This window comes from Clostridium acetireducens DSM 10703 (assembly GCF_001758365.1).
Taxonomy (GTDB): domain Bacteria; phylum Bacillota; class Clostridia; order Clostridiales; family Clostridiaceae; genus Clostridium_C; species Clostridium_C acetireducens.
In genome coordinates this window covers 1-57,671 of the sequence record NZ_LZFO01000012.1, presented here as the reverse complement: position 1 = coordinate 57,671, position 57,671 = coordinate 1, and the positions used below count along the sequence as shown (strand labels likewise).

Annotated in this window: 56 protein-coding genes, 5 pseudogenes and 6 riboswitches (1 of these 67 running past the window's edge); of the genes and pseudogenes, 9 read left to right on the top strand and 52 right to left on the bottom strand. The window is 32.0% G+C overall.

Features of this window, described 5'->3' with window-relative positions:
- The 6 genes and pseudogenes from CLOACE_RS05480 to CLOACE_RS05455 form a co-directional block, all read right to left on the bottom strand.
- Positions 1–404: the start of an ATP-binding protein gene (locus CLOACE_RS05480; protein WP_070110030.1), read on the bottom strand. It extends 472 nt beyond the left edge of the window; 404 of the gene's 876 nt are visible here — the first part of the coding sequence; the start codon lies at positions 402–404; its stop codon lies off the left edge, out of view.
- Positions 382–1,245, bottom strand: coding sequence for a nucleotide-binding protein (locus CLOACE_RS05475; protein ID WP_070110028.1), 864 nt, complete (start codon positions 1,243–1,245; stop codon positions 382–384). The genes CLOACE_RS05480 and CLOACE_RS05475 overlap by 23 nt, the downstream gene beginning before the upstream one ends.
- Position 1,246: 1 nt before the next feature.
- On the bottom strand, positions 1,247–1,624 hold the full coding sequence (locus CLOACE_RS05470) for a NifB/NifX family molybdenum-iron cluster-binding protein (RefSeq protein WP_070110026.1): 378 nt from the start codon (positions 1,622–1,624) through the stop codon (positions 1,247–1,249).
- Complete coding sequence (locus tag CLOACE_RS05465) at positions 1,599–2,009, bottom strand: iron-sulfur cluster assembly scaffold protein (RefSeq protein ID WP_084027561.1); 411 nt, start codon at positions 2,007–2,009, stop codon at positions 1,599–1,601. The genes CLOACE_RS05470 and CLOACE_RS05465 overlap by 26 nt, the downstream gene beginning before the upstream one ends.
- Positions 2,006–2,383: pseudogene (locus CLOACE_RS05460) on the bottom strand (DUF134 domain-containing protein). The gene CLOACE_RS05465 and the pseudogene CLOACE_RS05460 overlap by 4 nt, the downstream one beginning before the upstream one ends.
- 63 nt (positions 2,384–2,446) lie before the next feature.
- A complete protein-coding gene (locus CLOACE_RS05455; protein WP_070110024.1) occupies positions 2,447–2,725 on the bottom strand; it encodes a DUF5320 domain-containing protein in 279 nt (92 codons plus the stop codon).
- Positions 2,726–2,930: 205 nt separating this feature from the next.
- On the opposite strand from CLOACE_RS05455, the gene CLOACE_RS05450 reads away from it, so the two are divergent.
- The gene (locus CLOACE_RS05450; protein WP_070110022.1) at positions 2,931–4,709 is read left to right on the top strand and encodes an IS1634 family transposase; all 1,779 of its coding nucleotides are present in this window, start codon (positions 2,931–2,933) and stop codon (positions 4,707–4,709) included.
- On the opposite strand, the gene CLOACE_RS11945 is transcribed toward CLOACE_RS05450, so the two are convergent.
- The 3 genes from CLOACE_RS11945 to CLOACE_RS05435 all read right to left on the bottom strand — a co-directional run bounded on the left by CLOACE_RS11945 (position 4,644) and on the right by CLOACE_RS05435 (position 6,098).
- A complete protein-coding gene (locus CLOACE_RS11945) occupies positions 4,644–4,898 on the bottom strand; it encodes a DUF5320 domain-containing protein (protein WP_070110020.1) in 255 nt (84 codons plus the stop codon). The two genes, CLOACE_RS05450 and CLOACE_RS11945, sit on opposite strands and share 66 nt — an antisense overlap.
- A 179-nt stretch (positions 4,899–5,077) precedes the next feature.
- Positions 5,078–5,392, bottom strand: a complete 315-nt coding sequence (locus tag CLOACE_RS05440) for a cupin domain-containing protein (protein ID WP_070110018.1) — start codon at positions 5,390–5,392, stop codon at positions 5,078–5,080.
- 82 nt (positions 5,393–5,474) lie between these two features.
- A complete protein-coding gene (locus CLOACE_RS05435) occupies positions 5,475–6,098 on the bottom strand; it encodes a 4Fe-4S binding protein (protein ID WP_070110016.1) in 624 nt (207 codons plus the stop codon).
- 89 nt (positions 6,099–6,187) lie between these two features.
- Here CLOACE_RS05435 and CLOACE_RS05430 point away from each other — a divergent pair, with 89 nt between their 5' ends.
- Positions 6,188–6,838 carry a Crp/Fnr family transcriptional regulator gene (locus CLOACE_RS05430; RefSeq protein ID WP_084027559.1) on the top strand — a complete coding sequence of 217 codons (651 nt, stop codon included), beginning with the start codon at positions 6,188–6,190 and terminating at the stop codon, positions 6,836–6,838.
- An 80-nt stretch (positions 6,839–6,918) separates the two neighbouring features.
- Here the strand turns inward: CLOACE_RS05430 and CLOACE_RS05425 are convergent, their stop codons facing one another.
- The 15 genes and pseudogenes from CLOACE_RS05425 to CLOACE_RS05375 all read right to left on the bottom strand — a co-directional run.
- Positions 6,919–8,484, bottom strand: a complete 1,566-nt coding sequence (locus tag CLOACE_RS05425; protein ID WP_070110049.1) for a recombinase family protein — start codon at positions 8,482–8,484, stop codon at positions 6,919–6,921.
- A gap of 8 nt (positions 8,485–8,492) precedes the next feature.
- A complete protein-coding gene (locus CLOACE_RS05420; protein ID WP_070110014.1) occupies positions 8,493–8,909 on the bottom strand; it encodes a hypothetical protein in 417 nt (138 codons plus the stop codon).
- Entirely contained in the window at positions 8,909–9,598 is a 690-nt protein-coding gene (locus CLOACE_RS12145; protein ID WP_479723168.1) for a recombinase zinc ribbon domain-containing protein, read from the bottom strand. Before CLOACE_RS12145 ends, CLOACE_RS05420 begins: the two co-directional genes overlap by 1 nt.
- Positions 9,599–10,282, bottom strand: a pseudogene (locus CLOACE_RS12140) (recombinase family protein); the annotation flags it as partial.
- 24 nt (positions 10,283–10,306) lie between these two features.
- Complete coding sequence (locus tag CLOACE_RS12135) at positions 10,307–10,468, bottom strand: hypothetical protein (RefSeq protein ID WP_479723166.1); 162 nt, start codon at positions 10,466–10,468, stop codon at positions 10,307–10,309.
- Between the two features lie 61 nt (positions 10,469–10,529).
- Complete coding sequence (locus CLOACE_RS05410) at positions 10,530–10,745, bottom strand: SHOCT domain-containing protein (protein ID WP_084027558.1); 216 nt, start codon at positions 10,743–10,745, stop codon at positions 10,530–10,532.
- A gap of 55 nt (positions 10,746–10,800) precedes the next feature.
- On the bottom strand, positions 10,801–12,741 hold the full coding sequence (locus tag CLOACE_RS05405; protein WP_070110045.1) for a DNA polymerase: 1,941 nt from the start codon (positions 12,739–12,741) through the stop codon (positions 10,801–10,803).
- Positions 12,738–13,247, bottom strand: a complete 510-nt coding sequence (locus tag CLOACE_RS05400) for an NUMOD4 domain-containing protein (protein ID WP_070110013.1) — start codon at positions 13,245–13,247, stop codon at positions 12,738–12,740. The genes CLOACE_RS05405 and CLOACE_RS05400 overlap by 4 nt, the downstream gene beginning before the upstream one ends.
- Before the next feature lie 73 nt (positions 13,248–13,320).
- Complete coding sequence (locus CLOACE_RS05395; protein WP_070110011.1) at positions 13,321–13,872, bottom strand: DUF2815 family protein; 552 nt, start codon at positions 13,870–13,872, stop codon at positions 13,321–13,323.
- Between the two features lie 5 nt (positions 13,873–13,877).
- Positions 13,878–14,867: a DUF2800 domain-containing protein gene (locus CLOACE_RS05390; protein ID WP_242866407.1), complete on the bottom strand. Its 990-nt coding sequence runs from the start codon at positions 14,865–14,867 to the stop codon at positions 13,878–13,880.
- A gap of 3 nt (positions 14,868–14,870) precedes the next feature.
- Positions 14,871–14,984, bottom strand: a pseudogene (locus CLOACE_RS12070) (gamma-glutamylcyclotransferase); the annotation flags it as partial.
- A gap of 3 nt (positions 14,985–14,987) precedes the next feature.
- Positions 14,988–15,179 carry a hypothetical protein gene (locus CLOACE_RS11935; protein ID WP_242866405.1) on the bottom strand — a complete coding sequence of 64 codons (192 nt, stop codon included), beginning with the start codon at positions 15,177–15,179 and terminating at the stop codon, positions 14,988–14,990.
- A 38-nt stretch (positions 15,180–15,217) separates the two neighbouring features.
- Positions 15,218–16,117, bottom strand: a complete 900-nt coding sequence (locus tag CLOACE_RS05385) for an amidoligase family protein (protein WP_050355266.1) — start codon at positions 16,115–16,117, stop codon at positions 15,218–15,220.
- Between the two features lie 135 nt (positions 16,118–16,252).
- A complete protein-coding gene (locus tag CLOACE_RS05380; RefSeq protein WP_050355265.1) occupies positions 16,253–16,480 on the bottom strand; it encodes a DUF4314 domain-containing protein in 228 nt (75 codons plus the stop codon).
- Positions 16,480–16,884, bottom strand: a pseudogene (locus CLOACE_RS05375) (virulence protein); the annotation flags it as partial. The pseudogene CLOACE_RS05375 and the gene CLOACE_RS05380, both read right to left, overlap by 1 nt.
- Before the next feature lie 110 nt (positions 16,885–16,994).
- On the opposite strand from CLOACE_RS05375, the pseudogene CLOACE_RS11930 reads away from it, so the two are divergent.
- Positions 16,995–18,287 (top strand): annotated as a pseudogene (locus tag CLOACE_RS11930) (IS4 family transposase).
- 373 nt (positions 18,288–18,660) lie between these two features.
- Here CLOACE_RS11930 and CLOACE_RS05365 read toward each other — a convergent pair.
- The 3 genes from CLOACE_RS05365 to CLOACE_RS05355 form a co-directional block, all read right to left on the bottom strand.
- Positions 18,661–19,290: a DUF6037 family protein gene (locus CLOACE_RS05365; protein WP_070110010.1), complete on the bottom strand. Its 630-nt coding sequence runs from the start codon at positions 19,288–19,290 to the stop codon at positions 18,661–18,663.
- A 453-nt stretch (positions 19,291–19,743) separates the two neighbouring features.
- Positions 19,744–19,950 carry a hypothetical protein gene (locus CLOACE_RS05360; protein WP_139141313.1) on the bottom strand — a complete coding sequence of 69 codons (207 nt, stop codon included), beginning with the start codon at positions 19,948–19,950 and terminating at the stop codon, positions 19,744–19,746.
- Positions 19,951–20,013: 63 nt separating this feature from the next.
- Complete coding sequence (locus CLOACE_RS05355; RefSeq protein WP_070110008.1) at positions 20,014–22,497, bottom strand: HD domain-containing protein; 2,484 nt, start codon at positions 22,495–22,497, stop codon at positions 20,014–20,016.
- A gap of 541 nt (positions 22,498–23,038) precedes the next feature.
- On the opposite strand from CLOACE_RS05355, the gene CLOACE_RS05350 reads away from it, so the two are divergent.
- Positions 23,039–23,872 carry a hypothetical protein gene (locus tag CLOACE_RS05350; protein ID WP_070110007.1) on the top strand — a complete coding sequence of 278 codons (834 nt, stop codon included), beginning with the start codon at positions 23,039–23,041 and terminating at the stop codon, positions 23,870–23,872.
- Between the two features lie 349 nt (positions 23,873–24,221).
- Here CLOACE_RS05350 and rlmD read toward each other — a convergent pair whose 3' ends face one another.
- The gene (gene rlmD, locus CLOACE_RS05345) at positions 24,222–25,583 is read right to left on the bottom strand and encodes a 23S rRNA (uracil(1939)-C(5))-methyltransferase RlmD (RefSeq protein WP_070110006.1); all 1,362 of its coding nucleotides are present in this window, start codon (positions 25,581–25,583) and stop codon (positions 24,222–24,224) included.
- A 13-nt stretch (positions 25,584–25,596) separates the two neighbouring features.
- Positions 25,597–25,953, bottom strand: coding sequence for an RDD family protein (locus tag CLOACE_RS05340; RefSeq protein ID WP_070110005.1), 357 nt, complete (start codon positions 25,951–25,953; stop codon positions 25,597–25,599).
- A 192-nt stretch (positions 25,954–26,145) separates the two neighbouring features.
- Here CLOACE_RS05340 and CLOACE_RS05335 point away from each other — a divergent pair, with 192 nt between their 5' ends.
- A complete protein-coding gene (locus CLOACE_RS05335) occupies positions 26,146–28,044 on the top strand; it encodes an LTA synthase family protein (protein WP_070110004.1) in 1,899 nt (632 codons plus the stop codon).
- Positions 28,045–28,238: 194 nt separating this feature from the next.
- On the top strand, positions 28,239–28,994 hold the full coding sequence (locus tag CLOACE_RS05330) for a TSUP family transporter (protein ID WP_070110003.1): 756 nt from the start codon (positions 28,239–28,241) through the stop codon (positions 28,992–28,994).
- A gap of 54 nt (positions 28,995–29,048) precedes the next feature.
- Here the strand turns inward: CLOACE_RS05330 and CLOACE_RS05325 are convergent, their stop codons facing one another.
- The 6 genes from CLOACE_RS05325 to ribD all read right to left on the bottom strand — a co-directional run bounded on the left by CLOACE_RS05325 (position 29,049) and on the right by ribD (position 35,094).
- Positions 29,049–29,540 carry an FUSC family protein gene (locus CLOACE_RS05325; protein WP_070110002.1) on the bottom strand — a complete coding sequence of 164 codons (492 nt, stop codon included), beginning with the start codon at positions 29,538–29,540 and terminating at the stop codon, positions 29,049–29,051.
- 179 nt (positions 29,541–29,719) lie between these two features.
- Positions 29,720–31,126, bottom strand: a complete 1,407-nt coding sequence (gene pepV / locus CLOACE_RS05320; protein WP_242866403.1) for a dipeptidase PepV — start codon at positions 31,124–31,126, stop codon at positions 29,720–29,722.
- 521 nt (positions 31,127–31,647) lie between these two features.
- Positions 31,648–32,109, bottom strand: coding sequence for a 6,7-dimethyl-8-ribityllumazine synthase (ribH, locus tag CLOACE_RS05315; protein WP_070110000.1), 462 nt, complete (start codon positions 32,107–32,109; stop codon positions 31,648–31,650).
- A 1-nt stretch (position 32,110) separates the two neighbouring features.
- On the bottom strand, positions 32,111–33,325 hold the full coding sequence (locus CLOACE_RS05310) for a bifunctional 3,4-dihydroxy-2-butanone-4-phosphate synthase/GTP cyclohydrolase II (protein ID WP_070109999.1): 1,215 nt from the start codon (positions 33,323–33,325) through the stop codon (positions 32,111–32,113).
- Positions 33,326–33,348: 23 nt separating this feature from the next.
- Positions 33,349–33,999, bottom strand: a complete 651-nt coding sequence (locus tag CLOACE_RS05305) for a riboflavin synthase (RefSeq protein ID WP_070109998.1) — start codon at positions 33,997–33,999, stop codon at positions 33,349–33,351.
- Positions 34,000–34,017: 18 nt separating this feature from the next.
- Positions 34,018–35,094 carry a bifunctional diaminohydroxyphosphoribosylaminopyrimidine deaminase/5-amino-6-(5-phosphoribosylamino)uracil reductase RibD gene (ribD, locus tag CLOACE_RS05300; protein ID WP_070110044.1) on the bottom strand — a complete coding sequence of 359 codons (1,077 nt, stop codon included), beginning with the start codon at positions 35,092–35,094 and terminating at the stop codon, positions 34,018–34,020.
- 221 nt (positions 35,095–35,315) lie between these two features.
- A riboswitch (FMN riboswitch) is annotated at positions 35,316–35,432 on the bottom strand.
- A gap of 209 nt (positions 35,433–35,641) precedes the next feature.
- Here ribD and CLOACE_RS05295 point away from each other — a divergent pair.
- Positions 35,642–36,493 carry a DegV family protein gene (locus CLOACE_RS05295; RefSeq protein ID WP_070109997.1) on the top strand — a complete coding sequence of 284 codons (852 nt, stop codon included), beginning with the start codon at positions 35,642–35,644 and terminating at the stop codon, positions 36,491–36,493.
- Between the two features lie 412 nt (positions 36,494–36,905).
- On the opposite strand, the gene CLOACE_RS05290 is transcribed toward CLOACE_RS05295, so the two are convergent.
- Positions 36,906–38,204, bottom strand: a complete 1,299-nt coding sequence (locus CLOACE_RS05290; RefSeq protein WP_070109996.1) for an acetyl-CoA hydrolase/transferase family protein — start codon at positions 38,202–38,204, stop codon at positions 36,906–36,908.
- Positions 38,205–38,798: 594 nt separating this feature from the next.
- Here CLOACE_RS05290 and CLOACE_RS05285 point away from each other — a divergent pair.
- The gene (locus tag CLOACE_RS05285; RefSeq protein WP_070109995.1) at positions 38,799–39,692 is read left to right on the top strand and encodes an MBL fold metallo-hydrolase; all 894 of its coding nucleotides are present in this window, start codon (positions 38,799–38,801) and stop codon (positions 39,690–39,692) included.
- Positions 39,693–39,798: 106 nt separating this feature from the next.
- On the opposite strand, the gene CLOACE_RS05280 is transcribed toward CLOACE_RS05285, so the two are convergent.
- From CLOACE_RS05280 to purE, 11 genes are all read right to left on the bottom strand, one after another.
- Positions 39,799–40,974, bottom strand: a complete 1,176-nt coding sequence (locus tag CLOACE_RS05280; protein WP_070109994.1) for a M20 family metallopeptidase — start codon at positions 40,972–40,974, stop codon at positions 39,799–39,801.
- Between the two features lie 37 nt (positions 40,975–41,011).
- The gene (locus tag CLOACE_RS05275; RefSeq protein ID WP_070109993.1) at positions 41,012–41,386 is read right to left on the bottom strand and encodes an HAD-IIB family hydrolase; all 375 of its coding nucleotides are present in this window, start codon (positions 41,384–41,386) and stop codon (positions 41,012–41,014) included.
- A 55-nt stretch (positions 41,387–41,441) separates the two neighbouring features.
- Positions 41,442–41,561 (bottom strand): HAD hydrolase family protein, encoded by a 120-nt coding sequence (locus CLOACE_RS11925; RefSeq protein ID WP_242866400.1) that lies wholly within the window; start codon positions 41,559–41,561, stop codon positions 41,442–41,444.
- Positions 41,562–41,648: 87 nt separating this feature from the next.
- Positions 41,649–42,287: a 3,4-dihydroxy-2-butanone-4-phosphate synthase gene (gene ribB, locus CLOACE_RS05270; RefSeq protein WP_070109992.1), complete on the bottom strand. Its 639-nt coding sequence runs from the start codon at positions 42,285–42,287 to the stop codon at positions 41,649–41,651.
- A 135-nt stretch (positions 42,288–42,422) separates the two neighbouring features.
- Positions 42,423–42,536, bottom strand: a riboswitch (FMN riboswitch).
- A 101-nt stretch (positions 42,537–42,637) separates the two neighbouring features.
- Complete coding sequence (purD, locus tag CLOACE_RS05265; RefSeq protein WP_070109991.1) at positions 42,638–43,882, bottom strand: phosphoribosylamine--glycine ligase; 1,245 nt, start codon at positions 43,880–43,882, stop codon at positions 42,638–42,640.
- Positions 43,883–43,943: 61 nt separating this feature from the next.
- A complete protein-coding gene (purH, locus tag CLOACE_RS05260; protein ID WP_070109990.1) occupies positions 43,944–45,443 on the bottom strand; it encodes a bifunctional phosphoribosylaminoimidazolecarboxamide formyltransferase/IMP cyclohydrolase in 1,500 nt (499 codons plus the stop codon).
- Positions 45,444–45,446: 3 nt separating this feature from the next.
- Positions 45,447–46,058 (bottom strand): phosphoribosylglycinamide formyltransferase, encoded by a 612-nt coding sequence (purN, locus tag CLOACE_RS05255; protein WP_070109989.1) that lies wholly within the window; start codon positions 46,056–46,058, stop codon positions 45,447–45,449.
- Positions 46,046–47,041 carry a phosphoribosylformylglycinamidine cyclo-ligase gene (purM, locus tag CLOACE_RS05250; protein WP_070109988.1) on the bottom strand — a complete coding sequence of 332 codons (996 nt, stop codon included), beginning with the start codon at positions 47,039–47,041 and terminating at the stop codon, positions 46,046–46,048. Before purM ends, purN begins: the two co-directional genes overlap by 13 nt.
- A 15-nt stretch (positions 47,042–47,056) precedes the next feature.
- Positions 47,057–48,511 (bottom strand): amidophosphoribosyltransferase, encoded by a 1,455-nt coding sequence (purF, locus tag CLOACE_RS05245; protein WP_070109987.1) that lies wholly within the window; start codon positions 48,509–48,511, stop codon positions 47,057–47,059.
- Between the two features lie 17 nt (positions 48,512–48,528).
- Complete coding sequence (gene purC / locus CLOACE_RS05240; RefSeq protein ID WP_070109986.1) at positions 48,529–49,239, bottom strand: phosphoribosylaminoimidazolesuccinocarboxamide synthase; 711 nt, start codon at positions 49,237–49,239, stop codon at positions 48,529–48,531.
- Entirely contained in the window at positions 49,240–49,719 is a 480-nt protein-coding gene (gene purE / locus CLOACE_RS05235) for a 5-(carboxyamino)imidazole ribonucleotide mutase (RefSeq protein WP_070109985.1), read from the bottom strand.
- A gap of 254 nt (positions 49,720–49,973) precedes the next feature.
- Between purE and CLOACE_RS05230 the strand changes: the two genes are divergently transcribed.
- Positions 49,974–50,219, top strand: a complete 246-nt coding sequence (locus CLOACE_RS05230; protein ID WP_070109984.1) for a hypothetical protein — start codon at positions 49,974–49,976, stop codon at positions 50,217–50,219.
- Between the two features lie 152 nt (positions 50,220–50,371).
- Here the strand turns inward: CLOACE_RS05230 and CLOACE_RS05225 are convergent, their stop codons facing one another.
- From CLOACE_RS05225 to CLOACE_RS05205, 5 genes are all read right to left on the bottom strand, one after another.
- Complete coding sequence (locus CLOACE_RS05225; RefSeq protein ID WP_070109983.1) at positions 50,372–51,733, bottom strand: NCS2 family permease; 1,362 nt, start codon at positions 51,731–51,733, stop codon at positions 50,372–50,374.
- Positions 51,734–51,823: 90 nt separating this feature from the next.
- Positions 51,824–51,925, bottom strand: a riboswitch (purine riboswitch).
- A gap of 670 nt (positions 51,926–52,595) precedes the next feature.
- Positions 52,596–52,686, bottom strand: a riboswitch (glycine riboswitch).
- Positions 52,687–52,896: 210 nt separating this feature from the next.
- Positions 52,897–54,078 (bottom strand): M20 metallopeptidase family protein, encoded by a 1,182-nt coding sequence (locus CLOACE_RS05220; RefSeq protein WP_084027557.1) that lies wholly within the window; start codon positions 54,076–54,078, stop codon positions 52,897–52,899.
- A 75-nt stretch (positions 54,079–54,153) separates the two neighbouring features.
- Positions 54,154–54,840, bottom strand: a complete 687-nt coding sequence (locus CLOACE_RS05215) for a hypothetical protein (protein ID WP_070109981.1) — start codon at positions 54,838–54,840, stop codon at positions 54,154–54,156.
- A gap of 18 nt (positions 54,841–54,858) precedes the next feature.
- A complete protein-coding gene (locus CLOACE_RS05210; protein WP_070109980.1) occupies positions 54,859–55,557 on the bottom strand; it encodes a DUF5058 family protein in 699 nt (232 codons plus the stop codon).
- Between the two features lie 240 nt (positions 55,558–55,797).
- Positions 55,798–55,873: riboswitch (glycine riboswitch) on the bottom strand.
- A 3-nt stretch (positions 55,874–55,876) separates the two neighbouring features.
- Positions 55,877–55,956: riboswitch (glycine riboswitch) on the bottom strand.
- Between the two features lie 326 nt (positions 55,957–56,282).
- Positions 56,283–57,467, bottom strand: a complete 1,185-nt coding sequence (locus CLOACE_RS05205; protein WP_070109979.1) for a M20 metallopeptidase family protein — start codon at positions 57,465–57,467, stop codon at positions 56,283–56,285.
- Positions 57,468–57,671 lie beyond the last annotated feature (204 nt).

The following is a 57,671-nucleotide window of genomic DNA, read 5'->3' as shown; positions in this document are numbered from 1 at the left end:
GCCGTTGAAAACACTTTTTTCTGATCAGAATACAGCATCAGCTCTCCGGCCACTGCCGATACCAAAGTTATCGCTTCCGTAGGACAAACATATGCGCAAACACCGCAGCCTTCACATGCAAAAGGATCAACCTTATAGTGCGACTCTGCTTTAATCGCGCCAAATCGGCAGTTTTGCCTGCACTGATCGCACCCAGTACACAGTTCAAGATTTATCTCCGCTTTTGGCAACCCATAATAGTCTGTTTTTTCCGGTTCAACATTCCATCCGGTTATTAGGTGCAGGTTAGGTGCATCTACATCACAATCCGCATATGCTTTGGCATCAGCAAGCTTTATAAATGCACTTGCTATTGTGGTCTTTCCAGTGCCGCCTTTTCCACTAAGGATTAGTAGTTGTTTCATTACACTGCACCTCCTTTGCCACTGTTTTCAGCAGAGAAGAAAACAGTTCTCGGTACTTTTCATTTTTATTAACGGCAATTTCCGCATTCGAGTTCAAGGTTCCAAGTTCATTGTCAAATGGAATCCGCCCTAATATCTTTATATTATTTTCAAAACAAAACTTCTCTGCTGGGTTTTCTTCATCCAAGCATTTGTTAAGAACCACCCCAAATGGCTTATTAAATAACTTGACCAGATCGTATACCATATTGAGGTTATGAACACCAAACAATGTCGGCTCAGCTACCAATACACAATAGTCCGCATCTTTGATGCTCTTCATTACGATACAAGCGCTTCCTGGAGGGCAGTCAATAAATGTCTGTTTATTTGCTTCCAAATTTTTCTCGGTAAGCAGCTTTTTTATGATAGGAATGCCCGTAGCTTCACCAGTATTCAATATTCCTGTCCATACCGTTACTTCGTCGGAAATCCCTTTTTGTACCTTGCCAATAACCTTTGCTTTCTCTGTTAGTGCCTTTTCAGGACAAACCAAGATGCAGCCACCGCAGGAGTGGCACACATCGTCAAAGACAATCAGTTTGTTTTTAATATAGGCGAGGGCGTTAAAGTTGCAAAAATCAACGCATTTTCGACATCCATTGCATAATTCTTCATCCACTTTTGGAATCTTTACTGATATTTCTTCCTCCCTGACTCCTTCAGGCTTAAAAAACAGATGTCCATTTGGCTCTTCTACATCACAGTCTATATATGTGGATTCCTTCGATGCCGCAGCTAAATTCACTGATACCAGTGTCTTTCCTGTGCCGCCCTTGCCGCTAAGCACAGCTATTCTCATATTAATTGCCCCCATGTCCATGAAATCCGGCATGAATTTCATCAAGCAAATGAAGTTTGCCGGCAATAAAAGCATCAATATTATCTTTGGCTGAAGTAGCTGAAGTAGTTGTAGTTTTATAAATTTTGATTTCAGCGGGTTTTAACACGTCAGCAGCATTTTCTCCTAAGCGGGGAGTTAGTAAAGCATTTGCTTTGTTATCCACTATTATTTGTGCAGCTTTAATCCCTGCACCTCCTGTGCTTGCCGCCGCACTGTTGTCAATAAATATACTTTCCTTGGTTTCTACATCATAAATAAGAAAATAGGGAGTACGTCCAAATGATACACATACATTCGACTCCAAGGTTTTCTCATCTACTGGAATTGCTATTTTCATAAGAATCCTCCGTTCTATTTTTGTTTAAATAATTCGCAATTGCGTTGCGTAGCGCACTCACACCTAAATTTGAGCAATGAACCTTATTTTCAGGAAGTCCATCTAAAGCCTGGATAATATCTTCTTCCGTAATATTCAATGCTTCCTCTAAGGTTTTGCCCTTTGCTAATACCGACGTCATACTGGATGTTGCAATTGAAGCACAACACCCAAACACCAGATAGCTGATTTCCTCAACACGATTATCTTTTACCTTTAAATAAACGGTCAAATAATCTCCACAGGAAGGATCACCGTAGCTTCCTTCAGTATTTGCATCCGGCATACTATGGGCATTTTGTGGGCACATAAAATGCTCAATTACTCTTTCTGAATATATAATCAACCACCTCGATCCGCATCATCTGTAAAACATCTACCACGCCTATGCCTGTGGCAACCACGGCCACAACCATTCCCTAACCCTTCACAAAGCCGGTATTCACCGCCCTCAATCAGTAATACCTTTCCATTTACTAATGATTCAGCCAGCTTTTTTCTGGCTTCGATATAAATGCCTTGAACGGTGCTACGAGCAATATTCATTTGCTCGGCGCACTCTTCTTAAGTGAAGCCTTCCAAATCGATAAGTCTTATAGTTTCATACTCATCTACTGTCATGTTTACATGGTTTTCTGCGTCGGCAGACGAATCAAGAGGCCCGAATTTATTGCTCTCAGGCAAACAGCAAACTTTTCTCCACTTTACCGGTCTCGCCATAATTCATCACCTCCATCCTAATCAGAAATAACCAGAGCGTCCTCTGGTTATCCCTGATGCCCATTATAGGTTCTCCAATTGCTTATCAATAACTTCAAGTCGATCTTGCAACATGGTTTTCTGTTCATTCAGCAGCTCTTTTTGTGTTTTTGAGGAGGTCTGGTTAATCGCAGAACCTCTACCAAAACCGCGATCGAAACCGCGTCTGCAAGCAAATCCAAGACCCAATCCCATTCCAAGACCAGCCCCATATTTTACTGCATTAGCACCTGTGCAAAGTCCTAAACCTCTTCCAGTCATTGAACCAGCACCCATCGGGCCAGTTCCATTTCTTCTTGGCATGCTTTTCACCTCCTTATAGTTTATGACATATGCCATCTATTCTTATTATACTCCGTTTATGGCATATGTCCGTTGTTTTACAACAACTAAACATTAAAAGCCACTTAAAAGTCTGAGAAATCGGGCTTTTCTTTTGTCAATCTTTGTGTATATTTGTGTTGTGTATTGTCGTGTATTGAGATATAATGGGGTTAGAGGTGAATTTATGTACCTAAAGAAAAGCATGAGCAATGGTAAACCCTATTTATCTTTTGTCCAAGGTTACAGGCAGGATGGGAAAGTAAAACAAAAAACGATTGAGAAACTTGGCTATCTTGAAGATCTTGAAAAAGAATACCCTGATCCTATCGCCCATTTCAGGCAAGTCGCAAAGGAACGTTCCAGGAGTGAGGCTTCTCAAAAAACGTTGGAACTGAACCTATTAGCCAAGCTCCCGGATAAGGTGGCTCTGCGCAAAAATCTTGGTTATGCTGTACCAAAGGCAGTGTACTCTTTACTTGGACTTAAAGACTATTTTCAGAACAAACAAAGGCATCTGAAAGTGGATTACAACCTAAACAGTATCTTCAGCCTCCTTATTTTTAATCGCTTTTTATTTCCTTCATCAAAAAAAAGCGCCTTTGAAACCAAGAATTCCTTTTTTGAATCCTACAACTTTTCATTAGCTGATATTTACCGGGCTTTAGATTACTTTGCTGGCTATTCAAATGAAATCCAACAGCATCTCCATGGCAGAATATGCGAACTTATTGGAAGGGACAGCCAGCTTGGATATTATGATGTCACCAACTATTACTTCGAGATCCCCTATGAGGATGAAGATGTGTACGATGAAGATAGGAATATGATTAAAAAGGGTCAAAAGAAACGTGGGCCATCCAAAGAGCACCGAAAGGATCCCATTATTCAGATGGGACTCCTCATGGATGCAAATGGAATCCCAATGGCCTTTAATACTTTTTCCGGTGGTGAAAGTGAAAAGCTCTCTCTCCTGCCAACAATTCGCCGTGTGAAAAAAGATTTCGCCTTGGAACGTGTTATCGTTGTGGCCGATAGGGGTCTTAATACCAGTGATAATACTGCTTTTCTTTCGGGAAAGAACCACGATGACATGGCAGGTAATGATGGTTATGTTTACGGACAAAGTGTTCTCGGTGCCGATAAGCAATTCAAAGAATGGGTGTTAAATCAGGAAGATTACTTAGTAAAAAAAGAAGAGGATAAGGATGGGAATACCTTCTTTTTTAAGCACAAATCCCGGATTTGCGCAAGGAAAGTACAGTTAAAGGGAAGGGATGGTAAACGCGCCCGCAGGATGGAAATATATCAGAAGCAGATGGTTTATTATTCCGAGAAATACGCCAGGAAACAAAAAAAGGATAGGGACAGGGCTATTGCCAAGGCAAAGGAACTGATTAACAATCCTGGGAAATATACAAGGGCTACCAGCCTTGGAGCAGCCGGTTATGTAAATAATATCAAGTTCCTCAAAGAAACAGGTGAAATACCCGACGGTCTGGTTCTATCTTTGAACGAAGCAAGAATCCGGGAAGAAGAAAAATATGACGGATACTATTCCATTGTTACCAGTGAAAAGCATTTATCTGATACAGAAATTCGGGATATTTACAAGGGACTTTGGGAAATCGAGGAATCCTTTAAAATAATTAAAAGCGAATTCAAGGCGAGACCTGTGTATGTAAAAAAAGATGAACACATGGAAGCACATTTCCTGATCTGTTTTGTAGCACTGGTAATCATGAGGGTTCTTGAACAGATGCTACGGAAAAAACATACCGTAAAGCAGATTCGTAATTCGTTGATTAACTATTCATGCTCCTATTTGGAACAAAATTATTACCTGTTTGATTATCGAGATGATGTAATAAAGTCCTTCGAGTCCACCTTTGATTTTGACTTAAGTAAAAAAATTATGTCCAAGGCCGAGATTAAAAAAATTTTGCAATACAAAAAACAGGTGTGAATACACTACAATTTTATGACAAAAAACAAAACCCGCTAGCCCTTGATAACGCTGGGCTAACGGGTATTTTTTAGTCATTTTTGCTGTAAAACTCAGGTATTTTACTGCATTAGCACCTGTGCAAAGTCCTAAACCTCTTCCAGTCATTGAACCAGCACCCATCGGGCCAGTTCCATTTCTTCTTGGCATGCTTTTCACCTCCTTATAGTTTATGACATATGCCATCTATTCTTATTATACTCCGTTTATGGCATATGTCAATAACTTTCGAGTGAATTTAATAGAAAATTCAAAAAACCGTCAATCAAGGAAATTCCTCAAGTGACGGTCAACATTATTGCCGATATAGGTTTTCTAATTGCTTTAGCTTATTTTGTTGGGGCTGGTGCTTTTACAACAATCAATTCCAACGTTTCATCATTCAAATTTTTAACGTTCATCTTTGTATTTACAGGTATTTTTAGTAAAGTACCATTGGAATACTTATGAATTTCCTGGTCATTAAGGCCAATAGAAAGTGTACCTCTTACTACCGTCATATAAACATTAGAATTTGAAAAATGTTCTGGCAACCCTTCATCTTTGTTAAAAACCATGTGTAGATAATGAAGGTTCTCATCATAAATAACTTTTTCTACTGCTTTCTCATTGCCAGTTGATATTTTATATACTTGCTCAATCATTTTATCATCCTCCTAGTATTTAAATTATATCATAAAATTTAATATTATTATGTAACTTAGTCACAACACAAAACGATTATATCTATTTTGAGTAGTGAATGGCATCCTTCGGACATACTTGTTGACAATTAGTACATTGCAAACATATTGAAGTTTTAATCTCAGCTTTTTTATCTGTTGATTTAACCTCTATTGCTTCGGAAGGACAAACTTTCTCACAAAGCTTGCACCCAATACAGTTTTCTTTATTTACCTTTTCTGAAAACTTAGCAAATCTTCCAAAAACTTTTTGTAGCGGCCCAAACGGACAAATGAGATTATGAAACACTGCCGGCTTATATCTAAGTGTTATAAGCACCGAAACCGCTAACCAAATTAGTAAGATAGGAATATTTTTATGTAACAATTTTTGTGCAAGCAACATTATTGCTACGCTACCCACCAACGCGAACCATGCAAATTTTCCAGAGCCAAGCCACTTGGGAGACTTATCCGTCTGTAGCTTTAGCTTTTTTGAAAGCGCTTCTGTTGGAATCATCAACGTATTCATCGGACAGACATAACCACAATATACTCTACCAAATAGCAATGCTACTAAGAGACTTACCGCATATAAAGCAAGCCATAGCATTATTTTACCATTAAATAGTAAAAATATGAATAGTGCAAAAAACAAAATACGTATTGTAGTAATAATATACTTCATATAATCCTCCACCATTTATTGAATTTATAATATTATAACGCTATAATATTATAAAAGGTGTTACCTTGGTAACACATAGGAGGATCTATATGACTAAGAATATTAATTTAATCAAAAGTACTACATTGATAAAATCTTTATCAGATGATGATATACTTACTAACCTCAAAAATGGAAAGTTTAAAGTCACGTCTTATAAGAAAAATAGCATTGTTCATTTTGATGGAGAAACATGTAGTAAATTAGAAATAATCTTATCCGGCAAGGTTGCTGTAGATCGTATTGACGAGTCTGGAAATCTGCTTACAATCTCAGAGTTTTACAAAAATGATATTTTAGGCGGAAACCTATTGTTTTCAAAAAATCCTTATTATCCTATGACTATATTAACAAAATTGCCCACGGATATGCTAGAAATTGATAGAGAAGCGTTGTTTGAATTGTTCTGTAATAATCCTATCTTTTTACGAACATACTTGGAACTTACTTCCGACCGTGCATTTATTCTCGGAGATAAGATAAAGCATTATATCAATAAAACAATACGTGAAAGCATCATGAACTATCTAAATTACGAAAGTAAAAAACAAAATTCTAACCACATCAAATTAAATATAACCAAAAAGGCGCTTGCTGAAAGAATCGGGGTTCAACGTACATCTTTATCTCGAGAGTTGGCAAAAATGAGGAAAGATGGGCTGATTCAATTTGACTCAGAAACGATTACTTTATTGAAATAATAAAAGCCTTATTATTGTACAGACAGACCGCCAACCAAGAGAATTTATCTCCTGGCTGACGGTCTGTCTTTAAGCTATGTTTATATTTCTACTTCAATTCCTGACTTAAACCTCACAACCACGTTGTTTTCAAATATAGTTGCTTTCTCAACTAAGAGTCTTACCAACTCTTCATCGTAATCAAGATTCTGATCTGCATGGTTTTCTATAAAATCCATCATCTCTGTAATTCGGTCTTTCTCGCCTTGGCTTTCAGCCTCCGCCGTAAGGATGGCTTGCCTTCTTTCACTAAGGACCTGTATTTCATCAGCAAGTTTTTCATAGTCCTTGCCGGAATTAGCATAGCTGATGAGTTCCATCTGTTTCTCTTCCATTTGCTTGTCAATGTTGGCAATGGCTTGTTCATTGCTCTCGCAGACCACCGACTCAATATTCTCCCGCAAAATCGCAATCATCGATTCACCACCGCCAAGAACCTGGTTAAATGCCTCTGCTACTGCGGCATGGAGGTCTTCCTCCGAAATTGTCCTTGATGTGCAACCTCTAGGTCCCTCTTCCAATCGTGTAACGCATCTCCAAACCGTAGACTTCTTGCCACGGTTGTTCCAATAAGTCCGTCTATATATGTCTCCGCAATCACTGCAAAAGGTGATGGAGGATAAGGCATACTTACTACTATATATCCTTCTCTTTCCGTCTTTACCTTTAAACAAAAGACTTCTGCGTTTCATTTCTTCCTGCACCTGCAGATATAGTTCCCTTGGAATGATAGCCTCGTGATTATTCTCAACATAATACTGGGGAACGATGCCTTCATTTTTGACACGCTTTTTTGTTAGGAAATCCACCGTGTAAGTTTTCTGTAACAGTGCATCTCCCATGTACTTTTCGTTCTGCAGTATCTTTTGTACTGTTTCCGGTCTCCATTTCGGATTGCCCGCCGCTGTGTAAATTCCGTCTTTCATCAAACCCTTACAAATTCCTGCGAGGCTCTCGCCCTCAAGGTACTCTCTGAAAATTCGCTTTACAACCTCAGCACCTTTTGGCTCAATGATAAGGTTTCCATCCTCGTCCTTTGTATATCCAAGAAATCGGTTATAGTTGACCTGCACTTTGCCTTGTTGGTATCTGTACTGAAGACCAAGTTTAACATTCTGCGAAAGTGACTGGCTTTCCTGTTGTGCTAAGGACGCCATAATGGTAAGGAGCACCTCACCCTTGGCGTCCATTGTATTAATATTTTCCTTTTCAAAATATACCGGAATGTTCTTTGCCTTTAGGTCACGAATGTACTTTAGACAATCCAAGGTGTTACGAGCAAATCGGCTGATGGACTTGGTAATAATCATGTCAATGTTGCCCGCCATGCATTCATCTATCATGCGGTTAAACTCATCACGCTTTTTCGTGTTTGTGCCTGAGATACCATCATCAGCAAAGATGCCTGCGAATTCCCATTCAGTATTTTCCCTAATGAAATCTGTGTAATGCTCCATCTGAGCCTCATAACTTGTAGCCTGTTCCTCTGTAACTGTAGAAACACGACAATAGGCTGCAACTCTAAGTTTTGGTATTTCTTCTTTCGCTACCGTATTGCCGACCCGCTTTCGAGCCGGAATAACGGTTATGTTTTTACTTACATTCATATTAGCCATCAGTCCACCTCGCTTTCTATCAGACCGTACATATACTCGGCTTGTGCAAAAGGATCATCAAAAAACTTCGTCTGTCTGCCCATTTTAAATTTAGTTTGTGGAGTGGGCGGTAATGGTTCTTTATATTCCTTTATTCTCCCAAGAGCCAGTGCTCGTCTGCGTATTTCATTGTTTGCTTTATTAAAAACGTCACTATTAACAATGGCGGGGTAATACTCATCCCCAACATAATGCTCATTTTGCAGCATTCTTTTTGCTGAAGCGTGGTACAATTTAAGTCCTGCTCTTTCGGCAGCCACTGTAAGAGCCAACCCTGAGTTATAGCCATCAAAGAGTTCTTTTACTTGACCTGCTGCCGTTTCATCTATAACTGCTTTACCGCCTTCAATGCGGTAACCATATGGTGTATGTGTCATTATTCCACCAGCCTTTCTTTTAAGGAAAGACCGCATTTCAGTTTAAATACAATCTCCTCCCTGGAATTTACAACTATCTCATCTATAAAATCTTCAAAAACATTATCGTTAAATTTCAATGCCATTCTGTTTCTGCTACAGAATCTTATGAGCCTTTGGGATTCATCTATCTTTGACGCATTACCGCTTACCGCAAAAAATATATGTTTTTTCTCTGTGGCAAGCCGAGCAAACTTACTTAATAGTTCCGTATTCTGCTTTGTAAACAGTCCCGGATTCAAAAGTCCCTTTGACATAAGTTCCATAAGCACATTACGCTGATTTTTGTTCTTTTCAATGCTGTCCTCAATTTCAGTAATTTTCTTCAGATAGGCTTTCTCATCAATATTTCTCAACCCTTGCATAAAAGGCTTGAGCAGCATATCGCAAGAAAAAACCAGTTTGTTTAGCATTGTTACAAATGCAACCTTAATATCTTCATCTTTGATAAACTTCATTGAGCATTTAACTGTGTGTTCTATGTGCTTTGTACAACACCAGGCGATATACTCATTTTTTCCGGAATAATGAATACGTCTTTTGAAACGGGAACCACACTCTCCGCAGGTTATTTTGCCGGAGAATGCATACCGCTTTTGGTATTTGCCTTCCTTCTTTGAAACACCCTTTTCCTTGCCACGTTGTTCCATAATCAACTGTGCCTTTTCAAAATCCTCATGGCTGATAATAGCCTCATGATGCTTTTCTAAAAGGTACTGATTTTCTTCGCCGTAATTTATATGGCGGTTGAAGTTGCTATCAGTATAGGTCTTTTGGAAAATTACATCTCCAGTATATTTTTCGTTCTTAAGAACACCTTGTACTGTTGACGGATGCCAAACTGTACCTCGCTTGGATGGAATACCTCGCTCATTTAATTCCTTGGCTATAAGAAAGGCTCCTTTGCCATTAATACACTCTTTAAAAATGGTGCGAACTATTTCCGCCTCCTCAGGCACAACCTCCATCTTGCCATCAGCGTTTATGTAACCGTATGGCGGGTAGGAAATTATAAAAGTGCCGTTTATAAAGCGTTTCTGAACAGACCATTTAATGTTTTGCGAAATGGAAACAGACTCGCTTTCAGCAAGGCCGCTTAATATGGAGAGCATTAACTCGCTTTCCATAGAACCTGTATTAATGTTTTCTTTCTCAAATTGAATGAACACACCGACATCAATGAGCCTTCGTACCATTTCCAAACAGTCGGTTGTATTTCTTGCAAACCGGCTGATTGATTTTGTAAGAATTAAATCAATCTTTCCTTGCTCAGCATCCTTTATCATATCCATTAGACCGTTTCTGTTGTCTTTCTTAGTCGCACTCAACCCTTCATCATAATAAAGACCTGCAAAATCTCATTCGGGATTTAATCTAATGAAGCTTTCGTAGTGTTCTTTCTGTGCTTTTAAACTGACCAGTTGTTCATCACTGTCAGTAGAAACTCTGGCATATGCAGCAACACGTAATTTCCTCTTTGAAGTAGCTGCTACATTATCAACTTTGAATATCTTTTTCATCATCTCACCTCGCTTTCGGTATATGACATATTCGCTCTAAAAGCCAGTAATAGCAAGTGTTTTAGGGCATTATCTTTGCTAAAACGGGTGAGAATCTTTTGCGATTTAACTCTGTAATTTTGTCGAATTCATCCAGTGAAATTAGCCCCGCAGATAAAAGCTGTTTAAGCAGTTTTTGAGCCATATAGTAATCAGCCTCTTTCTGCATTTGGCTGTTAGTCATTTTTATAGTTTCACTTGGTATTGGGTTGTTGTCTGTGACTTGAAAAATCTTCATAAAAAAACACCTCCTATCTGGTAGCCACGGCGGGAGGTGAAATCTGATGTTTTTTCTAATCTTTTTTATAGAAGTCGCATTCATAGCCATCGGCATCAAGGAGCAGTCCCTTTGCCCAGGGGGGAACTCTGCCCATCTGCTCACATACGCTATCTATGGACATTCGAGGGTCTGCCTCAATGATTACTTCATCATGCACATGAGCCACAATGCTGCAATTACGAAGTGCCATCATGGAATACATCAAAATATCACGGGAGATTGCCTGAACAATATTTTCTACAAATTTAGGGCCATAACTTTCAATACGCTCCCATTTCTTTGTTCCTCCTACACCTTCGTAAGTCACGGACTCACCACCGAAGATATTTTCGCCGATACGAGGTTTTACATAGGCAAGATGTCTGCCGGAAGGGAGAACAATAAATAGCATTCCGCTCATGCAATGAAACTCGATGTTATTAGTTTTCTGTGACTTGTTTTCCTTAATACACTTCTTAACAACACGGTCCACATCCCACCAGAACTTTACGATGTTTGGATTGGATGCCCTCCAGGCATTTACAAGGGGTTTAAATTCTTCCTCTGCAAGTCCCATCTCCAATGCACCCATAGCCTTTAATGCACCGACTGATCCACCATATCCAAGTGCTAATTCTGCTATTTTTCCTTTTTGCCTTAGATGACCGTTCACACCATGCTTTTCAACAGGAACTTTAAACATCTGAGATGCAGATGCACAATAAATATCACCACCGCTTGCGAATACTTCGGTTCGCCACTCTTCACCTGCAAGCCATGAAAGCACACGAGCCTCAATTGCAGAAAAGTCTGCAACAATAAACTTATTGCCGTCCTTTGGCACAAAGGCTGTGCGGATAAGCTGTGAGAGGGTGTCCGGTATATCTTCATAGAGCATTTCAAGCGTTTCATAATCACCGCTTTTCACTATGCCTCGTGCCTCTTTTAAATCCGGCATATGATTTTGAGGCAGGTTCTGTAATTGCACGATTTTTGAACTGAAGCGTCCTGTCCGATTGGCACCCAGGAAAGTAAACATCCCACGAATCCTATCATCGTGGCAGACGGCATTCTCCATAGCCGTATATTTCTTTACAGATGATTTTGCGAGCTGTTGACGGAGGGAAAGAACCTTATTCAGTTCGCCATCTGTTTCCTTAAGCTTCTCCGCAACAGCCTTTTTGCCTAGCGTCTCCATCTCGATGCCGTTATCCGAAAGCCAAGACTTCATCTGTACCACGCTGTTAGGATTATCAAGATTCGTAAGTTCCTGCATGGAGGATGTAAGGCTTTTGCGAGATACTTCATCCATTGAAATGGCCTGTTTTACGAAAGGCATATCAACACGAATGCCTCTGTCATTGATTTCTTCGCTCAGGTGATATTCTTCCCAGATGGAATCCGGCACGGGGAATTTAATCAGTTTCTGCTCAATTTGCATTTCAACTTCGACATCTCGGATGTTATAGAACCTGAAACGCTCCCACTTTTCTGGAGCATCAGATGGTAAATTTCTTGTGCGGTTTCCGTTTACCTTTGTCGGATTGCATGGAACACAGAAGTATCGAATCAGGTCTTTACCCTCCGTCAGCTTCTGCTTTTCAAGACCAAGAACGGCACCCAAACCTTCCAAGGAAAGGGGAAGTCCCATATATGCCGCCCAAGTCATCGTGCATCTCCAGGATTTCGGGGCAAGATACTCGCCAACAGGATATCCGAGAAAACGAGATAGGCATACACGTTCAAATGAGCTGTTATGGGCATATTTAATAACCTCATCATCTTCCAAAGCAGAAAGGATGTCCGGTGGTATCTTTTCGCCACAGGCAAGGTCGATTATTCTCACCTCACTGCCGTCTACAGAGTAGCTGAATAGCAGAATTTCAAAATCTGGCGATTCACAGTAGTGATAGACACCACACTTTGCCAGATTGATGCTACTGTATGTTTCAATATCACAATGCAGTGTTTTTATTCCAGCCATGCGTATCTATCTCCATTCTTGATTTTGCTTATAGCCTGATGGCCTACACCATATAATTCACCAAGCCGTGTACAGGTAAACCCGCAGAATATGCCAAAGCGTATCCCTTCAACATCTTCCGTAGTAAGTTTCTTCCACGCCTTGCCTTGACGATAAACGTCATAAATGTTTTCTGTCTGTGAATCATAGCGAAGGTTCTCCAGACGGTTATCTTTTGGATTCCCGTTTGCATGAAGCACATACATACCATCTCTTTCGCCTACAAAAGCAGCCATAATCAAATGATGAACCGCAAAGGTATGCCTTGGGTCATTTAGGATAACCATAAGGTAATTACCTCGAACTCCGGGGCGAAGTATTCTTTCTCTTGATAAATAATCAAACTCTCCGTTCTGATTGCTGCTATGAATTACACGCTCCAGGCTTTTGATTCTGCCCTCACTGCTTGCCTGATACTTACCCTCATAGCCGGGTATATCTTTCCAGATTTCTTTCATGATGCACCTCCATTCCTAAAAGAAAAAAGGTGGCAGAGGGAAAGCCTCCACCACCGCAATGTCATCGTTCCTTTTAGGCAAGGAAGTCATCATCTACAAGAGTAGTAAAATCATCTGCTGCAGAGGTCTTTCCACCGAGAGGCTCGCCATCCTTAATTTTTTGAATGTTCCCAAGACCACAAGCTACACCCTTATTGCCGTTGGAGTTGAAAGCATAGAAGTTAAGAGAAACTCTACCGTAACAACCACTGTACACTTCACTGCGGTCCATAATAGGTTTAACTCTTTTGTCTACAATCTGGGGAGCGGTTATGCTGTTGGCATTGATAAAGTAATGCCCTTTATATGCCTCATCGTCACGCTCTACATCGCCGTCACGGAGCGGAAGTTTGATGGTAGCTTTATTTGGTTTCTTACCACCAAACTTTGCAATGCCTTCTTCAATAGCTGCATCGATAGCAGCGTTTACTGCATCTATGGTTTCCTTATCATCCTTTGGAATGAGAACGGACACACTGTATTTCTCAGCACCGCCGTTAATAGATACCGGCTCCCATCCGTGGAAATAAGAGAGCCTTGTGTTTACGCCTGTGATAACCTTAGTTTTATTAGTGTTATTTGCCATAATATTTAATCCTCCATAATTTCGTTAAATTCGTTTTTTGCATCTGCTACGTTCATAGCCGGTCTTTTATCTGAGTTGGGAGCAAGAGTCGGCTTGCCCGGTGGTTTATAAATGAGGTCACCGAGTATTTCCTCGAATTTGGTTTTACCCATCAGTTTCTGCATCTCTGTCATAGGGATGAGGCTCTTACGATAAATGTCTTTAAATCCGCTTGCCACAGCTTTTTCTGCGATGGCATCTTCATCTTTGTATTTACGAACAGAGCGACCTTCCACAACCTTAAAACCGTTCCACTCTTTGCCGTGATTCACAGCGGCGTCTGTGGCGTAGGCAGTTATTTCATTTGCCCATTTAGTAAGGTCGGGGAGAATGAACAGAATCTCCTCTATCTCGTTATCAGTAAGTAACGGTGGCATCTTAAACTCTGTCTGGGCAAGTTTCAGCTTTTCCTCGGCTCTTGCACGGCATCTGACTGCAGCTTTGCAGAAAGTACACCATTCACCTGGTATATATTCACCCTCGCCGTTATAGGCTTTTACTGCCTTTGGTTTAAGCTCCTCTTCTGCCCAGCATTTAAGTTCCTCTACCGGTACAGTCCATGTGCTGACATTTTTTCTTCTTGGTTGGAAAATCGTCATCGATACTTCGTTGATATCATAAAGGCTGTCATAGATTTCAAGGGCACCCAAGGCATACAGTTTCATCTGTGGATTGTCCACCGCATCAACAAGCACACCCATGCCATATTTGAAATCTATGATGTGAAGTCTGTCATCTGAAATGATTAAACAATCTCCAGTACCAAAGCCGTCCGGCACATAGCAGGAAAAATCAAGACGCTTTTCGATAAGAATGATAGCTACCTCCTCCGATTCTATTGAATCAGTTGTAGCTTTGCGCAGGATTTCCACATCGAAGCCCGCACTCTTATAGCCTTCTAAAATTGTACTGTAATAATAACAACTCGGCTGTCCAAGCGGTCTACCATCATTCATGATGTAGACCATCGCCTTGACGGTTTTGCTTCCCAACTTCACTTTTATTGTTTCCTTTCGATAAAGGAACGGCCATCCCTCGTAACGGTCAAGTGCCGCTTCATCGGTCGGTGTAATCTCCTAAACTAAAACTGGTACGTTGCCACCCTCAAAAGGCTCGATTGTCGCCACAGCGCCCGCGTGTGCCCCTCGAAATAATAGGCGGTGGTCATTGATTTGACTTGCTCCTACCACCTTCGCTGTGGGGCATCTGTCGGCCATTTGCTTTAGATTAAGGTTGGAGCCATAGGCAAGATATAATTTATTCTTCATTGTAATCCTCCTTCTTAGCTTTGTGGGTTAGGGGCAGCTCAGGCCGCCCGAAACCGCCATGCAGCTGAACCCGAAAGTGCTGCTGTCAAATGTTCTCTGCAGTTTGCAAATTCATCCCCAATGAAACCAATCCGGTTTAGATAGGTTCTCATGGCAAATTTCTCGTTTTCCACCTGTGGTTTCTTTGCTGATGCACACTTTTGTGTTAAGGCTTGGTGGTTGATGGCAAGTGCTAGAACAATGTAGCTTCTTATCTTTCCTGCATGAAGTTCGCTATTGAACCCTCTAAGTTCAACTGTATGGTTTCCGGTAAAAAAGCTGTGAAGGTTGAGGAAATGGTAGCGGCTGTTGTGGTAATGAGTGTTTCTACTCTCGCTGTAGCCCTCGTACCAAATGTCCTCAATTTGTCTCATGGTTCTAGGCTTTTTACGGTTTATCTTCTCAACCAAAATGCTGTCCATCTTTTTGCAGTAATTCATTCTCTGCGGTGCAATCTGAAGTGCTTTATAAAATAAGTCGTTTTTGCTTGCAATGATATTTACAAAGTTTCGAATGCTTCGTGGGGTATGTTCAGCACCGTCTAGATGAATGTGAATTCCGCAAGATGTATTTGTAAAGGCTCCAGATTTGCGAAGCTTTCTTACTAGCTCCTGCAAAGTTTCAATGTCCTCCCGGTAGGTTAGGATTGGACTAACCAGCTCAACGCTATAATCTCTACCTGCAGCTACTTTTCTTCTACCTTCTTTTCTTTGGCAGTTGATGCTCCCATCGTACATAAACTTCCACACTCGACCATCTGAAGTTTTTACCTTCTTGGTGTCGTAGTAAGTCCCGCCTTCACTGTAAATGCCTTGCAAATATTCTGCAGCGACTCTAGCTGCCCTTTCCCTTGTAATCCCTGTAAATTCAATCTCAATCCCGAATTTTGCACTTAACATCGTGTATCGCTCCTTTTAAAGTGTGTTTGTCCTTTCGGCATGTACATATATCACTCTAAAAGGCTTATATAGCAAGACAATTCTGCAACATAAATCTACATATTTACTGCCATATTGGGCTTAAAATGTGTGTTTTTATTCTTCGATTTTCTTGCATAAATCCTCTCCAAAAACCACTCCAAGGGAACTGCCTGAATCCCAACTGACGTGGATAGTTCCCAAATCATCAACACTAGTAACCGTACCTTTATCTCCTGGCTGAAGCTTGGTATAAGGGTCATTCATCTTAAGTAGCATGACACGAGTTCCTGGAGTGTAATAACTTCTAAGTTGCTTTAGCATTTCTGGGTGAATGATATTCATTATTCACTCACCTCCTGATGCTTGGCACTTCCGCTTTTGAAGGCAGAGCTACCCGACAGTTTGGAGAGGAGAATTTTTCGTTCTGTTTTGTATTCTGGCCCGATAAATCCAAGTCTTAGAAGGAAACAACGGAAAGCGTACTTTTCATTCTCCACTGATTTCTCGGTCGAGTTGACGCGGGTCTGCTTCTTTGCCATTTCACAAAGTGCTGTTACAAAGTGGGTATAAGCCTTCACCTCCTCTGCGGAGCACTCACTCTGGAACCAAGGGAAGGTTATAAATTCCTCATTTATGATAATGGGAATAGAGTCAGTATCAAGTGCTTTCTTTATAAGGGTTTCTTTGCTTTCTACCAATCCTTTTAGGTTATCAAGTGCAGTTTCGCTAAAACCCTCCCTCGGCACAATGTCATAAAGATAAGCTTGAATAAACTGGAAAACAAAATAATAAATATTCAGAAAATAAGTTTTTTAAAGAAATTCCTCTATAATCAATATTGCATTATTAAATATTGATGGAGGAATTTTTTATGGGTAAAATTAATAATTTTAAAGAAGGAATTAAAGAATCAAATCACGTTATAAATGATATAATGTTTCTATATAAATTTAGGCTTAAAGAAACATATTTTACAAGAATGGGAGGTAGCAAATTGAAATTTACTGACATAATATTATTTATACTAAATTTTGTAAAAAAGAGTTTACAAATTGAATTAGATGATTTTTTTAATAAAGTCCAAAAAAGTGATGTAACCATAACTAAACAAGCATTTTCTCAAGCTCGTAGAAAGGTTTCACCTAAGGCATTTATATATCTTCTAGAAGAAGTAAACAAATGGTTTTATAAAAACACACCTTTTAACACATATAGAGGATATAGATTATTAGCAATTGATGGAACCGTAATACAATTACATAATAGCGCAGAATTAAGAGAAAAATTTGGATATATTGAAAATCAAAATGCTAAGGTTGCACGTGCTCAAGCTTCTGCTTTGTATGACATAGAAAATGATATGATCATAGCATCAAAAATAGATAATTATAGAACTGGAGAAAGAGAATTAGCAGAAAATTTAATAATTAAAATGTGTGAATATGGCACATATAATGATTTGCTATTATTTGATAGGGGCTATCCATCAAGAGATTTTATAAATTTTCTTGAAGGAAAATAATTGAAGTATTTAATGAGAGTTAGTAATGGATTTTTAAAAGTAGTTGTTAATGCTCCAAATCAAGATCAAATTGTAGAAGTTAAATATAAAGATATCATATTAAAAATGAGAGTATTAAAGTTTAAATTAAATTCAGGAATAATTGAGACTCTAATAACTAATATATTTGATGAAGACTTTACAGTAGCAGATTTTAAAGAACTCTATTTTAAAAGATGGGGAATTGAAATTAAGTATAATGAAATAAAAAATAAGTTGCAAATTGAGAATTTTACAGGTGAAACACCAATAGCCATAGAACAAGATTTTTATGCAACAATGTACTTGGCTAATATGGTTGCATTAGCAAAAAAAGACGCTAATCAAATAATTGAAGAAGAATATAAAGAAAAAGGATTAAAGTATGAGTATAAAGTTAATACTAATGTTTTAATTGGTAAACTTAAAGATACATTGATTACTATGATATCTATAAATAATCCTTGGAAGCGCTCAAGGATGCTAAAACATATTGAAAAAGAGATTGAAAGGAATGTGATTCCTATTAGACCTGATAGGAATTTTAAGAGAAAAAATAACAAATCTACTCAAATGGTAAATAGAATGAATAAAAAAAGAGCTTTGTAAAATACATTTATATATATTTATGGGGAAAACTTTCTTTAATATGATGAAGGTTTATTTCTTATACCCAATTTTATAATACTAATAACAATAATCATGAAAAGAAGTTCATGGTTATTATAAACTTCTTTTCATGATTATATTTTGTAAAAATATTGAATCATAGCTTTATGACATTGCCCCTGGGGTTCTTGACAGACCCTTGGGTGCATCTTGCTAATAAGCCAAACTGCAGCTGATAATGTCTGCTTATCAAAAGATGATGCTATTATATAATTGTCACATAAATGTTAAAATTAGCACCACCTGGGTACTAGGATGTGGTTGAAAGTCAACTCCTTGCTAAAATTAACTGTTTACTTGTTTAATTTTTAAATTATCGATTTGCAAATATAGCCATGATTTCTTCATCGCTTTTTTCATCTTCCCAATTATCTGAAAAGAAGAAGCTTAAATTCATATCACCACAATAATGTTCATATATTTCTGGACGTAATGATTGTGCCTTATTACTATTTTCAATGCTACGTTGATTTAATGAACCATTTTCTTTTTTCCCATTACGATGTACATCATAGCAATATATCGCCTTAGGATTATTTCCCTCAGCACGGCTCCCTATTAATCTTTTTTCAGTATCATTTTTATTAAATTTTTTCTCTTTAGGAATAAAATTAGCAAAAAGTTTTGAAAAACCTTTAAATAAATCTCTGTTTGCATTTCCTATTTTGACACCAAAAAAATCACAAAATTCTTTTTTACTATGAAAGTAAACGTTGTAAAAATCAATATATCCATTAATTGAATCATTTATATTGCTTCTTTTTACAAATTCCACTTTCGCCTTAGCATATTTACTTGGTTTTCTCTGATTTTCTCTATAAAGTGTTAATATCACAAAATAACCTTCTTCTTTATATCTAAATAGAAATGAATCAATAATCCATCCTTTTTGCTCCATATCGTTTAAAAGAGATGGTAAATTTTTAAACAACAATTCTGCCATAGTTATAACCTCACAAACAGCTTCTTTTGATTTTTGATATAATTATAGTTCATGCTGATATCCTAATTAATAATATATTAGCTAATTTTTATATAAATGCAAAAATTAGTACCCCTGATGTACTAAGAGGTGGCTGGAAGTCAACCCTTTGCTATTATTTTCATATTTTTATACATCCCTCCTTGATTTCTTGCTACTATATCAACTTATCATTTATCTCTAAAATTGCACACAATACAAACTGAAGTTTTTTCGTTTCTACACTTAAATTCATGGGGTTATCCAAATATATCCATTGCTAAAAATCTAATTTATGTTGTAATAAAATATCTTTGATGCTATCAGATATACCACTGACGACTCCTTGTATTTTCTTTGAATTTTTATTTGGATATCCCATTTATATTTATCTTGCTTTAACTGTTCAAATAGCTTTTCGAGGTTGTACCCATCCTACCCCTTTTGGCTATACTTAATTTCACACTTCATGAGTAAACTTTTTAGAGCAAGCTCAATTGCAAATGGTAGAAGAAAGGTGCATGCATATAAACCCCCAATTTCTAATGCCTTATAACTCGTAGAGCCTGTTACAGTTTTCACATTGCAAAGCAATTCTTTAACTACTTTTCCATTGTTGCTATTTATATCTTTTTCTGCCATTGACAATAGATAAGTCACCCGTTGTAACAATATATCTTGACCATTTTATAGAGTACTTTATATTTACTGTATTTTAATACAATAATTATTTTGTTCATAACACTCGTTAATAAAGTTTCGTATTAGCTCTTGTTCTTCTAAATTAAATTTACCATGTTCTAAAATCCATAAATGCAACGCTTTTCCTATAGCATACGCTAACTCTTTTTTTTGTAAATCATTTAAATTATTTCGCGAAACATTAGGAATAAAATCCTTGCTCATTATATTTATTATTGCACCTTTAATCTGTATTCCATCAATTAAAAATGGAATTTTTAAATTCACCCTAGAAACTAATACATTTTTTATAAATACATAATCTTTCTGTTCAAATAAATATTCACCACCAAGATATTTGTCTAAACTATACGATAATAATCTATTTCCTTTATTTTGTATAACCTTTTGAATAGTCAAAGTACAATATGTAGGAATGCCTTCGCAATGACCTAGATCTTCGCAAAAATCTTCATACGTATATTCTCCAATTATAGCATCTTGATCATTTTCAATTAACTTATTTCCATAATACAAAAACTCATCTTTTGCAATAAAGTTAATTTCTTCATAGTTAACTCTTTCCAATGCCTCATTAAAATCTTCTAATACCTCATAAGCTTTTTGAAATTCTTCTTCTTCACTTGATTCAATAATTGGTATATTTAAAAATTTAATCTCACCATTCTGAACAAAATCCTTAATATTAGCTGTTTTCATTTCATTTTCAGGAATTATTTTTGTTGTTGGCACATCGTAAATATAACTTTCACACCCATTTATATCTTCCATAACATCTAAAAATTGTATTCCTTTATAACTACATTCAATACAAGCTTGTATATTATTTAAATATTTGTCCAATTTAATACCATTACTTAACACCGTTGTTGTGTTTTTCAAATTAAGTGTTTCATATTTCGGTTCTCCATTTTCAAATATTACAAGATTTATTGGAATTCCACAATCCAAGAAATTTTTCTCTATGAAATTCTTTATATTGTTTATATTTGAATCAAAGACTTGAATAAATTGATCATAATTCAAAATAATTTCTGTTCCTTGAGGTCTTGATGTATTTTCATATGTCAAACAAATATATTCACTATTTTTTTCAAATTCAATCTTGTTCATCTTTGTTTCACCATAATATTTTGTATTTACAACTACATTATCAGATAACATAAAACAAGCTAAAAATCCAATTCCATAATTACCAATAGGAATATATTTATTTCCTTTTAATAAATAATCATCTGAAGTATAATACGAAACTCCAACATTTAAAAAATATTTTTTTAGTATATCTAAAGACATTCCCTTGCCATTATCAAATATACTAACTTGCTTTCTATCTTGATCTAAAATAATATTTATAAAAGGACTATACGGAGCATATATAGATTCCATTTTTCCCTTTCCTTCTTCCTCCATAACTTTGCAAGCATCAATTGAATTTTGAATTAGCTCTCTCAAGCCATATTTTTTATCTCCATATATATATTCGCCCATTAGCAAATTAGTAACTGCTTTATAATCCAATGTCAATTTAAAATCTGAAAAGTTAAAACCTTTTGTTCTAATTTTATTTTGAACATTAGGTTTTATTAAAAGTAAATATTTTTTGTCATGAAACATTTCAGAAAAATCTACTGCTTTTTCTAATTCATCATTTAAATTATCAAAGTATTTCAATAATTTTCTGTGAATACCTGGATTAGAACTTTCACCATAAAATTCAATATTTTTGTATCCTGTTTTTTCATTTAAAACTATTTTTTCTTTATTTTCTATAATAAAATGTTGTTTCCATTCCATCTTACCATAATCTTTAGGATTCAAATATTTGTATAAATATATTGGTGCCCTGTTTTCATCAATATCTAGATAATCAGCAATCCTCAATAGTATCGCTATATATTGTGAATTTAAAGAATAACTTCCTTTAACCGTATCACTTGATATATTTTCAGCAATCCATTCAAAATTCTCATTATGAGCAGCACAAATTTTTCCAATTTCTTCTCTAAAAGATATATTAGTATAATTGGGCACAACAAACCATTCTTTGTTCATATTTTGTATATGATTCATAGACCTCAATCCATGGATAGGTCTAATACACTCTTGAAGAGCAAGATTTTCATTTTTATATTTTTTTAAAACCAACGAATATTTTCTATCAACAATAGTTAAGTCATCTTTTTTTATTTTATCAATTTCATCTTCATTTGATATCATTCCTATATCATGAAGTAATGCAGAATATATAATGCTAGTTAATTCTAAATCACTAAGTAATTCAGGATTATCACATAAATTATACATACACTCCATAACATTCAATGAATGTTGAATACCATGACCTGTATAATTGGAAAAAACTCGATTTATTTTAGGAAGACTATCTAATGCATATTTATATACTTTTTGTATTTGTTCAATAAAAAAACTATTTCTCTTCTTTAACAACATATATAATTTTGTATTTTCTATAGTTACTGTCATAAATTTTATCCTCCTATATTATGTAGCAAATAAATCACTCTATGTTTTATATAGTTATATATTTTAGTATATTGTTTACAAATTTATTTTTCACTCCAACTAATTATGTGCTATATAACTTTAAGATTAGTTGGCAGTTATAACTCTAAATTTAATTTATACTAAAGTTTTTCTCAACTTTATAAAATAATTTGATATTATACTAAGTTCCGAATATTTTTTTCTGAACATTTTAAAATATTACAACATTTTTATGTTTTCTAATTAAAACTCTACCTTTATTTAGACTTATATGTATATAATATCACATTTACAAATTTGATTAAATACTGGATATATTTTATAATATTATAGTGATTTTAAATTGAAATTTGTCTAATAGGTTTAAGACGGATAACCTTTTCTACAAAAGTTAGAAGAGATTGCTGAAACTTTGGATTATGAATTTGTAGGGTATTTTATTGAGAATGGTGGATCTAAAATATAATAATATCAACAGATAATTTATATAGAGAATATCTATTTTGAAAAGGAGGCTATTATGACACCAGAAAAAGATTTACATTATACATTAATACAGTATTTAGATTACAAAGGTAAAAATGAATTAAGCAATATAATAAAGCACTCAAGAATAATATACGATAAGCAATGGAAATTTACTGGGGTAGTAAGCGATCAAAGAAATTTATGTATAAATATCAAAACCCCTTTAGTCTATAAAAGCATTATAGATAATGAAATTGATTTAATCAAAAATTTATGTTTTGAAATATACGAAGATGATGACGATTATATGGCTACAAATATTAAAACTAGCATCTTAGCCTCTAAGGTTACTACTATAGAAATTAATAAAATCGAAAGAGAAATTGTTGAAAATTCTGTGTATCAAAATTTCATTAGAGATATTTCTTCAATGAATTTAGATAATATTGAAAAATCATATTTGTTTGAAGCCTGTGAATGTGCTATGAGAAATAATAGATTAGCCGCTAGTACAATGCTGGGTTGTGCTGCAGAATATTTATTGTTGAATATCTGTAAATCATACTATACATATTTGAAAAACAATTGTAGTAGTGGAGAAATTGAATCATTTGAACGAAAAATTCTTAAAGCAAAATGTGCATATACTAGATTGGATGAATTTGAGAAACGTGTGCATAGTAATATTAATTTATTTCAAAGTTTAGGGTTTGAAAATCCAAAACTAAATTTTAATTTTCTAGATATAATTAGAAAAGTAAGAAATGAAGCTGGACATCCTAGCGGAAAACTCATAACTTCTGAAGAATTACAAATGACGCTCGGAAATTATCAACATTTTTTGAAACTTGCTCATAAGTTAATCACCGAACTACCTAAACTGTAATCAAAAAATATTTTAGCAATCAACAAACACTATAAAATCAAATATTGTTCTTTTTTAAAAAAGCTCTTGCTTTTTCTCAAGCTTTTCCTATTGATTTTAATTGGGTTAAGTTTTTTTATAAAAAGCAGAAGTTTATTGTTTAGTTACATATAGTATCATCTATTTTCTAAACATTTAATAACTGGTAATTTAACGATTGGCTAATTATTATATATAGAAAGCCCTCAAGTGCATCATCTACACTTAAGGGCTAAACCACCTATATTTTCTTTTTTCCCTGTTTGCTAACCCCGTATCAAGAAATATATCCAATTTAAACCATTCTCTAATCCCAACTACACCAATACTTCTAACTGTGTTTCCTTTTAAGCTTCACAACTGTCTCTACGTGGCCAGTCTGCGGGAACATATCCATAACCCTAACTTCTTCCACAGTATAACCACCCTCAACTAAAACCTTCAAATCCTCCACAAGAGTTTTAGGATTACATGAAACATAAATCAAGTCCTTAGCATCAAACTTCAAAACATAATCTAATGCTTTAGGATGAACCCCTGGTCTTGGTGGGTCTAGTATTATAACATCTGGTTTATCTTTCAATGTAGTTATAACTTCCGCTACATCTCCTGCTTTGAAGTTACAATTAGTTAAATTATTCAATTTAGCATTTTCATTAGCTGCTTCTACTGCTTCTTCTATAAGTTCTATTCCTACAACTTTCTTTGCTTCTGGAGCTACTATTTGACCTATTGTTCCTGTTCCACAGTATAAATCAAATACTACTTTTGAGCTTGAATCTCCTATAAATTCTTTAACTATGCTGTAAAGTTTTTCTGCTCCTTTTGAGTTGGTTTGGAAGAATGAAAATGGTGATATTTTAAATTTAAGTCCAAGCAATTCTTCTATTATATAATCTCTTCCGTATAGCACATCAATTTTATCTGCTTGAACTACATCAGATAGTGAGTCGTTTGTTGTATGTATTATTCCTTTAACTTCTCCTTTGTATTGTAAATTCTTTAGTATGTCTAATATTTCACTAAAGTCAAAGTCTAATTGAGAAGTTGTTACAATGTTTATTAGTATTTCTTCTGTATTTTTTCCTTTTCTAACTACTAAATTTCTTAAGAATCCTTCATGTCTCATTATTCTATAGTGAGGAAGTTTCTTTTCTCTGAAATAATCTAATACTGTTTTTAATATTATATTGAAATCTTCGTCTACTATTTTACATTCATCTACTGTTACAATACTAAATTTTCTTCCTTTAGCATGCATTCCTAAAGTAAGTTCTCCGTCTTTTTCAAAGTCTCCAAAGGTAAATTCCATTTTATTTCTGTAGCCGTATTCCTCTGGGCTTCCTTGTATTCCAGAAAACTTTTCATATTCTACTCCTGCTTTTTCAAATAATTCTAGTACTTGTTGTTTTTTAAATTCTAATTGCTTTTCATATTCTATAAATTGGTGAGTACATCCTCCACATATTCCAAATACAGGGCATTTTGGTTCTATAGCGTAGTCTGGATTTTCTATTACTTCTATTAAATTTGCTTTAGCTTTGTCTTTTTTCTTTCTTGTGACTTTAGCATTAACCTTTTGTCCTGTTACTGCTCCTTTTATAGCAACTTTTACTCCATCTAAATTGGCTATTCCTGTTCCAGGAAATTCAGTTTTTTCTATATAAAATTCATATACATTACCTTTTTTCATATTGATCACCTTACTACTTTATTTTGAATAACTTAAAATCATATTGTTTTTGTCCTACAGTGCATCCTTTTTTAGAAACTTCCATAATGGTAGGATAAATTATTGCAACTATTAAAAATATCATTGTAGTCATAGAACTTTTATTTTTTATATAATATCCTATTGTTGCTCTCATTATAAAATCTAAGGCACTTACTCCTACTAAAGATATAGCATACATTATAAGTCCATCTATAAAATTAGCGAAAAACACCTTTATTGGAGATGCCTTCTTAATAGGAATTATTTCTTCATTATTTGCTGGATTCTCTTCTATATTATTAGTTACCTCTATTACTTCTTTATCTTTTTTAGCTTTTTCATCTGCCATATAATATCACCTCATTTTTTCATTTTAAATATTTTACAACATAGTATATTATGCTATACTATTGTATGGATGTAAATAGAAAATACTCTTTTTTTATATAAAGTTAACTATTTACCAAAATATTAATTTTTATTTAAAAATTATTCATATATTAATTCTATACTAATGTAAGAATTGTTGGGGAGGTTTAAAATGAAAAAGCTTTTAAAAACTTTATCAAACTATAAAGACTTTTTTATAGATTACTTAGACATAATATTTTTTATATTAGCAGTAACTATTAAAGCTTTATTTTTTGGGAAACAAATATCACCAATTTATTTTTCTGTACTATCTATATTGCCAGCAATAATTTCTTCCTTGATGGTACTTGTATCTATATCTTTCTTATTTTCAAGACGCAAAAGAACAAAAATACTATATATATTAAACTTGATAATAACTATTTGTATGATAGCTGATATAAATTATTTTAGATATTTTAAAGATGTTATATCTATTCCTGTAGTAAAAACAGGTTTTCAACTTAATGACGTTGGTTCTAGTGTAGGAAGTATATTTAAATTTCAAGATTTATTATATGCAGTAGACTTGGTATTTATAATACCTGTTATAAAAGTTATACAAAATAGAGCAAATTTACAATATAAAAATCTTACTTTAAAATTTAAGTTTGCAGTATTTGCTGTAATGATTTCTGCAGGTTTGTTAGTAAATGGTACTTGCATGGTTCAGTTATCCAAAGAACAACCTAGATTACTAAAAACTATGTACAATAGAGTTTATGTAGCAAGGTCTTTAGGAGCTGTTAACTATCACATTCTTGATGTATATAATTATATAAACTTTGATATTAGTAAAAGAACTCCATTGCCAGCAGAAAAAGAAAATAATATAAAGAAATTTTTAAACAATAATACTTCTAGTGATACTCAAAAATATAAAGGCATTGCAAAGGATAAAAACTTAATTGTTATGCAAGTAGAAGCTCTTCAAGAATTTGTTATTAACCAAAAGGTAAATGGACAAGAAATAACTCCAAATTTAAATAAACTTGCAAGTAAAAGTATGTATTTTAACAATTATTTTTATCAAATAGCTGCTGGTGGAACTTCTGATGCAGAATTTATGTCAAATAACTCTTTATATCCTGCTGCTTCAGGGGTAGCATATTATATGTATTGTGATAATGAATTTAATTCACTATCTCAATCTTTAAAGAAAAAAGGATATACTACAGCTGCTTTTCATGGTTATAGGGAAAGCTTTTGGAATAGAAATGTTATGTATAAAAAAATGGAGTTTGATGAATTCTTTGGAGAAAGCAGTTTTAATGTAGATGAAACTATAGGTTTAGGATTAAGTGATAAATCTTTCTTTGAACAATCTATTCCTAAACTAAAAAAATTAAAAGAACCTTATTATGCTTTTATGATAACATTAACTAGTCATTTTCCTTTTGATGGAAAAGACTACGGAGACTTTAATGTAGGAGAATATGAAGGAACTTTATTAGGAGATTATTTTAAATCTATCCATTATACTGATGCTCAAATAGGTATGTTCTTAGATGAACTTGAAAAAGAAGGAATGCTTGAAAATACTATAATTGCACTATACGGTGACCATTTAGCTATACCTAAACAATATGAAGCTTCTCTTGCTAAATTTTTAAATAATGAGGCAGAAACTTTTACTGAACTTCAATGGTCACAGCTTCAAAAAGTGCCTATGATGCTTCATTTCCCTGGAGATAAATACAAATGTGTAAATCCACTATACAGTGCTGAAATGGATTTATATCCTACTTTATCTAATTTATTTGATTTAAATAGCAAAAACTTAATGGGAAAGGATTTATTAAATTCTAAAAACGGAAATGTAATTTTCAGAGACGGTTCCTTTACAGATGGAAATGTATTTTATATGTGTTCTACAGGAAATTACTATGATATAAATACTGGAGAAAAAATAAGTGAAACTCCAGAATTAGCCGATAAAAAACAAGAAGCTTTAAATCAACTTAGCTATTCTGATGAAATACTGAAACATAATTTGCTTAAGAAGTTTAATGAAGAAAATAATAAATAAATTAAAGACACTAAAAAAATAAAGCAGTATAATTTTTATTCTGCTTTATTTTTTAATGTGTCTTATTATTATGTATTAATAATTTACAATTTTATATGTTTTCTCATATATTTCTATTTATTTTTATTATATTTGGATTATAATAATTATGTATTAATATATACTTTATAATGTGTTTTAAGGAGTGTTTTTTTATGTTATTCAATATTGTCTTAGTATGTATTGCTGGTTTTATAGCTGCTGTAGTTGATGCTATAGCCGGTGGTGGTGGAATAATAAGTGTTCCTGCTTTTTTAATTGCCGGTATACCTCCCCACATGACTCTTGGAACTAATAAATTTTGTGCTACTTGTGGTTCTCTTACAAGTTCTATAAACTTTTTTGAGTATAAAAAAACTAATTTTAGTTTGCTTAAATACTTAATACCTTTTACTTTTATAGGAGCTATTTTAGGAGCTAATACAGTTATGAAATTAGATCCTAAATATTTAAACGGTATAGTACTTGCTCTTTTAATATTTGTAGGAATTTATAGCTTACTTTCTAGAGATTTAGGAAAAGAGGATAATTTTCAAGGTCTTAATAAAAAGAATTTAACTTTAGGAATTATATTATCTTTTTCATTAGGTTTTTATGATGGATTTTTTGGTCCTGGTGTTGGATCTTTTTTATTGTTCGGACTTATAGGAATATTTAAGTTTGATTTTACTAAAGCTAGTGGTAACGGAAAAATTTTAAATTTTGTAAGTAATATTACTTCTTTAGTACTATTTGCTGTAAATGGACAAGTAAATTATTTATACGGAATTCCTGCTGCATTATCTATGATAATAGGTGCTAGATTTGGTTCTAAACTTGCTATTAAAAAAGGATCTAAGCTAATAAAGCCTATATTTATTACCATGTCTCTTTTAATGGCAGTAAAGATGCTTTATAAAATCACTATTTAAAATATTTTTATTCTAATACAAAATGAACCTTAGTATTTTACAAAAAACTAAGGTTCATTTTATTAAATTATATTTATTTAAATACATTTCAACTTTATCTTTAAATTTACAATCTAAAAACTTGTCCACTAATACAGCTATTACTATTCCTATAAATGTGTCAATAATTCTATTAATTGCATACTGCTCTGAAGGCATTCCCTTAAGATTTGTCATTATAGCTATAAATACTATACAACTTATAACTACAGAATTATTTTGTTTAAATAAATTACAAAAATAAATTACTAAAACTATACCAATACCACAAGATAAAGCTGATTCTTTGAAAAACATATAAAATATAAGACCAACTGTAGCTCCAATGCATGTACCTATAATTCTATATCTACCTGCAGAATGAGTAGAAGAAACAGATTGTTTCATACAAGAAATAGATGCTATACATGCATAAAATGGATATTGTCTATGACATAAATCAAATAAAACAATACATAAAGATACTGCAAAAGCTGTTTTTATGTTTCTTAAGCCTATTTTTTTCATTATAAGACCCTCCTTACAACAGTTTTAATAAGCTTAATATTATTTTAACATAGATTTTTAGCTCAAATAATTAATTCTCAAAATTCAAAAAAGTTTTACAATTTTTTTCTACTGATAAAATATATATTAAATCAAAAATATAAAGAGACACCTTAAAGATGCCTCTTTTAAATGCTATATTACTTTGCTAATTCATATATAGCATTTCCGTAAATTTTTGCATTTTTTATTAAATCCACTATTTCTATATATTCATTAACTTGATGATCCAAATCTGGTTTTCCAGGAAATATAGGTCCAAATGCAACTATATTAGGCATTTCTTTTGCATAAGTTCCTCCACCTATAGCAAGAAGTTTTGCTTCCTCCCCTGTTTGAACAGTATATACTTTTTGTAATGCATTTATAAGTGGATTATCTGGTGAAAAATACAATGGCTTTTGCTTTTGCATATCTTCTACTTTAATACCATATATCAATCTTTTATTAAATAAATTCATAATATAATCGTAATCGTAAGTAACAGGATATCTCATATTAATTGTTAAAGATGCTTTTTCTTCATCTATGTTTACTTTTCCTACATTAAAACTTAATTCTCCTGATGGCTTATCTTTTATGCTTTTTCCAAAAAAGTTCTTTCCGTTAGTTTCTGTACCTACATAAGAATTAAAAAAGTTTATGTAAGTAGATAAATCACATTCTCCTAAAGGTAATGCTCCTAAAAATTTAAAAATATTCATAATAGCATTTTTACCTTTTTCAGGTGTACTTCCATGAGCAGAAACTCCATAAGATTTAATTGTAATTTCTCCTCCATTAATTTCTCCTTTTAAATCCAAATTTGTCTTATCTACAAATTCATTTAAAGCTTCCAATAGTTTATTATTATCTTTTGCCCAAATTACTGCTTCACAATAATCTGGAACCATATTAGGTCTTTGACCACCCTTTACACTTTTTATAATTAAGTTCTCACTACATTTATCCTTTAAATCTTGAACTAAATTAAAAGTTAATATTCCTTTTTCCGCATATATAATAGGATACTGTCCATCCGGTGTAAATCCAGCTACTGGAGGTTTTTCTCTTTCCATATAATAAGGCATTTCTCCGCAGCCACTTTCTTCATTAGTTCCGAAAATAATTCTAACTTTTTTAGATAAAGGTAAATTTAAATCTTTAATTGCCTTAAGTCCGTAAAGTGCGGCAATAATAGGGGCTTTATCATCTAAAGTTCCTCTTCCATACATTTTTCCATCATGTATTTCTGCTCCATAAGGTGGATACTTCCATCCATCCCCTTCTGGAACTACATCTAGATGTCCTAAAACTGCTACATAGTCTTCTCCTTCTCCGTATTCTGCATAGCCTATGTATCCATTCATGTTTCTTATTTTAAAGCCTAATTCATAGGATTTATCTAAAGCATACTCTAATGCTTTTGCCACTCCTTCTCCAAAAGGCATTCCTTCTTTAGGTTCATCTTCCACACTTCTTATTTTTATAATTTCCTGAGTTGATAAAATTAAATCCTCTTTAATCTCATCAATTTTATTATTTATTTGCTTTTGTACATCTTTCAAAAGATTCCCCTCCTTATGTATAGTATTAATTATTTTAACCATAGTAATACCTAAATTATACTACTTCTCAATTATACACTTTGCAGTAATATTTTTCTACTTATTTAGCCTTAATAATACATCTGTAAATAATAAATATTAAGTTGTCAAACAAAAAATAATGGATATAATTTGCAGATAGAAAATAATTAAAAATACTCTGTGTAAAAATAATAGTACAGCAACATAAAGAGAGTTTGTAAATAAATCATTTTATTAAGACACTCTAAGAATAAAAAATAAAAAAACTCCTACCCAATTTATGCCCCGTCCTTGGGGCGGAAATTGGCTCATCACGTCCTGTGATGAATTACGGAGTTTTTTTATTTTTTCTTCTAAGATTGTCTAAAATTCATTCAAATTATTTACAAACTCTCTTTATGTTACTGTACTATTATTTTTACACAGAGTATTTTTAATTATTTTCTATCTGCAAATTATATCCATTATTTTTTGTTTGACAACTTAATATTTATATTGTTTTAAAACTCTCCCATTAAGTTAGCCATTTCTATAGCTGTCATTGCTGCATCATAACCTTTGTTTCCTGCTTTAGTACCTGCTCTTTCTATTGCTTGTTCTATAGTGTCTGTAGTAAGTACTCCAAATATTACTGGAACTTCTGTTTCTAATCCAACGGAAGCAACTCCTTTAGATACTTCGCTAGATACAAATTCAAAGTGAGATGTAGCTCCTCTTATAACTGCACCTAAACATATAACTGCATCATAGTTATTAGTTTTAACCATTTTTTTAGCTGTCATAGGTATTTCAAAAGCTCCCGGAACCCAAACTAATTCTATGTTTTCTTCTGACGCTCCATGTCTCTTTAAACAATCTAACGCTCCTGATATAAGTTTTGATGTTATAAATTCATTAAATCTTGCTGCTACAATTCCTACTCTAATCTTATCTGCAACTAACTTTCCTTCATATACTCTCATATTACTTTACCTCCTTTAAGTTTAGCATGTGTCCTAATTTTACTTTTTTAGTTGTTAAGTAGTATTCATTTTCTTTTCTCTTTGGCATTTCTATTGGAACTCTTTCTGTAACCTTTATTCCATAACCTGAAAGTCCTGCTATTTTTTTAGGATTATTTGTTAAAAGTCTTAATTCTTTAATTCCTAAGTCTTCTAATATTTGAGCACCAATTCCGTAGTCTCTTAAATCTGCTGGGAATCCTAAAGCTTCATTAGCTTCTACTGTATCCATGCCTTCATCTTGAAGGTGGTATGCCTTTATTTTATTTAAAAGACCTATTCCTCTACCTTCTTGTCTCATATAAAGAAGTACTCCTCTGCCTTCTTTATCAATTTGTCTTAATGCCGCACCTAATTGTTCTCCGCAATCACATCTTAAAGAACCAAGTACATCACCTGTTAAACATTCTGAGTGAACTCTAACTAATACTGGACTATCTGAGAAGTTACCTCCTTTAACTAATGCCACATGTTGTTCACCATTTAATTTATTTTCATATCCTATAACTTTAAAGTTTCCGTATTTAGTTGGAAGATTAGCTTCTCCTTGACGCACAACAAATTTTTCTGTTCTTCTTCTGTAAGAAATTAAATCTGCTACAGTAATTATTTTTAAATTATGTTCTTTAACAAATTCCATAAGTTCTGGAACCCTAGCCATAGTTCCATCATCACTCATTATTTCACAAATTGTTCCTGCTGGATAAAAACCTGCTATTCTAGCTAAATCTACTGCTGCTTCTGTATGTCCTGCTCTTACTAATACTCCACCATCTTTTGCTTCTAGTGGGAATACATGACCTGGTTTTCTAAAATCTTGTTCTTTAGCATTAGGATCTATTATTTTCTTTATAGTTAATGCTCTATCAAAAGCAGATATTCCTGTAGTAGTTCCTACAGCATCTACTGACACTGTAAAAGCTGTTCCAAAATAGTCGCTATTTCTTTGAACCATTTGTCCTATACCAATTTCTTCTAATCTCTTTTTATTAACTGGAGTACAAATTAATCCTCTTCCGTATTTAGCCATAAAATTTATTGCTTCAGGAGTTACTTTTTCTGCTGCCATAAGTAAATCTCCCTCATTTTCTCTATTTTCATCATCTACTACAACTACCATTTTTCCTTGTTTAATATCCTCTAAAGCTTCTTCCACAGTATTAAATTTATATTCCATTTTTATCTCTCCTTTTTTTAAATTTACATAAATCCATTTTTTATCAGCATGTCCATGGTTACACCACTTTTTTTATTTTCTTCTGGTTTCTTAAATAAAAGTTTTTCCACATATTTAGCTAAAACATCGCATTCAATATTTATAATATCTCCTACTTTTTTATAGCTTAATATGGTTACACCTTTTGTATGAGGTATTATAGAAACTTTAAAATAATCTTTTCCTACTTCTGCTACAGTAAGACTTACACCATCTAAAGCTACAGAACCCTTTTGCACTATGTATTTCAAAAACTCTTCAGGAGGTTTTATAGTAATCCATGTAGCTATATCTTCTTTTACTATTGAAGTTATTTCTCCTATACAATCTATGTGACCACTTACTATATGCCCTCCTAGCCTGCTGTCTAGCTTTAAAGCTCTTTCAAGATTTACTAGGCTTTTTTTGCTAATATTTCTCAAGCTACTTTTTCTCATAGTCTCTGGCATAACATCTACAGTAAAAGAATTACTTGTGAAATTTACTACTGTAAGACAAACTCCATTTACAGCAATGCTGTCTCCTAATTTAACATTTTCTAAAATTACTTTTCCCTTTATAGTAATCTTTGCAGAATTTGCTCCTGTATTTATATTAATTATCTCCCCAATTTCTTCTACAAGTCCTGTAAACAAAGCCTCCCCTCCTTTCACTTACTTTATATAACCTTCTATACATAAGTCTTCATCTATTTTTCTATAGCTTATATCTTTTAATTCTACAGCTTCATTAACTTCTTTAACTCCTTCTCCACCTACAGGAGTTTTAGCATTTATACCTCCAAATATTTTAGGAGCTATAAAACTTATAACTTTATCTACTACACATTCTTTTAATGCTGAGAAATTAAGTGTACTTCCTCCTTCTAAAAGAATACTATCTATACCTTCTTTTCCTAACTCATTTACAAGATAATGTAAATTCACTTTACATTTATCACTTGGTGTCACAATAACTTTTATGCCCTTTTCCTCTAAAAAAGATTTCTTTTCTTTATCATATTTTTCGCTACAAGCTACAATTATTTTTCTTTCATGATTAGTATTTAATATATTAGAGCTTAAAGGTATATTTAATGCTGAATCCACTATAATTGCCACTGGATTTCTACCTTTTTTATTTTTTAATCTAGTAGTAAGTAAAGGATCGTCCGCTATTATTGTTCCTATACCTACCATAATTCCCATATATTTATTTCTTAAGTTATGCACATATTCTCTAGATTTTTCTCCACTTATCCACTTTGATTTTCCTGTAACTGTTGATATTTTTCCGTCTAATGTCATAGCTGTTTTTAAAACTATATAGGGCTTTTTAGTAGTTATATATTTTATAAATACTTCATTTAATTTTTTTGCTTCCTTTTCTAAAACTCCTGTAACTACCTCAATGCCATTACTTTCTAATATGCTAATTCCCCTACCTGCAACTAATTTATTAGGGTCTTTCATAGCTATAATTACTTTCTTTACTCCTGCCTTTACTAAAGCTTCTGCACAAGGAGGAGTTTTACCATAATGAGAACAAGGCTCTAAAGTTACATAAACATCTGTTCCTTTTGCATTATCTCCTGCCATTTTTAAAGCATTTACTTCAGCATGATGTCCTCCAAAATATTCATGATATCCTTCTCCAACTATTTCATCATTTTTTACAATAACTGCTCCCACTAAAGGATTAGGATTAACTTTTCCTTCTCCTTTTTCAGCAAGATACAATGCCCTTCTCATATAATTTTCATAGTATTCAAAATTTTCTGTGTTCAAAAATTACACCACCTTTAAGAGCTACTCTTTTTCAGGGTAATAATTCTATATAATTATTTTTAGCATTAATTTATTAACTATTCATATTGTCTCCAAAGCCAAATAAAAAAACTCCTGAATAAAAAACCTTCAGGAGTTATATACATGCAGCTTTTTAAGACGTCAAATAAACGTCATTACTCACCACTTCCCTTCTTCCATCCAGACTTTACTGTCGGTACTGGAATTTCACCAGTTCCTGCTAAAAATAGCTCGCGGACTTTACCGCCGGTCGGGATTTTCACCCTGCCCTGAAGGATTAAAACCATATTCAATTTCGAGTACGTTTTCATAATAAATCATTTTTTTTCATTTGTCAAGAAAATTTTCATAAAATCAGAAACTTCTCACAAATATTTAGTATAATTTTTATTTTTAGTTGATATTATATTAACTAGATGATATTATATTAATAAAACTATATATAGTTTTAAAAACTGCGTATTAAATTATTTTATAAGGAGGATTAATTTTGGAAAAAATAGCTTTAGTTTCAGATAGCACATGTGATTTAAGTGATGAATTTATAAAAGCCTATGATGTAAAAATACTTAATTTAAAAATAATTTACAAAGACAAAGAGTATATAGATAGAGTAAATATAACTCCTCAACAAGTATATGATAACTTAAAAATAGAAGTTCCACATACATCCTTACCATCTCTAGATGATATGCATAAACTTTTATACAAGCTTGAAGAAGAAGGATATACCCATGTCATTGCAATTTCTATAAGTGCTGGATTATCTGGTACTTATAATACACTAAAACTTGCAGCAAGCGAACATACTAATTTAAATATAACAGTTTTTGATTCAAAATCTTTAACTCTTGGATGTGGTGCTATTGTAATAAATTGCGGTAAAATGATAAAAAGCGGTAAAAAATACAATGAAATTGTTTCAGCTTTACCATTAATTAGAGATAATATTAGTGTTTATTATATAGTTGATACATTAGAATATTTAATAAAAGGTGGAAGAATAGGAAAAGTTTCTGGAACATTTGGTCAATTATTGAACATTAAACCAATAATATCTATAAATAAAGAAGGTGTTTATTATACATACGCTAAGGCAAGAGGAAAAAAGCAAGCAAAAAATAAACTTATAGAAATAATTAAAGAAAAATTAAATATTGCTAAATCAAAAGTTTGGGTAATGCATGGAGGTGCTTACGAAGAATGTAAGAAATTCTATGCATCATTAAAAAACATTCCTAATATAACTTATTTAGGTTTTGGAGATATAAGTCCTGTTGCTGGTGTTCATACAGGTCCTGGTCTTATAGGAGTAGTTATTGAAAAAGAACAATTTATTTAAATCTAGCTTATTGAATAAAAAATGCTGGAAATAATTTAAGATAAAAAATAATTAAAAATAAGCTCTATAAAAATAACAAGGCAGCCTCATAAATAGAGTTTGTAAATAATTTGAATGAATTTTAGACACTCTTAGAAGAAAAAATAAAAAAACTCCGTAATTCATCACAGGACGTGATGAGCCAATTTCCGCCCCAAGGACGGGGCATAAATTGGTTAGGAGTTTTTTTATTTTTTATTCTTAGAGTGTCTTAATAAAATGACTTATTTACAAACTCTATTTATGAGACTGCCTTGTTATTTTTATAGAGCTTATTTTTAATTATTTTTTATCTTAAATTATTTCCAGCATTTTTTATTCAATAAGCTAAAATCATTAAAAGAGACTCACTTAAAGCGAGTCTCTTTTTATATTACCAAATATGATATTTTTCTACGTCTTTCTTTAATTCTGCTCTGAAATCTGGATGAGCTATGTTTATAAGTTCTCCAACTCTTTCACTTATTGAACGACCTCTTAAGCTAGCTACACCGTATTCAGTAACAACATAGTCTACATCGTTTCTTTGAAGTGTTGTTATAGCACCTTGTTTTAAGAATGTACAAATTGTTGATACTGTTCCTTTTTTAGCAGTTGAATGTAAAGCAATTATTGATTTACCCTCTTTACAATTTTGAGCACCAACAGCAGTATCACATTGTCCACCTGAACCACTATAGTGTCTTGGACCTATAGATTCTGAACATACTTGTCCTGTTAAATCTACTTCTATAGCAGTATTTACAGAAACCATTTTATAATTTTGTCCTACAACATAAGGGTCATTTACAAAACTTCCTCTTTGAATTTCAACAAGTGGATTTCCATCCATAAAATCATAAACTTTTTTACTTCCTAAAGCAAAAGCAGTTATCATTTTATTTGGATAAAGTGTCTTATATTTATTTGTAACTACTCCAGCTTCATATAAATCAACCATTGCATCATTAAACATTTCAGTATGAATTCCTAAGTCCTTTTTAGTTGAAAGAGCTTTAGCAACAGCATTAGGAATTCCACCTATACCTAATTGTATTGTAGAAGTATCATCTACAAGTTCAGCAATGTATTTACCTATAGTTAAATCTAATTCACTTGGTTCAGATATTCCAAGTCCTGGAATTTCTACATCTTTGTCTTCAAATATAAAATCAATATCTCTTATATTTAGCACAACATCTCCATAACATCTTGGAAGATTTTCGTTTACTTCTACAATTAACATTTTTGCTTGTTGTATACATTCCATTTCATATAAAGCTGATAATGAAAGTGAGAAATTACCATGTTTGTCCATTGGCGTAACTGAAGCTACAAATATATCTGGTGTTTTAAAATCTAATCTCTTTCTTCCTGCAAAGTGAAGATGATTTGGTATGTATGAACATAAACCTAGTTTATACGCTTGTCTATCTGCTGGTCCAAAGAAAATGCTTTTAGCATGAAAATGTCCCTTCATTGAAGGATCTGTAAAGCATTTGTGAGGAACTTGTGATAAACATGTAACAACGCTAACATTTTCAACCTTATCCTTAACTAAATGAAGGTGATCTAAAAATCCTATAGCTTCTGCTCCAGCAGTACCAACTATTATTTCGTAATTTGATTTTACCTTTTCCACAGCTTCTTCAACAGTTATAAGCTTCTTTTTATACTCTTCTCTGTAATCCATAATAAAATCTAACCTCCTGTTTGTGTTTGTTAATTTCTTAACTTAAAATTACTAATTTTTTGCCAATTTCTTCTTTAATTTAAAATTATATTAACTTTTATATAAATTAATATATAAAAAATATATATTAATTACTTACAAAAACATAAACTTTGTTTATACTTTAACAATATTTAACTACATTTCAAGCAAATTTCAATTAACACTTCATAGTAATTAATATAAAACTACATTTTACCTAAAACTTTCAAATAACAAACTTACATAAAAATATTATCATTTTTTCAAATTAAATAAATTTTTTCATTAGATATATTCCAAAATTTATGTTCATCACTTAACAAATTTGACATTATTAATATAATTTATTTTAATAATATTGTCAATATAATGTTTATATTTTTCTTAAAATTTCGAACATAAAATCGTTTATTATTTAACAATTTCCCTAATTAAAATATAAGCTTTTTTGATATATATGTCAATGGTGTTTATCGAAAAATTAGAAAATTCAATAAAATCCTTGTATTATTTGTAATTTTAATACTTTCATGCTATTATTATTTTGAATTTTACATGAAAGGAGAAATATAATTGCAACTTATTAAAATTAAAGGTAATTCTTATTTCATAAAAGCTCCAACTAATACTGGAATTTATACTTTTAAAAACAAAAATTGTATATTAATAGATACTGGTATAAACAATTCTGATGCTAAAAAAATAGATGAAGTTTTAATATCAAATAAACTCCATCCAAAATACATAATAAATACTCATAGTCACTTAGATCATTGTGGAGGTAATTACTATTTTCAAAATAATTATACTGGATGTTTAATATATACGTCTTATAAGGAAAAATTATTCATAGAAAACGGTGAAATATTCCCTTCTATTCTCTCATCTTCTAACCCAATAAAAGGATTAGATAAAAATAGAAAGACAAAAGTAGATTATGTTTTAGATTATGGTATAAATAAAATAAACGATGAAAAATTCGAAGTTATTAGTTTAAAAGGTCATTCCATTGAACAAATAGGTATAATAACTCCTGAAAAAGTATGTTTTTTAGGAGACTCTATTTTTAGCCATGAAATATTAGATAAATATTCTCTTCCTTATTACTATGATTTAGAAGAAAGTGTAAATACTTTAGAAAAAATAAAAGAAATTGATGCAGATTATTTTGTAATAAGCCACAGTGAAAATGTATTAGATAAAGATGAAATTGTAAAACTATCTGATAAAAACTTAAATAATATAGAAAAATATAAAAATCAAATTTTAGAACTTTTGGAACAACCTTTAACTCGAGAAGATATTTTGGAAAATATAGCTATATTAAATGATTTATCTATGAATTTTAAACAATATTATTTGAATTTTTCTGGTATATGCGCTTTTATTACATATTTATATAACAAAGGTTTAATTGACTGTTCCGTAGAAGATGGTAAATTGTATTATTTTATAAAAGAAAACTAAGATTTTTCATATTATCTTCAATATAATATGAAATTAAAATTAATAAAAAATATAGGCTAAAATCTATATATATATGCCTATATTTTTTATTAATTTTAACTCTATATTATTTATTCTTATTTAAAATATTTTCTTTAAATTCTTGCTGAATTTTCTCTCTTAATTCCTTAGAAATTATAATATCATATCCTGTTAAAGCTAAGGCACAAGCTCCTTTGTAAACAGCTTCCTTTGCACTGTCACTTTGAGTAAAATCTGCAAACTCCTTAGTGTGAAGTACCAAATTTTTATTTCCTACTCCCACCCAAGTATGAATTGCAGGCACTACATTACTTACATTTCCCATATCTAAAGAACCATGAGCATCACTCTTATCTAAAATATCTTTTTCTCCTAAGTCTTTTAAATTGTTTATAAAAGCTTCAGACAACGTATAATTAGTTACCATATTATCATAAGAAAGTTCAAAATTAGATATTTTAACATTACTGCCTGTTGCCATTGCTGCTGCTTCAGCACAATGTTTTACCTTATTTGATACATCTTCTAGGATTTGTTTATTTTTTGCTCTTATATAAAATTGAGCAGATGCATAATCTGGTACAATGTTAGGAGCCTTACCTCCGTGATTTATTATTCCATGTATTCTAACATCACTAGGTATATGTTGTCTTAATGCATTTATATTATTAAATGTTAATATTGTTCCATCTAAAGCATTTACCCCTTTTTCTGGATACTTAGCAGCATGAGCAGATTTTCCATGAAATTCAAACTGTACAGCTTGTAGTGCTAAAGAAGTTCCACTTTTTTCTGTTACTGGTCCTGGATGAACCATCATTGCTGCAGTAACGTCTTTAAATGCTCCTTCTTCTACCATTTTAACTTTAGCACCACTAGTTTCTTCTGCAGGAGTTCCAAATATTGCAATGCTCCCTCCTATATCATCTATTACTGATTTTAAACCTATTCCAGCACCAATTGACATAGAAGAAATTAAATTATGACCACAACCATGACCTATCTCTGGAAGAGCATCATACTCACACAGATAAGCTATTTTAGCACCTTCTTTTTTACTATCATATGTAGCTTTAAATGCAGTTTCAATTCCATATACAGCTTTTTCTACTTCAAATCCTTGTTTCTGTAAAAAATCTTCTAATATACTAGATGCTTTAAATTCCTTATGACCCTCTTCTGGATTTTCATAAATGTACTTTGATATACTACTTAATTCTTCCATTACATTTTTAATAGAATTTTTTATTTTTTCTTTCATAAAATCATCACCTTAATACAAATAAATTTAATATAAATTAGTATTTGCATTTATATAAATATTTATTTGTATATTCATAAAGTACATTGTACACTCCATCCTTGCTATTGCTTTCTGTAATAAAATTAGCACTTTTTTTCACATCTTCAGGAGCATTTCCCATAGCATAACTATGGTATGCTACTTTAAACATAGATATATCATTATAATAATCTCCAAAAGCCATTGTATTTTGTGGAGATATTTTAAATTTTTCTTGAAGTATTTTTATAGCATGTCCTTTATCTATACCTTTGTTCATTATATCTATCCAGTTATGTCCTGATACAACACATTCAAGATTAGTATTTAAATTTTTGTTTAAATACTCTAATATAGATGGATTTACACCATTATATATATAATAAGTCATCTTATATATTGGACTTTTTATTTCACTAAAAGAATTTAATATAACTATTGGTACTTCAGTAAAATTTTATATCTCTCTCATTAAGAAAATGTATTAAATTGAATATTTTTTTATTTATATTACCTTTATCATTTACTAAAGCACCATCCATATCAGTTACTATAAGATTTATCATTGCTCTCTCCTCCTTTAATTAAGAATGAAAATGTGAAGCTATAAAAAACACCATAGGTTAAAACCTATGATGTTTTTTATTTAGTTTTTACATATTTTGTTTATATTCTAAAATATCCTCAATAGAAAGAACTGTCATATCATGTTTTTTAGCAAAATCAACTATTTGTGGTAGACGAGCCATAGTTCCATCAGAATTTGTAAGTTCACACAAAATTCCTGCAGGTTTATATCCTGCTAAACTCATAAGGTCAACAGTACCTTCTGTATGACCTTGTCTAGCTAAAACCCCACCTTTGCGCGCACGAAGTGGGAAAACGTGGCCAGGATGACATAAGTCTTCAGGTTTGCACTCATCTTTGACAGCAGTACTAATTGTAGTAACTCTATCAGCAGCAGAAACTCCTGTAGTTACTCCTTCTTTAGCTTCAATTGAAATAGTGAATGCTGTTTCATACTTACAGTTATTATTAAGTACCATTTGAGGCAAATTTAATTTCTTAACTTTTTCATCTGTTAGGCAAAGACAAACAATACCACTGCATTCCCTTATTAACATAGCCATTTGAGGTATTGTAATTGTTTCAGCAGGGAAAATAAGATCTCCTTCATTTTCACGATTTTCATCGTCAACAAGAAGTACTCCCTTACCTTGTTTAAGGCTATCCAATGCTTTTTCTACACGTTCCAAAGAATTACCAAACTGAGTTAATAATGATTGATTCATTTAAAAATCCTCCAAATTATAATAAATTTTACATAAAGCACCTTACTTTTTTAAGACATATAAAAAATCCCCTTAAGCACCTTAAGGGGATTTGAATACACAACAAACATACATAACAAAAAATATGTATAATTGTTTCACCTTCTTTCATCCAGACTATACTGTCGGCTTCGGAATTTAACCGAATCTGCCTTATGGCTTGCGGGCTATACCGCCGATAGGGAATTTCACCCAACCCTGAAGGATACTTTATATAACTTTATTATTAATTTAGCATTTTAATTTTCCTTTGTCAAGCTAAGAATCAATTTATATCCAAATTAGGTATATATATCTTGTATAATGTATGCCTAAATATTACCTATGTCTGTTCTATAGTAAATGCCATCAAAGCTTATTTCATCTAATCTCATATAAGCTTTTTTAGTAGCTTCAATTAAAGAATCCTCTGCAGCCCAAGCACAAAGTACTCTACCGCCTGCTGTTTTTAAAGTACCTTCTTCAAGCTTAACACCTGCACCAAATACATTTTTAGCTTTATTTACTCCCTGTATTTCAAAACCAGTTTCATATTTTCCTGGATATCCCTTTGATGCAGCTACTACACAACAAGAAAATCCTTTTTTCCACTTAATAGTATAATCACTTAGCTTTTCATCTAAAGCTGCTTCTATAAGTTCCACTAAGTCACTTTCCATTAAAGGAAGTACTGCTTGTGTTTCTGGATCTCCAAGTCTAACATTGTATTCTAAAAGGTAAGTACCAAATCTATTTATCATAATTCCAAAGAACACTATGCCTTTAAAATCTAAATTTTCTTCTTGTATTCCTTTTAAAGTAGGTTGTAAAATATCTTTATCAAACTCTCTTAGTACTCTTTTAGTACAATAAGGATTAGGTGCTATAGAACCCATTCCACCTGTGTTAGGACCCTTATTTCCATCAAATATTTGTTTATGGTCTTTAGCAGAAATAAACGGTATTATTGTTTTTCCATCAGTAATAGCTAATATTGAAGCTTCTATTCCCTTTAAAAATTCTTCTACAACTATTGTTTTTCCTGAACCATTAAATCTATCTTTAATCATAAAATCTTCTAATGTTTCTTCTGCTTGTTCATAACTTTCACAAATTACTACTCCTTTTCCTGCTGCTAATCCATCTGCTTTGATAACTACAGGAAAATTACATGCATTTATGTACTTTAATGCTTTTTCTTTATCATCAAATACTTCATAACCTGCTGTTTTTATATTGTATTTTTTCATAAATTCTTTTGCATAAGCTTTGCTTCCTTCAAGTTCAGCTGCTTTTTTAGAAGGTCCAAATATTCTAAGTCCTTTTTCTCTAAATTTATCTACTATTCCTTCTACTAATGGAACTTCTGGACCTACAATAGTTAAATCTACAGAATTTTCTTTAGCAAATTTAGCTAATTCATCTAAATCACTTATATTAATATTTTCACATTTTTCTTCTAATTCAGTACAACCATTTCCTGGTGCACAATATACTTTTTCTACTTTAGGATTTTGAGCTACCTTCCATAGAATTGCATGCTCACGACCACCTGAACCAATTATCATTATTTTCATCTTATACACCCCTCTTTTATTATAATACCCTAGCCTTTCTAAATCTACATTTAAAATCTAATTAATGTTTAAAGTGTCTTATTCCTGTAAATACCATAGATATTCCATTTTTATTACATTCATCAATAGATTCTTGGTCTCTTATAGAGCCACCTGGTTGAACTATTGCCTTTATACCATATTTAGCTGCTTCTTGCACTACATCACCAAAAGGGAAGAATGCATCAGATGCAAGTACTGTTCCTTCTTCAGCTCTTTCTAAAGCATGAGAAGCTGCCCAAATTCTATTTACTTGTCCGCCACCTATACCTTTAGCTACTCCATCTTTTATAACTACTATAGCATTAGATTTTACATATTTAACAACTTTCATACCAAATTCCATGTCTTTTAGTTGTTGTTCTGTAGGTTTGTTTTCTGTTACTAATTTCATTTCATCCATTAATTTATTATCTGAACTTTGAACTAGTATTCCACCATCTACTTTAGCTAATTCTTGTTTGCTTTGAGTTTTAATATCACATTTTATAACTCTTAAGTTTTTCTTTTTCTTTAATACTTCTAAAGCATCTTCATCAAAGTCTGGTGCTATAACTATTTCAAGGAATATTTTAGCCATTTCTTCTGCTGTTTCTTTGTCTACTTTTCTATTTAAAGCTACAATTCCACCAAATATGGATACAGGATCACATTCATAAGCTTTTTTATAAGCATCTGCTACACTTTCTCCTAAAGCTACACCACAAGGTGAATTGTGTTTTAATCCACAGCAAGCTATTTCGTCAAATTCACAAACAACTTTCCAAGCTATGTCCATATCCTTTATATTATTGTAGGATAATTCTTTTCCGTTTAATTGTTCAAATTTATTCATAGGAGAATCTTCCATAGTAGATGTATAGTAAGCTGCACTTTGATGAGGATTTTCTCCATATCTTAATTCACTAGATTTTTTATATGAAATAGATAAATATTCTGGATATTCTTCTTCTAATAAGAAATTGCTAATTGCTGCATCATAAGCTGACATTAAATTAAACACTTTGCCTGCAAGCTTTCTTCTTGTTTTAAAGTCTACATCTCCTGTTTTTTCTATTTGTTCCATTACGTCACTATAATCATTAACATCTGTAAGTACTATTACATCTTTAAAGTTCTTAGCAGCCGCTCTTATCATTGTAGGACCGCCTATATCTATAAATTCTATTTTATCTTCAAAACTTAAATCTTCTTTTACTTTTTCAAAGAATGGATATAAATTTACTACTACAATATCAATAGGTTCAATTCCTTTTTTATTTATTGTTTCCATGTGTTTTTCATTATCCCTTATAGCAAGTATTCCACTATGAATATATGGATGAAGTGTTTTTACTCTTCCATCTAGTATTTCTTCAAATCCAGTTATTTCTGAAACTTCTTTAACAGGAATATTATTTTCTTTTAAATGCTTATATGTTCCACCAGTAGATATTATTTCTACTCCCTTTTTTTTTAAAAAATTAGCTAATTCTAAAACATTTTCTTTATTGTATACACTTATTAATGCTCTCTTCAAAATTCATTACCCCCTAATTTTTACCTTTCTTCCTTCTACTTTTACATTTCCTTCAGAAATGAGCTTTATAGCCTTCGGAAGCATTTTATGTTCTTCTTCTAATACTCTTTTTTGAAGACTTTCTGCTGTATCATTATCTAAAACTTCTACTGCCTTTTGAAGAATAATAGCCCCTGTATCTGTACCTTCATCTACAAAATGTACAGTACATCCTGATACCTTTACACCATACTCAATAGCTCTTTCATGAACTTTTATTCCATACATTCCATCTCCACAAAAAGATGGTATTAAAGATGGATGTATATTTATAATTTTGTGATTGTATTTTTTTAGTAAGTCCCCTTTTAATATAGAAAGCCATCCTGCTAAAACAATTAAATCTACTTTTTCTTCTAAAACTTTTAATATTTCATCAGATAACTTTCCCTTGTACTGTTTTCTATCAAAAACATATGTTTTAATTTTATGATTTTCCGCTCTCTTTATTGCATAGGCTTTGGGATTGTCTGTTATAAGTGCTTCTATACTACAATTTAAATATCCACACTCTACTGCATCTATAATAGATTGAAAGTCTGTTCCGCCACCAGAGGCAAGTACCGCTACTCTAAACACAATCCCTTTTCACCTGCTTTCACATAACCTATTTTATAAGCCTTTTCTCCCATGCTTTCCAAAGATTTTATTACGTCTTCTGAATCTTTATCCTCTACACAAACTACAAATCCTATACCCATGTTGAAAGTATTAAACATATGCTCTTCACTAACCCCTAATGTCATCATATATTTGAAAATTTCAGGAATATTAAAACTGTTTTTATTAATTACAGCCTTAAAATCACCTTTAAACATTCTAGGTATATTTTCATAAAAACCTCCACCTGTTACATGAGCCATACCTTTTATTTCAAATTTCTCCATAAGTTTTTGTATTGGTTTAACATATATTTTAGTTGGCTTTAAAAGCACATCTCCCATATTTTCTCCATTAAAATCTTGGTCTAAATCTGTAATTAATTTTCTAACTAAAGAATATCCATTACTATGTATTCCTGAAGAAGCTATACCTATTAAAGCATTCCCTTCTTTTATTTTGCTTCCATCAATTATTTCATCCTTTTCAACTGCTCCTACTGCAAAACCTGCTATATCATATTCTCCTTCACTATAAAAGCCTGGCATTTCCGCTGTTTCTCCACCTATTAATGCACAGCCTCCTTGCATACAACCTTCTGATACGCCTTTTACTAAATCCGCTGCTACTTCTGCTTCTAACTTTCCACAAGCTATATAATCTAAGAAAAATAAAGGTTTTGCACCATGGCATAAAATATCATTTACACACATAGCCACACAATCTATTCCTACAGTATCATATTTTCTTTTTTTAAAAGCAATAGCAAGTTTAGTTCCTACTCCATCAGTTCCTGAAACTAATACTGGATTTTTGTATTTTCCTAATTCAAACATACCAGCAAAACTTCCCAAATCACTTATTACCCCTTTTGTAAAAGTTCTTGAAGCATAATTTTTCATTAGCTTAACAGATTTATAACCTTCTTCTATATTAACTCCTGCTTCTTTATAAGTTGTCATAATAATACCTCCATATTATTTTTCTAATCTATCTTTTTCCGCTTCCATAGGTGCTGATATAGGATATACTCCACTAAAACATCCCATACAAAATCCTCTATCTTCTCCTAAAGATTTTAAAAGCCCCTTCTTACTTAAATATCCTAAAGTATCCGCCCCTATTTCCTGTCTTATTTCCTCTACAGTTAAACTAGCTCCTATAAGATCTCTTCTATAAGGTGTATCTATTCCAAAATAACATGGATACTTTACTACTGGCGAAGATATTCTAAAGTGAATTTCTTTAGCTCCTGCTCTTTTTAAAGATTCCACTAATCTTCTACTTGTAGTTCCTCTAACTATAGAATCATCTACAATTACTACTCTTTTTCCTTCTATATTAATTTTAAGAGGATTTAACTTGACTGTTACTGCTCTTTCTCTAAGTTCTTGAGTAGGTTTAATAAAAGTTCTACCTACATATTTATTTTTAATAAATCCTATACCATAAGGAATACCTGAAGCCTTTGCATAACCTACTGCAGCTGGAATACCTGAATCAGGCACACCAATTACTATGTCTGCCTCTACTGGACTTTCTTTAAATAATTGTTCACCTGCTTTTACCCTAGCAGTATACACATTTATTTCATCCATAGTACTATCTGGTCTAGCAAAATAAATATACTCAAAAGAACACACTGTTTTTTTAGTTTTTTCAGCAAAATTAATAGACTTTATACCTTCTTTATCTATAATAACTATTTCTCCTGGTTCCACATCTCTTATAAATTCTCCCCCTAAAGAATCTAAAGCACAACTTTCAGAACTTAATACATAACTATTGTTTATTTTTCCTATACAAAGAGGTCTTATACCATGTTGATCTCTTATACCTATTAGTTTATCTTCTGTAAGAATTACTATAGCATAAGAACCTTTAACTGCTTGTATTGCATCTACTACTGCTTTTTCTACACCTTTTTTAGCTCCCCTAGCTATTAAGTTTAATATTACTTCTGAATCTATAGATGTTTGAAATATTCCCCCAGCATCTTCTAATAAATCTCTTATAATATCTGCATTAGTTAAATTTCCATTATGAGCTATAGCTATTGAACCTAACTTAAACTCACTTAAAATAGGCTGTGCATTACTTATTCTACTCTCCCCAGTAGTTGAATATCTTACATGACCTATAGCAGATTTTCCTTTTAAATTTTTAAGAAACTTTTCATTAAAAACATCACTTACAAGACCCATATCTTTGTGGATATTTAACTTTTCTCCATCAGACACAACAATTCCCGCACTTTCCTGTCCCCTATGTTGAAGAGCATATAATCCATAATAAGTTATAGAAGCTACATCTAAGTTATCTTCTTCTGTAGAAAAAATACCAAACACGCCACATTCTTCCTTAAATTTATCTTCTTCGAATATATCTTCTTGATAACCTAATGTATGAAAATTCTTATTTACTATCTCCATAATTTTTTACCTCTCAACTAATTATTTTTACTTATTCTTTTTAATATTTCTACGTAGGCTTCTTTAACATCTCCAAGGTCTCTTCTGAATCTATCCTTATCAAGCTTTTCATTAGTATTTGCATCCCATAACCTGCAAGTATCTGGTGAAATTTCATCAGCTAAAAGTATTTCTCCATTAAACTTTCCAAATTCTAGTTTGAAATCTATAAGCTTTATAGATTGTTTCATAAAGAAATCTTTTAATATATTATTAATTTTTTCAGCTATAGAATATATTTCTTTTAATTCATCAAAAGTAGTAACTCCAATAGCCACTGCATGATAATCATTCATAAGAGGATCCCCTAAATCATCATTTTTATAGCTTATTTCAAATACTGTAGTCTTAAGCTCTTTTCCTTCTTCTAATCCTAATCTTTTTGCCATACTTCCTGCTGCTACATTTCTTACTATAACTTCAAGAGGAATTATGTTTACCCTTTTACATAATTGCTCTCTTTCACTTAGCTTTTTAACAAAATGAGTTTTTATACCTTCTTTTTCTAAAATTTCAAAAAGCATAGATGTAATTTGATTATTTAAAACACCTTTATCTTCTATTGCACCTTTTTTTTCTCCATTAAAAGCTGTAGCATCATCTTTGTAATATATAACAACTTCATCTTTATTATCTGTAGCATAAACTTTTTTTGCCTTTCCTTCATAAAGCATTTCTTTATTTTTCATTTAAAATTCAGCTCCTTTTTCACTTTCTTCTATAAATTTTTCTTTCATATTTTTTCTATAAACTTTTAATTTTTCATTTAGTTCTTTATATTTTAAAGCAAGTATTTGTACTGCTAACATTCCTGCATTATAACTATTATTTATTCCTACAGTAGCTACTGGTATTGATTTTGGCATTTGAACAATTGAAAGAAGAGAATCTAGACCATTTAAAGCTGCATTTATTGGTACTCCTATTACAGGAAGAGTGGTTAAAGAGGCTATAACCCCTGGAAGATGTGCTGCAAGACCGGCTCCTGCTATTATACATTCAAAACCCCTTTCATCAGCATTATTTATAACTTCTACTAATCTTTCTGGAACTCTATGGGCTGAAAGTATATATGCTTCATATTCTACACCAAATTCTTTAAGTGCTTTTGCTGCACCTTTCATTATATCTGTATCAGATTTGCTTCCAAAAATAATTGCTACCTTCATTTTTATCCTCCTTTATAAGGAATAAATTTTCCTATCTTTACTACAATATTAACATATAGAATTTCATAATTCAATATATTTTAAATTATATTTACAAAAATATTCGTGTATATTTTTTTGTTTTTATATTATTTTCTTTTTAATATTCGTTACATTACGAACATTAAAATTTATGTAAAAAATTAAAGGAAATCTTCAGAAAATATAGAATATACTATAATATATAGTTGTTTTTTATTGGAGGGATATGTTACATGAGTAAATTATATTATTGTGAGGAATGTAAAAGAGTGCTTAATAACGCTAATACTTGCTCTTATTGTGATAGCAACAATATTAGGCAAGTTAAAATTGGAGCTCCTGTAAACGTTATAGGTACTAAATTAAAAGGACGTGTTTTAAAAATAAAAGGATATAATGCTAGACTTTTAATTAGAGACGAATTCAAAAAAAAGTATGTAAAAACCTATTCTTCAGACAAGCTTAGAAAAGTGCTATGATGTAAAAATTGCTATGCAATTTTTTTAGTTGAGAGTTAAGAGAGAAGAGTTAAAAGTTGTGGAGAATTTTTCTCTATTGCATTACGGAAAATTCTCCACAACTTTTAACTCTTCTCTCTTAACTCTTAACTAAAAAAAGTTATATAAAAATTTTAAACTGATAAAGTTAATAATCTTATTACAAACAGCACTGCTAAAATTACCATTGTTACAGATACTTTTTCTTTTTTACCACCAAAAATATTAAATATAACATAAGCTATAGTACCCATCATTAATCCATTAGCAATACTATAAGTTAAAGGCATTAATATTATAGTTAAAAAAGCAGGTATTGCTTCTGTAAAATCATAAAAATCTATATTAGTAATATTTTGCATCATGAAAAGTCCAACCATTATAAGTGCTGGAGCTGTTGCACAACTTGGAATAGCCATAAATATTGGTGCAAATAGTAAAGAAATTAAAAATAATACTCCTGCAACTACAGCTGTTAACCCTGTTCTTCCACCTTCTGCTACACCAGCAGAACTTTCTACATAAGTAGTTACTGTGGAAACACCTAAAGTTGCTCCTATAGTTGTTCCTATAGCATCTACTAAAAGAGCTTTTTTAGCATTTTTAACATTTCCTTTTTCATCTATCATATTAGCTTTAGTTGCTACACCAGCTAATGTACCTATTGTATCGAAAAAGTCTACAAATAAGAATGTAAGCACTACTGATGCAAATCCTAATATTGCTTCACTGTTACTTATAAAAGAAAAATCTAATTTTCCCGCTATAGGTGCTATACTATATACCTTTCCTAAACCTGTAGGTAAAAATATTTCATATTGTGCTGCTAATTCAGGTCCTTTTACCAATGCAAAAATCCAAGCTACAATTGTACTAGATAAAATTCCCCAAAGTATAGAGCCCTTTACATTTCTATGAACTAATACTCCAGTTATTATAATACCTATTACACAAATAAGAACTCTAGGATCTCCAAAGTTACCTAAAGCAACTAAAGTGTTTTTGTCTGCTACAACTATTTTTGAATTTTGAAAACCTATAAAAGCTATAAACAATCCTATACCAGCACTAACAGCTATTTTTAAGCTAGCTGGAATAGAGTTTACTACTAATTCTCTTATTTTAGTAAGAGACAATATAATAAATATAAGACCTTCTACAAATACTGCTGTTAACGCTACACTCCAATGAACTTTCATTATTGCGCATACTGAAAATGCAAAGAAAGCATTTAATCCCATTCCAGACGCTAATGCAAAAGGTAAGTTAGCATAAAAACCCATAAATATTGTAGCAAACCCTGCTGTAATACAAGTGGCTGTAACTAATGCACCTTTATCCATGCCTGTTGTAGATAAAAGCATAGGATTAACTGCAATTATATAAGCCATTGTTAAAAATGTAGTTATTCCTGCAATTACTTCTGTTTTTACATTTGTGTTATTTTCTGACAATTTAAAATATGATTCCCAAAAAGAAGTTTTTCTTTTTTCCATTACTTTACCTCCTATTATTTATGTTTGAAAATAAAAAACTCTGTTTTTTATTCACTATAAGCGAATCTAAAACAGAGAAGGGTTTAATATGCAAAAATTAGACTTACCTATAGTCTAGAAATTTATGGTTTCTAGGTAGATACTCCTAAACCTTATTATTAGGATTATATAGATGATTAATTTCTATTCAATTTACATTGTATATAATAACATTCCAAAGCACAAAAGTCAACATATTATTACATTTTATATACGAATATTCGTATATTTAAGGATTACATAGGCATTATACAAGCAATTATTCGTATTAACATGAACATTTTGTTATATAAACTAAATTTTGAATTATATAAAACCAATTTGTTGAATAAAAAATAATTGATATAATTAGCAGATAAAAAATAATTTAAAGTAATCTGTATAAAAATAATAAGGCAGCCTCATAAAGAGAGTTTGGAAATAATTTGAATGAATTTTAGACAATCTTAGAAGAAAAAATAAAAAAACTCCGTAATTCATCACAGGACGTGATGAGCCAATTTCCGCCCCAAGGACGGGGCATAAATTGGGTAGGAGTTTTTTTTATTTTTTATTCTTAGAGTGTCTTAATGAAATGACTTATTTCCAAACTCTCTTTATGAGGCTGCCTTATTATTTTTATACAGATTACTTTAAATTATTTTTTATCTGCTAATTATATCAATTATTTTTTATTCAACAAATTGGTTTTATATAATTCAACAACTTTAAAACATAAAAATACACCTTAGAGAAATCTTGTTTAGGGAGACAGATAATACTCTAAGATGTATAGTTTTACTAAAAAAATAAAAGGCCTTATTAAATTTTAATAGCCTCTTTAAGAAAATACTCTGTCCTTTTACCTGAGAGTTTCGCTGAAAAATCAGCTTTCTCCTTCGGTGACTTTTAAAAGTCTCTCCAGAGGCTCGTCAGACAACAGTTCTTTTACCTGAAAGTTTAACTTCTTCGGTGGGTAAAAATACCTCTCTCCTGCTATCTTCATTCGATTGTATTAAATTTATATAAAACCACAGTCAACTATATAGTAGTAAATAAAATTGCTTTTGTCAATACCCAAAATTTATATATAAAATACCCTTTATACCATTTAATTAATACACACTTAATGTTTTATTATATATTTATTTATTAAGCCAATCTAAAGCTCCTTGTGCTAAAAGTGCACTACCTTTCCAAAATACATCTTCATCTACATTAAACTTAGGAGTATGGTGAGGATGAACTATTCCCTTTTCTTCATTAAACGCTCCTAAGAAAAAGAATGTTCCTGGAACTTCATTTAAGAAATAAGCTATATCTTCTCCACCCATGGAAGGTTCTTTTAGTTCTATTATGTTTTCTTCTCCTATAATACCCTTTGCTGTTTCAACAAAATCTTTTGTAAATTCTTCATTATTTATTACTGGAGGTGCTCCCCAAACAACTTCAAATTCGTAGTCACCTCTCATAGCTTTAGTTATTCCTGCTGTTATTTCTTCCATACGCTGTACAATCATTTCTCTTTGCTTTTGATCTACTGCTCTAAAAGTTCCCTCTATCTCAACATAATTTGGAATTACATTATATGCAGTTCCTCCATTTACTTTACCAATAGTAACTACTGCAGGATGAGTTGGCTTCATTTCTCTGCTTACTATTGTTTGAAAAGCTGTTATTACTTGTCCAGCTATAGCTACTGGATCCACTCCCACATGAGGCATAGCACCATGACAACCATGACCTTTAATTTTAATATAAAATCTATCGAAAGATGCCATTATCTTATCATAACCTACACCTATTTGTCCGTCTCCTACTTCACTAAATATTGATCCTATATGAAGTCCTAATACTGCATCTATTTTAGGATTTTCTAAAGCACCATCTTTTATTATTGCCTTAGCTCCTTGAGCACCTTCTTCGTTAGTTTGGAATATAAGTTTTACACTTCCCTTTAATTCCTCTTTGTGTTTATTTAATATTTTGGCTGCTCCTAAAAGCATTGCTGCATGAGTGTCATGTCCACAAGCATGCATATTTCCATTAGTTGAAGCATATTCTACTTTTGTATCTTCTTTAATTGGAAGAGCATCCATATCTGCTCTAAGTGCTATTACTTTTCCCTCTTTTTCTCCTTTTATAATTCCAACTATACCTGTTCCTCCCATATTAGTCTTATACTCTATACCCATTTTTGATAACTCATTAGCTACATATTTAGCTGTTTCAGGTAAATCAAATCCTACTTCTGGAATTTGATGCAAATCTCTTCTCCATTTAACTATTTCATCTTGAATTTGTTTTATTTCTTCTACAACATTCACTTTAACTCTCTCCTTTTTATTATAATATTTAATAAATAAATTTCTCATTATAAATTATCAGTAGCTAATTAAAAATTAAGCTGTTACTTCTTTATCTTTATTTAAATTTTCTTTATTATACATAATCTTAGCTACAACAATAGTTCCAAATACAGAAGCTATTATAAGTACCCAAGATGGCAGTTTTGTAGTTAATCTAAGTACTGCTGGAATTCCTATTCCCACTACTCCTAACTTAGGATACTTTAGGGAAAACTGACCAAATACTGCTCCAAATATAGCTGGTACTGTGTAATTTTTAAATGCATCTGCTATAGTTGGAGGAAGTACTTTTATAAGAGCTGCTCCCACAAAAGCTGCTAAAGTTACACCTATTAAATTAGTAATTATTGAACCGGTTATTCCTAAAGTTGATACTATTTCTGCTTCCTTTGTAGCTGGTTTTGTTTCTGTGGCTTCTAACGCCATAGCTGCACAAGGTATTCTTACATTAGACATATTTCCAGATAAAAAAGATAAATAAGTTCCTGCTAATCCAAAAATAGAATAATAAGATATAGGTTCTACTATATAAAATGCTCCAAATAAAGAAGCAATCATTCCCCAAGACTTTAATATAGTTGAAATATTAGGTATAACTCCATGTGCAAAATATAAATAAAAACAAGGTAAAAAACTAGTTACAGCTCCTAGTAGCAAAGTTATCATTCCTACTTTTATAACTGGTTTATTCCAAACTTCATTAAATTCTCTATTATCCATCTATTTCACCTCCAAAATCTAATAAAATAAAACTGCTGCTGTCATGCCTATTAACATAGCAATTCCTAAAGTATATTCTTTTATCTTTGGTGCTTTTTCTGCTATTTTAGTAAGTATCATCATACTAATAGCACCTACTATTACTGCAACCAAATTTCCTCCACCTTTTACTATGTCCCCTGAGTTTAAGTATCCAAATACACCTAGCATTGCGGCTCCACTTAATATAGCTAGCCACTTTGTATCATTTCCACCTACTTTTTGGCGTATCTTTTCTAATTTATGAGTAAAAAGTCCTGCAACTAAAAGCCATCCTACTCCATTTAAAGCCATTGTCCACCATGATGTAGCTAAAGCATTTAAGCCATAGTCTGCTCCTCCAAAAGTAACTCCTGCTGCTTCAGCCCCTACTTTTGCTGCAGTAAGTTCTGTAGGAGCAGAACCTATCATAGAAAGTCTAAGCCAACTTAAAGGTCCTCCTATAACCGACATCATTCCTACCATTACTATAAACACTGCAATACTAGGTCCTATAGCTGTTACCATACCTGTTTTGAAAGCTTTTTTACAAGTTTCTTCTTTCATTCCTAATTTCTTGGCAGTTTTATTAGCTAATTTTATAAATATTAGTGATTGAGTAACTACTACTAGTACTGTAATAGATGCAGCAACCCATACTCCAAATTCATTTGCTACCTTTAAAATTTCTGGATTCATTTTTATACCTCCATAATTACTTTAATTTCATATAAATAATTTCATGTAAATTCTTATTTTGTTTATTAAATTAATTTTTTCAAATTTTATACAGTATATATGAAAATTTTTTAATACTTATCAATGCATTGATAAAAAAAATCCAGAGAAAATTTTTCTCTGGATTGTGAAAAGGGTAATAATAATAAAAGCCATGTGCATAAATATACACTTGACCTCTAGTTATCTTATAACTCTAATCTCTGTCCTTTTACCTGAGAGTTTCACTGAATTAATCAGCTTTCTCCTTCGGTGCTTTTAAAAAGTCTCTCCAGAGGCTCGTCCAATAACAGTTCTTTTACCTGAAAGATTAACTTCTTCGGTGAATACACTTAAGTATCTCTCTCCTGCTATCTTCATCCGATTATTTATTCGATTTTCTCAATGTGTTACTTTTAGTATATGTATACTATAGTAAAATTAAAAAGGTTTGTCAACACTATTTTAAAAATTTATTATTTTAGATATATATATTTTTTTAATATTTTAATAATATAATTATTTTTATATTAAATCAACAATATTATATATCTAAAATTATTAATTTAAAAAATAATTCACTATAATAATAAAACTTTAAAAATTAGTTGCTAAAATTACACTTTAAAAGGCTGTTAACAAATTGTATTTGTTAACAGCCTAATTTAAAAACATTTATATTTTTAATCATTTTACAAATTATATATTTATTTATTAAGCCAATCTAAAGCTCCTTGTGCTAAAAGTGCACTTCCTTCCCAAAATACATCTTCATCTACATTGAATTTAGGAGTATGGTGAGGATGAACTATTCCCTTTTCTTCATTAAATGCTCCTAAGAAAAAGAATGTTCCTGGAACTTCATTTAAATAATATGCTATATCTTCTCCCCCCATAGTAGGTTCTTTAAGTTCTATTATATTTTCTTCTCCTATAACTTCCTTTGCTGTTTCAACAAAACCTTTTGTAAATTCCTCATCATTTATCACTGGAGGCGCTCCTGGAGTAATTTTAAATTCATATTCTCCTCTCATTCCTTGAACTATTCCTGCTACTATTTCTTCTATTCTATTTTTAATATATTCTCTTTGTTCCTTATATACTGCCCTAAATGTACCTTCAATTTCTACATAATTTGGAATTACATTATAAGCAGTACCTCCTTGAACTTTTCCAATAGTAATTACCGCTGCATGTGTTGGTTTCATTTCTCTACTTACTATTGTTTGAATAGCTGTTATTATTTGTCCAGCCATAGTTACTGGATCTATTCCCAAATTAGGCATAGCACCATGGCAACCTTTCCCTTTTATTTTGATATAAAATTTATCAAAAGAAGCCATTATTTTTCCATATCCTATACCTATTTTACCACATTCTACTTCACTAAATATTGCTCCTATATGAAGTCCTAGTACTGCGTCTACTTTAGGATTTTTCAAAGCTCCAGACTTGATTATCTCTTTAGCTCCATGACAACTTTCCTCATCTGCTTGAAATATAAGTTTTACAGTTCCTTTTATTTTATCTTTATGTTTATTTAATATTTTTGCTGCACCTAAAAGCATTGCTGTATGAGTATCATGTCCACAAGCATGCATATTATCATTAGTTGAAGCATAGTTCACTCCTGTATCTTCTTTAATTGGAAGTCCATCCATATCTGCTCTAAGTGCTATTACTTTTCCTTCTTTTTCTCCTTTTATAATTCCTACTATTCCGCTACCACCCATATTAGTTTTATATTTTATTCCCATTTTTGATAATTCATTAGATACATAGGCTGCTGTTTTAGGTAAATTCAATCCTATTTCTGGAATTTGATGCAAATCTCTTCTCCATTTTACTATTTCCTTTTGAATTCTTTTTACTTCCTCAACAACATTTATCATAATTAATCCCCCTTTTTTTATAACCCCATTTATAGCCGCTTGCAAAACCCTAAACCCGTTAGGGTTCAAGGATTTTTAAGCTTTATCAAAAAGGATTTCCCCCACTTAATGTCGAATATATATAATAATCACAAAATATAAATTCTTGGAGGTATCCTTATGATCAATATTAAAAACCAAATTCATCTCTGTGACGTTTATGAA

Bases quoted from the DNA above. Each gene is read 5' to 3' on its own strand.
- CLOACE_RS05440 (WP_070110018.1), bottom strand. From the start codon at position 5,392: ATGATTGAGCAAGTATATAAAATATCAACTGGCAATGAGAAAGCAGTA.
- CLOACE_RS05395 (WP_070110011.1), bottom strand. From the start codon at position 13,872: ATGGCAAATAACACTAATAAAACTAAGGTTATCACAGGCGTAAACACA.
- purE (WP_070109985.1), bottom strand. From the start codon at position 49,719: ATGAAGGTAGCAATTATTTTTGGAAGCAAATCTGATACAGATATAATG.
- CLOACE_RS05420 (WP_070110014.1), bottom strand. From the start codon at position 8,909: ATGACACATACACCATATGGTTACCGCATTGAAGGCGGTAAAGCAGTT.
- CLOACE_RS05340 (WP_070110005.1), bottom strand. From the start codon at position 25,953: ATGGCAGATGAAAAAGCTAAAAAAGATAAAGAAGTAATAGAGGTAACT.
- CLOACE_RS05355 (WP_070110008.1), bottom strand. From the start codon at position 22,497: ATGACAGTAACTATAGAAAATACAAAATTATATATGTTGTTAAAGAAG.
- CLOACE_RS05390 (WP_242866407.1), bottom strand. From the start codon at position 14,867: ATGAATGATGGTAGACCGCTTGGACAGCCGAGTTGTTATTATTACAGT.
- CLOACE_RS05275 (WP_070109993.1), bottom strand. From the start codon at position 41,386: ATGACTTATTATATATATAATGGTGTAAATCCATCTATATTAGAGTAT.
- CLOACE_RS05455 (WP_070110024.1), bottom strand. From the start codon at position 2,725: ATGCCAAGAAGAAATGGAACTGGCCCGATGGGTGCTGGTTCAATGACT.
- CLOACE_RS05400 (WP_070110013.1), bottom strand. From the start codon at position 13,247: ATGAAAGAAATCTGGAAAGATATACCCGGCTATGAGGGTAAGTATCAG.
- CLOACE_RS12145 (WP_479723168.1), bottom strand. From the start codon at position 9,598: ATGGAACAACGTGGCAAGGAAAAGGGTGTTTCAAAGAAGGAAGGCAAA.
- CLOACE_RS12135 (WP_479723166.1), bottom strand. From the start codon at position 10,468: ATGAAAAAGATATTCAAAGTTGATAATGTAGCAGCTACTTCAAAGAGG.
- CLOACE_RS11945 (WP_070110020.1), bottom strand. From the start codon at position 4,898: ATGCCAAGAAGAAATGGAACTGGCCCGATGGGTGCTGGTTCAATGACT.
- CLOACE_RS05330 (WP_070110003.1), top strand. From the start codon at position 28,239: ATGTTATTCAATATTGTCTTAGTATGTATTGCTGGTTTTATAGCTGCT.
- CLOACE_RS05365 (WP_070110010.1), bottom strand. From the start codon at position 19,290: ATGGCAGAATTGTTGTTTAAAAATTTACCATCTCTTTTAAACGATATG.
- CLOACE_RS05215 (WP_070109981.1), bottom strand. From the start codon at position 54,840: ATGGATAATAGAGAATTTAATGAAGTTTGGAATAAACCAGTTATAAAA.
- ribH (WP_070110000.1), bottom strand. From the start codon at position 32,109: ATGAGAGTATATGAAGGAAAGTTAGTTGCAGATAAGATTAGAGTAGGA.
- CLOACE_RS05450 (WP_070110022.1), top strand. From the start codon at position 2,931: ATGTACCTAAAGAAAAGCATGAGCAATGGTAAACCCTATTTATCTTTT.
- CLOACE_RS05310 (WP_070109999.1), bottom strand. From the start codon at position 33,325: ATGGAATATAAATTTAATACTGTGGAAGAAGCTTTAGAGGATATTAAA.
- CLOACE_RS05280 (WP_070109994.1), bottom strand. From the start codon at position 40,974: ATGAAAGAAAAAATAAAAAATTCTATTAAAAATGTAATGGAAGAATTA.
- CLOACE_RS05385 (WP_050355266.1), bottom strand. From the start codon at position 16,117: ATGTTAAGTGCAAAATTCGGGATTGAGATTGAATTTACAGGGATTACA.
- ribB (WP_070109992.1), bottom strand. From the start codon at position 42,287: ATGAATCAATCATTATTAACTCAGTTTGGTAATTCTTTGGAACGTGTA.
- CLOACE_RS05430 (WP_084027559.1), top strand. From the start codon at position 6,188: ATGACTAAGAATATTAATTTAATCAAAAGTACTACATTGATAAAATCT.
- rlmD (WP_070110006.1), bottom strand. From the start codon at position 25,583: ATGAAAAAAGGTAATGTATATGAATTTTATATAGAAAAAACTGAATTT.
- CLOACE_RS11935 (WP_242866405.1), bottom strand. From the start codon at position 15,179: ATGAAGAATAAATTATATCTTGCCTATGGCTCCAACCTTAATCTAAAG.
- CLOACE_RS05335 (WP_070110004.1), top strand. From the start codon at position 26,146: ATGAAAAAGCTTTTAAAAACTTTATCAAACTATAAAGACTTTTTTATA.
- CLOACE_RS05350 (WP_070110007.1), top strand. From the start codon at position 23,039: ATGACACCAGAAAAAGATTTACATTATACATTAATACAGTATTTAGAT.
- purM (WP_070109988.1), bottom strand. From the start codon at position 47,041: ATGACAACTTATAAAGAAGCAGGAGTTAATATAGAAGAAGGTTATAAA.
- CLOACE_RS05410 (WP_084027558.1), bottom strand. From the start codon at position 10,745: ATGAAGATTTTTCAAGTCACAGACAACAACCCAATACCAAGTGAAACT.
- purC (WP_070109986.1), bottom strand. From the start codon at position 49,239: ATGAAAAATAAAGAAATGCTTTATGAAGGAAAGGCAAAAAAAGTTTAT.
- CLOACE_RS05425 (WP_070110049.1), bottom strand. From the start codon at position 8,484: ATGAATGTAAGTAAAAACATAACCGTTATTCCGGCTCGAAAGCGGGTC.
- CLOACE_RS05325 (WP_070110002.1), bottom strand. From the start codon at position 29,540: ATGAAAAAAATAGGCTTAAGAAACATAAAAACAGCTTTTGCAGTATCT.
- CLOACE_RS05225 (WP_070109983.1), bottom strand. From the start codon at position 51,733: ATGGAAAAAAGAAAAACTTCTTTTTGGGAATCATATTTTAAATTGTCA.
- CLOACE_RS05290 (WP_070109996.1), bottom strand. From the start codon at position 38,204: ATGGATTACAGAGAAGAGTATAAAAAGAAGCTTATAACTGTTGAAGAA.
- CLOACE_RS05435 (WP_070110016.1), bottom strand. From the start codon at position 6,098: ATGAAGTATATTATTACTACAATACGTATTTTGTTTTTTGCACTATTC.
- CLOACE_RS05205 (WP_070109979.1), bottom strand. From the start codon at position 57,467: ATGATAAATGTTGTTGAGGAAGTAAAAAGAATTCAAAAGGAAATAGTA.
- CLOACE_RS05470 (WP_070110026.1), bottom strand. From the start codon at position 1,624: ATGAAAATAGCAATTCCAGTAGATGAGAAAACCTTGGAGTCGAATGTA.
- CLOACE_RS11925 (WP_242866400.1), bottom strand. From the start codon at position 41,561: ATGATAAATCTTATAGTAACTGATATGGATGGTGCTTTAGTAAATGAT.
- CLOACE_RS05380 (WP_050355265.1), bottom strand. From the start codon at position 16,480: ATGAATATCATTCACCCAGAAATGCTAAAGCAACTTAGAAGTTATTAC.
- purF (WP_070109987.1), bottom strand. From the start codon at position 48,511: ATGGAGATAGTAAATAAGAATTTTCATACATTAGGTTATCAAGAAGAT.
- CLOACE_RS05475 (WP_070110028.1), bottom strand. From the start codon at position 1,245: ATGAGAATAGCTGTGCTTAGCGGCAAGGGCGGCACAGGAAAGACACTG.
- ribD (WP_070110044.1), bottom strand. From the start codon at position 35,094: ATGAGAAGGGCATTGTATCTTGCTGAAAAAGGAGAAGGAAAAGTTAAT.
- CLOACE_RS05210 (WP_070109980.1), bottom strand. From the start codon at position 55,557: ATGAATCCAGAAATTTTAAAGGTAGCAAATGAATTTGGAGTATGGGTT.
- purD (WP_070109991.1), bottom strand. From the start codon at position 43,882: ATGAAAATAATGATAATTGGTTCAGGTGGTCGTGAGCATGCAATTCTA.
- CLOACE_RS05230 (WP_070109984.1), top strand. From the start codon at position 49,974: ATGAGTAAATTATATTATTGTGAGGAATGTAAAAGAGTGCTTAATAAC.
- CLOACE_RS05360 (WP_139141313.1), bottom strand. From the start codon at position 19,950: ATGGCAGAAAAAGATATAAATAGCAACAATGGAAAAGTAGTTAAAGAA.